The sequence below is a fragment of the Kitasatospora sp. NPDC056181 genome (assembly GCF_042266225.1).
Lineage (GTDB): Bacteria > Actinomycetota > Actinomycetes > Streptomycetales > Streptomycetaceae > Kitasatospora.
Genome location: NZ_JBHJUK010000005.1, coordinates 97306 through 154538, shown reverse-complemented (window position 1 = coordinate 154538; position 57233 = coordinate 97306). Strand labels below are relative to the sequence as shown.

Genomic DNA, 57233 nt, shown 5'->3' with positions numbered 1-57233 from the left:
CCCACAAGATCACCATGGTGGCCTTCGAGGCCGCCGGCGACCCGGACGCCTACCCGGACGCCGGCGAGCCCTGGCAGCCGCTGAAGGTCTACTACAACCACGGCTTCCCGATGGGCCGGATCCGCGCGCTGCACGCCTACCTCACCGAGCACGGCCACGAGTCGCCGTACGGCGAGTGGATCGCGGGGTGGGAGAAGAGCGGCCGCAAGGAGCGCGAGATCACCACCCGGGTCCGCTGCGACGACTGGTTCGAGACCAGGGACCGCGCGCTGATCGCGCACGCCACCCAGATCGACCCGGACGGCCCGTGGTTCCGCGTGCCGCTCGACGTCCAGCGCCAGGTCTGGCCGACCGAGGACTACGAGCTCGCCCGCACCCTGATCGACGCCGACCTGCCGGAGGGCGACCTGTTCGCCGGCCTGCGCACCCCCACCCTGGCGGCCGAGGCCGCCGACACGCGCGACTGACCCACCCCCGATGGCCCGGCTCCCCGTGAGCCGGGCCACCATAGAGATATGAGCGCCCCCGTGAACCTCACCCACCTCGCCGCCGAGCTCGCCCTCGACGAGACCAAGGTGACCCCCGGCCTGCTGGGCTTCGTGGTCTTCGCCGCCCTCGGCGTGGCCACCTGGTTCCTGGCCAAGTCGATGAACAAGCAGTTCAAGCGCGTCGACTTCGTGGAGGAGCCGGAGGCGCCGAAGGAGTGAGTCCGGGCCCCCGCCCGCGCGCCGATGCGCAAGGATGGGGGCATGCCGAACCGTCTCGCGGACGCGACCTCGCCGTACCTGCTGCAGCACGCGGACAACCCCGTGGACTGGTGGCCCTGGGGCCCCGAGGCGTTCGCGGAGGCGCGCCGGCGCGGGGTGCCGGTGCTGCTGTCCGTCGGCTACGCGGCGTGCCACTGGTGCCAGTGAACTCGTCAACCCGGTAGTCGGCGGTGCTCAAACCTCTCTGATGATGACGCGGTTCCCGCAGAGCTTCGACCAGTCGTCCCGGTCGGACGTCAGAACGATCACGGGGGCGGGGACACGGAGCGCGAGCGCGGCGACGAGGGCGTCGATCGCGTACTTGTGTCCGTGCAGCCCGCCTGCGTCCTGAAGCAGCGCCACCGCGGTCAGGGAGTCTTCCTGGCTGACCGGTTCCACCCGCAGCCGGGAGAGCACCCACTTCAAGCGCGCAAGATCGGTCTTCCCCTGTACGGCTTCAACGATGGTCAGCGCAGACACGATGACGGGAACCCCAGCCTGTCGGGATGCCTCGATGCGAGCGGCCATACCGCGGTCGTTGCGTAGGAGCAGCGACAGCGCCTCGGAGTCGAGCACAAGTGATCGGGCTGGCTGCTCCTTCACGCAGCGCCCCGCTCGACATCCTCGGCGTTCTCGTCTCCGAACAGCTCGCGACGAGCGGCTTCGATCTCCCGCTCCGTGAGCGCGCCGTGCTCCTCCTCGTGGGCCGCGACAATCTCGGCGAGTCCGTCCATGGCGAGCTGGTGCCTGACCGCTTCGGTGATGTAGCTGGACAAGCCGCGGCGGCCGGTTCGAGAGCGGAGCTCGCTGACCAGCTCGGTGGGCATGGATACGGAGATGTTCTCGGTGGTCCCGGCTCGGGTTGGCTGCATGTCGACAGTGTAAGACACTTTCTATTACACGTTGAAGTTTGTCTGTGCTACGTAACTGCCCGCGTCGTGGAGGTGCTTTCTGGCGCGGCTTGCGGCCGACGCGAGTGCCCTCGCGTTGCAGGGCGGCGTGGACGCGCGGGGAGCCGTAGGTTTCGCCGGAGCCGGCGTGGATGCGCTCGGTTAGCTCGGCGTCGTGGCGTCTGCGCTCGTAGGGCTCGTGGAGGTCGTGACGCACCAGCGGTAGTAGGTGGATGCGGGGGATGGGCAGTTCCCGGAGGACGAGCTCGGCCCCGAAGCGGTGCTGGTGCTCGTCGATGAGTCTCAGTACCGTCGCCGGGTCGGGTCGAGCTCCTGGGCGAAAAGCCGAAGCGGCCTTGAGGAGCTCGCACGAGCACCGCAGATCGGCTTCTCCTCGCGCAGAGCCGTGAGCTCGAGCTGCGTCCTTAGGCGCCGGATGGTACCGGGATCCATCGTCAGCTCCCGGCGCTATCGTTGAGGCACTCAGCTTGAGCATCACCAGTAGTGATGATGCGGTCGCGCATGGACACACGAAGGATGGGCGCCGAAGGATGGACAGGCCACACGTACACCCTGCCGTGGAATCGCGGTCCGGCTCTGGTCTCGACGCAGTCAATGGGGTGACGTGGTAGTGGCTCTCAAGAAGTCGGACCTATACAGCTCGCTCTGGCGGAGCTGTGACGAGCTGCGCGGCGGCATGGATGCTGGCCAGTATAAGGACTACATCCTGACATTGTTGTTCGTGAAGTATGTGACGGACAAGGCCAAGTCCGACCCGACCTCCTTGATCGATGTCCCCGTCGGCGGATCCTTCGATGACATGGTCGCCCTCAAGGGTGACAAGGAGATCGGCGACAAGATCAACAAGATCATCGGCAGGCTCGCCGAAGCCAACGGACTCGAGAAGGTCATCGACCTGGCCGACTTCAACGACGAGGAGAAGCTCGGCACGGGCAAGGAGATGCAGGATCGCCTCTCCAAACTGGTGGCGATCTTCGCGGTTCTCGACTTCAGAGGCAGCCGCGCCGAGGGCGACGACCTGCTTGGCGATGCTTACGAGTACCTGATGCGGCACTTCGCCACGGAGTCAGGCAAATCGAAGGGGCAGTTCTACACCCCGGCCGAGGTCTCGCGGGTGCTCGCCAAGGTCGTCGGTATCGGTGCGGCTACCCGGCAGGACCACACGGTCTACGACCCAACGTGCGGGTCCGGCTCGCTGCTCCTCAAGGTCGCTGACGAAGCCCCACGTGGCCTCACCATCTACGGTCAGGAGAAGGACAACGCCACCTGGGCACTTGCCCAGATGAACATGATCCTCCATGGCTACGAGGACCGTGACATCCGCAAGGGCGACACCATTACCAGCCCACAGTTCACCCAAGGCGCACGGTTGCAGACCTTCGACTTCGCCGTCGCCAATCCACCGTTCTCGATCAAGTCCTGGAGTAACGGCCTAGAGAACGACTACGGTCGCTTCGAGTTCGGCCGGCCGCCGGAGAAGAACGGCGACTACACCTTCCTCCTGCATATCCTTAAGTCCCTCAAGGGCAACGGCAAGGCCGCAGTCATCTTGCCGCACGGTGTGTTGTTCCGTGGTCACGCTGAGGCCAACATTCGTAAGGAACTGCTGCGCCGTGGCTACATCAAGGGCATCATTGGCCTGCCCGCGAACCTCTTCTACGGAACCGGAATTCCGGCCTGTATTATCGTTCTCGACAAGGAGAATGCCCACGCGCGAACTGGCGTCTTCATGGTAGACGCTTCCAGGGGCTTCATGAAGGATGGTAACAAGAACCGCCTTCGGAGTCAGGATATTCACAAGATCGTCGACGTGTTTAACAAGCAGACCGAGATCGAGCGCTATTCGCGTATGGTGTTGCTGCATGAGATCGCCGACCCGAAGAACGACTACAACCTCAACATCCCGCGGTACATCGATTCCTCCGAGCCGGAGGATATCCAGGACCTTCATGCCCATCTTCACGGCGGGATCCCAGACCACAATCTGGACTCACTCAACGGGTACTGGGAGGCTTTCTCGAGCCTTCGTGCCACGCTCTTCAAGCCGAACCGCCCTGGCTACAGCGACCTGGCCATCGGCGTGGCTGAGGTGCAACAGGCCATCTTGGACTCCGATGTGTTTCAAAAGTTTGTCATGGGCGTTCGCGGCCAGGTTGACGATTGGTTCGCCACGCACCGTTCGGTCCTGCAGGCGCTCAACCCGGACACTGTTCCCAAGGGCCTGATCGCTCTTATCAGTGACGATTTGCTGGCCCGGTTCAAGGGCACCCCTCTGCTCGACGAATACGACGTCTACGAGCAGCTCATGACTTATTGGCACGGCGTCATGCACGACGACGTCTTCCTCGTAATGAACGACGGGTGGTGTGAGGCGGCGAAGCCGCGCAAGAATATTGAGGATAAGGTGCGCAAGCTCTCCGAGACCCCGGACCTGGTCATTGGCTCGGGACGCAGTGCCACGAAGTACAAGATGGACCTCATCCCGCCGGCGCTTGTCGTAGCTCGTTACTTTGCGGACGAGCAGGCTGAGGCCGACTCGCTGCATGCGGCAGCCGAAGTGGCAAGCCGTGCTGTTGAGGAGTACATCGAAGAGCACGCCGTCGAGGAAGGCTTGCTTGCTGAGGCGATGGACGACGGCAAGATCTCAAAGGCTCTCGCTTCGACGCGACTCAAGGTGGCCCGGCATGAAGGAGCTGACCCCGAAGAGATCAAGGTGCTGCAGCATCTGATCAAGCTGTACAACCAAGAGTCTGTCTCCAAGAAGGACGCCAAGGAGGCGCAGGCCGCGCTCGATCTTGCAACCCTCAAGAAGTACGGCGATCTCACCGAACCTGAGATCAAGCAGCTGGTGCTCGACGATAAGTGGCATGCAGCGGTCGCCGACGGCGTGGAATCTGAGGCTGAGTCACTCACGCTTGCTCTGGTTGCGCGCCTCCAAGAACTCGGCCAGCGGTATGCACAGACACCCGGTGCGCTTGAGGCCCGGCTGGAGACGATCCATGCAAGGCTTGCAGAGCACCTTTCCGCTATGGGATTCAGCCGGTGAATCGCGCTATGCACGCAGAGTCCACAACACTGGGTGAAATTGTAATTCGCACGGGAGGCGTGATCCAGACGGGGCCATTTGGAAGCCAACTCCACGCGAGTGACTACAAATTGGTCGGAACTCCACTGGTAATGCCAATCAATCTGGGCGACAATGAGATCGTCGAGAAAGGCATTGCGAGAGTCGGTGACTGGGACGCCCGTCAGCTGCGACGGCATGCTCTACGCGAGGGCGACATCATCTTCAGTCGCCGGGGCGATGTTGGCCGCAGGTCCATCGTCCGTGCGGGGCAAGTGGGTTGGCTATGTGGCACTGGCTGCCTCGCCGCTCGTTTCGGGAGCAATCGGGCTACTGTTAATCCGGAGTATGTGGCGCACTATCTGGGGTCACGACCAGCGCAAGTATGGTTGCAGGATAACGCTGTTGGCGGCACGATGCCGAATTTGAACACCGCTATCCTTTCCGCGCTGCCCGTCAGACTTCCTTCACGGGCCGACCAAGACGCGGTCGTGGCTGCTCTCGAAGACGCACAAGCAGCCATCGAGCACATCAAGTATCTAATTGCCAAGAAGAAGGAAATCAAGCAAGCTGCGATGCAGCAGCTCTTGACCGGTCGGACGCGCCTGCAGGGGTTCGAGGGTACCTGGGAGTATCGTCGTGTGACTGAGATGGGGGATGTCCTTGCTGGCAAGGCGCTGAACGTCAGCGGCGCCGGAGCCTTGCGCCCCTACCTTCGGACAAAGAACGTGCTTGATGGGCGAATCGAGCTCGAGGACGTTCTTTGGATGCCTATGACAGATGTCGAGTTTGAGCGCTTTCGCATTGAGATTGGGGATGTTCTACTCAATGAAGGTCAGTCTCTAGAGCTCGTCGGTCGCTGTTCCATTTACAGTAGTGAGTTCGGAACTCCCTGCGCAATGCAGAATCAGCTGCTCCGATTTCGAGCCTACCCGGCGACGTCTCCCGAATTCGCTGCGCATCTCTTTCGATATTGCCAGCGGACGGGGGCGTTTGCGGCTATCGCTACGAAGACCACCTCGGTCGCGCATCTAGGCAGCTCGAGGCTTAGCAATCTTCTTCTTCGCTGGCCTGCTGATCGACGCGAACAGGCAGCGATTGCTGAGGTCTTGTCTGACATGGATACCGAAATTTCTGTCCATGAGATCCGCCTCGATAAGGCGCGCGCTCTCAAGCAAGGCATGATGCAGCAGCTCCTCACAGGCCGCACCCGCCTTCCCGTTAAGGAGAGCGCAGAATGAGTAACGTCGGCCAGCCGGAGCGCATGACTCAAGACCGAGTTGTCAAGTTGTTCCGAGACTCGTTGGGATACGAGTACCTCGGCAACTGGGAACACCGTGCGGCAAACTCCAACGTTGATATGGAGCTGCTCACTCAAAATCTTCGCGCCCGGGGCTACAGCGACAACCTCATCAACAGAGCGATCGACAAGCTGAGGAGTGACGCCTCGCTCGGTGGCGGCCGCGATCTGTACGAAGCGAACCGAGACGTCTACGGCCTGCTTCGGTACGGGGTGAAGCTTAAACCCGGTGTCGGCGCCCAGACGGAGACGGTCTGGCTCGTCGATTGGGCGCACCCCGAAGCAAATCACTTCGCCTTGGCCGAGGAAGTGACGGTTCCGGGGCAACGCATTAAGCGCCCTGACATCGTGTTGTATGTCAACGGAATCGCCTTCGGGACGATCGAACTCAAGCGTTCGAAGGTTGCCGTCTCTGACGGCATCCGGCAGAGCATCGGGAATCAGCGTCCTGAGTTCATTCGATCGTTCTTTACCACGGTGCAGCTCGTCATGGCCGGCAACGACGTAGAGGGGTTGCGTTACAGCGCCATCGACACGCCAGAGAAGCACTGGTTGGCGTGGCGTGAGCCGTCTGACATTGCCGATCCCCTCGACCGTTCCTTGGTGCAACTCTGTTCGAAGGAGCGCCTGCTCGAGCTGGTTCACGACTTCATGGTCTTCGACTCAGGACAGAAGAAAACGTGTCGGCACAATCAGTACTTCGGCGTCAAGGCGGCCCAGGAGCGGATCGCCAAGCGAGAGGGCGGCATCATTTGGCACACCCAGGGCTCCGGCAAGTCTCTGACGATGGTGTGGCTGGCCAATTGGATCCGGGAATCTCAGGTCGGGACGAACCCGCGGGTCTTGCTAATTACTGATCGGACCGAACTGGATGAGCAGATTGAAAAGATCTTCCAGGGGGTCGGGAAGGAAATCTACCGCACCAAGAGCGGCCCGGGCCTCCTTGCCGCGTTGAATGCGGACGAGAAGTGGCTGATCTGCTCGCTGGTTCACAAGTTCCGCGGCTCTGAAGACGAGAAGGCCCGCGATGAAGCTGAGAGCGAGTTCATTCGTGAACTCAAAGCGAACGTCCCCAAGGACTTCCAGGCCAAGGGCAATATCTTCGTTTTTGTCGACGAAGCCCACCGTACGCAGTCGGGCAAGATGCATGACGCGATGAAGGCTCTCATGCCTGGCGCCATGTTCATCGGATTCACAGGCACGCCCCTTCTCAAAGAGGACAAGGACACCACTGTCCAGCGGTTCGGCAGCTTCATCCACACCTACAAGTTCAACGAGGGCATTGCAGACGGCGTCGTGCTCGACTTGCGGTACGAGGCTCGCAACATCGACCAGGACCTGACCTCGCCGGCGAAGGTCGACCAGTGGTTTGAGGCCAAGACCCGCGGTATGACGGACCTGTCCCGCGCCGAGCTCAAGAAGCGCTGGGGCACCGTTCAGAAGGTCGCCAGCTCGGAGCCGCGGGCCCGGCAGATCGTCAACGACATTCTGTTTGACATGGAGGTCAAGCAGCGTCTGGCGGATGGCCGCGGCAACGCCATCCTCGTCAGTCAGAGCATCTACCAGGCGTGTAAGTTCTATGAGCTGTTCACGCAGGCCGGGTTCAAGGGCAAGTGCGCAATCATCACGTCGTACACGCCGCAGGCAAGTGACATCGCCAAGGAAGATTCAGGCCACGGCGCGACCGAGCGGCTGCGCCAGTACGAGATCTACCGGCAGATGCTCGCGGACCACTTCAACGAGCCTGCCGACAAGGCGATGGGCAAGGTCGAACAGTTCGAAAAGGACGTCAAGGAACGTTTCATCAACGACCCGGGCCAGATGCGGCTGCTCATCGTCGTTGACAAGCTTCTGACCGGCTTCGATGCCCCGAGTGCTACGTACCTGTACATCGATAAGAAGATGCAGGACCATGGTCTGTTCCAGGCGATCTGCCGGGTCAACCGCCTCGACGGCGAGGACAAGGACTACGGCTACATCGTCGATTACCGCGACCTGTTCAACTCCCTTGAGTCCGCGATCAAGAACTACACGAGCGGTGCTCTTGACGGTTACGAAGCGAAGGACGTTGAAGGGCTGCTGTCAGACCGGATCGATAAGGCCCGGGATGACCTCAATGAGGCCCTGGAGAAGATTCGGGCGCTCTGTGAGCCAGTCGAACCACCGAAGGACACCCTCCAGTACCAGCAGTACTTCTGTTCCCGGGAGCATGGCAACGCGGTCCAGCTGAAGGCTAACGAACCCAAGCGGGTCGAGCTCTACAAGTCCGTGGCAGCGGTGACCCGCGCATACGGCAACCTCGCCAACGAAATGCAGGCCGCCGGGTTCAGCGACGCCGAAGCCGCAGCGATCAAGGAAGAGATTGCTCACTACGCCGACGTGCGTGCAGAGGTGAAGCTCGGCGCTGGCGAGAACGTCGATTTCAAGCAGTACGAGGCCGGTATGCGGCATTTGTTGGACACGTACATCAGCGCTAGCCACTCCGAGGTCGTCTCCGATTTCGAGGAAGCCGGCCTGATGCACCTGATCGTCGAGATGGGGGCTGGCGCGCTAGAGAGGCTTCCCGCGGGTATCAGGAGGAACCCGGAAGCGGTTGCGGCAACGATCACCAACAACATGCGCATGGTGATCATCGATGAGCGCCCGATGAACCCGAAGTACTATGACAAGATGTCGGAGCTGCTCGACGCCATACTCGAAGAGCGGCGGCAGGGTGCCCTGGACTACAAGGATTACCTTGCGAAGCTCTTGGAGCACGCGTCCAAGATTGGCAAGGGCGAGTCAGGAACCAAGTATCCGGAGTGGGCTGATAATGGTGGCCGCCGAGCCCTGATTGATTTCTTCGGTCCGTCACCGGAGCTGGCCGTGGTTGTGGACACCACCATCCTTCACACCAAGCCCGACTCGTGGGTGGGCAACGCGATGAAGGAGAAAAGGGTCAGGCGCGCGCTTGCTCAAGCTCTGACCTCCGACTTCGACAAGTTTGATGAGCTCATGGACTTGCTAAAGGCACGCCATGAGTACCGCTAGTGCTTCTCTCACCATCCGCGGCATCGACATCGATGTCGTCTACAAGAACATTAAGAACCTGCACATCGGTGTCTATCCACCCTCGGGACGCGTCCGTGTGGCGGCGCCGCACCAGCTCGACGATGAGCAGGTGCGACTCGCTGTGATCCAACGCCTGCCATGGATCAGAGAGAAGCGCGAGCAGCTTCGGTCGGCTGCACGGCAGTCCGTGCGAGAGATGGTCACGGGCGAGTCGCACTACGTGTGGGGGGTCCGCCGCAGGATGAAGGTCGTGGAGCGTCCTGGGCGGGCTCATTTCGAGCTGGACGGTGAGCGGCTGCTCCTGTACGTCCAGGCCGGCACCACGGCTGAACAGCGGCGGGCGCTGCTCGACCGCTGGTGCCGGGAACAGCTTCGGCACGTGATCCCGGACTTGATTGCCAAGTGGGAACCCGTCCTTGAGGTGTCGGTGCCGCGGTGGAACATCAAGCGCATGAAAACCAAATGGGGATCGTGTAATCGCGAGACCGGACATATCTGGTTCAATGTGGAGCTTTCCAAAAAACATCCAAGTTGCCTCGAATACGTCGTTGTTCACGAGATGGTGCACTACCTCGAACGCAACCATGGCGAACGCTTCATCGAGCTCATGGAGAGATTCATGCCGAATTGGCGGATTCTTCGCGACCGGCTAGATGAATCGCCACTCGCAGAGGAAGAGTGGGCGTGAGCATGGCGTGATTCGTCAGTTTGGCGCGCGCCCTCGAACCGGCGGCATCGCGATCGTCCTGTCGGAGCGAGGCGATAGGGTTCGAACTCAGTTCGACCGAAGTGCGGGTGTCCGCCGCAGAATCGGAGGCTCGACCAGGTGAAGTTCATTGTCCTGCCCCAAGATGCACCGGTGCGCTCAGGCCCCGAGGCTGCGGTCCTAGTGGCCGATGACTGGGATGACTTCGGTTTTCGTACCAGCTATACGCTTTGGTACCGAGACTCGCAGACGCAGACGAACCTAGGGTTTGTCAAGGTCGCCGTCGCCGGGCAGGGAGACGGCCCCAGCCCCATCCGTGCGGGGGTTTACGATGGCTCGCCACCGGGTGAACTCTTCTCGCTCGGGCAGAGCGACCTCTACTACGACAACATCAAAAAGCTCGGGCATGACAGACGGGAAGAGATCCTTCGAGGGCTCTCTGACGTTGCCTACAACCCGGACCTTCTTGAGACTGCTATGCAGTATCCAGTGACACACTCATCACTGTTGCGGACGGTTGAGGAACAGACGGTCAGGGCGCAGTTCAACCGGATCGCCCGTGGCGGAGCCCGGCTGACCGAGTACCGGTTCCGCTACACCGCAGCGGGGCATGGCGCTGAGAGTGCTCTTGACTTCAAGGTTGATCCTGACTCCAGGCCGTCCAGCAATATCCACGCCCTCATCGGCCGCAACGGGGTTGGCAAGACGACCTTGCTGCGGAATCTGGCCGCTGCGGTTGTCTTGCCCGGGAGGCACGCGGAATTCGGGCGCATGGACGTGCTCCCGACGTCTACGTCCACAGACGGCGAGCGGTTTGTGAACGTGGTGTCAGTCACCTTCAGCGCGTTCGATCCCTTCGTCGAAGTGGTCGAGGAGAGTGATCCCCGAGCGGTGAAGTACACCTATGTCGGCCTGCAAAGCACTTCGCTCGATGAGCTGTCCACCGGCACCCAGCAGCAACGACTTCAAGCGGCCTTCAGTGCTGGAGTCCAGGCCGTCATCGACTCGCGGGACCTCATGCGCTGGCGCGACACAATGCTGCTGCTGAGCCGTGACCCGCAGTTCGCAGACTCCGCTGTCGCGGCCTACGCCCGTGACATACGGGCCGGCATGAAAGTCACGGACTCCGACGTGCGTGACCTGACCGCTGCCTTTGGGCGGATGAGCTCAGGCCACGCGATCGTAGTGCTGACCATGACACAACTCGTGCACCTCGTGGTGGAGCAGTCCCTAGTCCTGGTGGACGAGCCCGAGGCCCACTTGCATCCGCCACTGCTGGCTTCTTTCATGCAGGCGCTGTCTCACCTGTTGGCCGACCGCAACGGTGTCGCCGTAGTCGCTACACACTCGCCTGTCGTGCTTCAGGCGATGCCACAGTCCTGCGTCTACAAGCTCATACGCCAAGGCGAGATTAGCCGCGTCGAGCGCCCTCAGCTTGAGACGTACGGCGAGAACGTCGGCGTGCTGACCCACGAGGTGTTTGGGCTGGAGGTGATGGAGTCAGGCTTCTACGCGGAGGTCGGCAGAGCGGTGGCCGCACTGGATTCATACGAAGAAGTCCTTGCTTACTTTGGCGGCAAGCTCGGCGGAGAGGCAAAGGGGCTGGTCCGGATCCTCCTCGCAGAGAAGACGGATGGTCCCCTCTGATGTGGCCCCTGAAGGTCCCCATGCGGAAGGCAAGTGACAGCTACCAGGCATGCGTAGCCCGCAGCACCACGGCGGAAGGGCGGCGTGAGCGGCTGCTCAAGGCGGCCGACACCGTGCGGAAGGCTGGCCAGATGCTGCGCGAAGCCGCGGCTGCCAGGAACCTGCACGACCTTGATGCGAAGGGCTTTACGGTTCCTGAGATTGCTGGCAGCACCTTTGTGGATTGGGCGTACGAAAACGGCATGCAGACCGTCGGGGGGCGGGTAATACGCGACGAGCTGATGGCGGCTCCACCCAACGAACGCTGCCCGTTGTGCCGACAGGGTACCGTCCGTCAGCTCGACCACTACATGCCGAAGAGCCTCTTCCCTGCACTGTGCGTGGATCCGCTCAACCTCGTGCCCGTCTGCGAGCGGTGTAATTTAATCAAGGGTAATAAGCGTCCGGACAGCGCCGAGAACACGATCCTGCATCCGTACCTCGACCGGGTATCCCATGAGAGCTGGCTGGACGCACGAGCGATCCATGACTTCGGCACAGTGCGATTGCGTTTCTTCGTCAGCCCACCGGCATCCTGGGACGCCACGCTCACTACGCGGGTCAAGAACCACTTCACGCTCTTCGAGCTCGGGAAGCGCTACGCCATCGAAGCGAACCGTGCGATCTCCGATGTGACGTACGGTGTCGACAGGCAGCGCAAACGCGGTGGCGCACGCATGGTCCGGGACTACCTACAGGAGCAAGCAGAGACCCGACTCGCCGTCGACCTCAACAGCTGTGAAGGTGTCACCTACCGGACGCTCGCTGCCGACGACCTCTACTGCCATGGTCCCTCGACGCAAGACCCTTCCAACTGAGGCTCATGGCCTCGCAGCCGACAGCTGTGTCTTGCTATGTGGCGCGGGCTGACCTTGCAGCTGCCACTGGGTCTGTAAGGCTGGCACCTGTCTCGGAAACTGGGCTGGATAGTCTGGATCGTGCGACGATGCCGGTATGAATCGACTCGCGAACGCGACGTCGCCGTACCTGCTCCAGCATGCCTCCAATCCTGTGGACTGGTGGCCATGGGGAGAGGAGGCGATGCAAGAGGCCAAGCGGCGCGACGTACCCATCCTTCTCTCGGTGGGCTATTCGTCGTGCCACTTAGCCTGATGATCATTGGTGCCACGTGATGGCGCACGAGTCCTTCGAGGACGCCGGTGTCGCCGAGTACCTCAACGGCCGGTTCGTCGCGGTGAAGGTCGACCGCGAGGAGCGCCCGGACGTCGACGCCGTCTACATGGAGGCGGTGCAGGCGGCGACCGGGCAGGGCGGCTGGCCGATGACGGTCTTCCTCACGCCCGACAAGGACCCGTTCTACTTCGGGACGTACTTCCCGCCGGAGCCCCGGCACGGGATGCCGTCCTTCCGGCAGGTGCTCGAAGGCGTCGACGCCGCCTGGCGCGACCGCCGGGACGAGGTCGGCGAGGTCGCCACCCGGATCCGGGCCGACCTGGCCGAGCGGGCCTCGGTGTACTCGGCGGGCGCCCACCACCCGCCGGGCGAGGCGGACCTGCACCAGGCGCTGGTCGCGCTCAGCCGGGACTTCGACGCCCGGCGCGGCGGGTTCGGCGGCGCGCCCAAGTTCCCGCCGTCCATGGTGATCGAGTTCCTGCTCCGCCACCACGCCCGCACTGGCTCCGAGGCGGCCCTGGAGATGGCCGTCCGCACCGGCGAGGCGATGGCCCGCGGCGGCATCCACGACCAGCTCGGCGGCGGCTTCGCCCGGTACTCGGTGGACGCCGGGTGGGTGGTGCCGCACTTCGAGAAGATGCTCTACGACAACGCGCTGCTGCTCCGCGCCTACCTGCACCTGTGGCGGGCCACCGGCTCCCCGCTCGCCCGGCGGGTGGCGCTCTCCACCGCGGACTTCCTGCTGCGCGAACTGCGCACCCCGGAAGGCGCGTTCGCCTCGGCACTGGACGCGGACAGCCTGGACGCGGCGACCGGCGCGTCCGTCGAGGGGGCGTACTACGCCTGGACGCCCGGGCAGCTGGCCGAGGTGCTGGGCGAGGCCGACGGCGCGCTCGCGGCGGCGCTGTACGAGGTGACCGACGCGGGGACGTTCGAGCACGGCGCCTCGGTGCTGCAACTGCTCTCCGACCCGCAGGACGCCGAGGCCGCCGAACGCGTCCGGGCCGGGCTGTTCGAGGCGCGGTCGGGGCGGCCGGCGCCCGCCCGCGACGACAAGGTGGTCGCCGCCTGGAACGGCCTCGCCATCGCCGCGCTCGCCGAGACCGGCGCCCTGCTGGACCGCCCCGACCTGGTCGAGGCCGCCGAGAGCGCCGCGGACCTGCTGCTCGCCGTCCACCTGCTGCCCGACGGCCGGCTGCTGCGCACCTCCCGGGACGGCCGCGGCAACGACCGCAACGCGGGCGTGCTGGAGGACTACGCCGACACCGCCGAGGGCTTCCTCGCGCTGTACGCCGTCACCGGCGAGGCGGAGTGGCTGGAGCTGGCGGGCGGGCTGCTCGACACGGTGCTCAAGCACTTCGCCGACGAGGCCTCCGGCGCGCTGTACGACACCGCCGACGACGCCGAGGAACTGATCCGGCGGCCCCAGGACCCGACCGACAACGCCACCCCGTCCGGCTGGACGGCCGCCGCCGGAGCCCTGCTCACCTACGCCGCCTACACCGGGTCGGCGCGCCACCGCACCGCCGCCGAGCGGGCGCTGGGCATCGTCGGGGCGCTGGCCACCCGGGCACCGAGGTTCATCGGCTGGGGCCTGGCCGTCGCCGAGGCGTTGGCGGACGGTCCGCGCGAGGTCGCCGTGGTCGGCCCGGCCGGGGCGGCGGCGACGGCGGCGCTGCACCGGGCGGCACTGCTGGGGACGGCACCGGGCGCGGTGGTCGCCCTCGGTGAGCCCGGGCCCGCGGCGGAGGTGCCGTTGCTGGCCGACCGGCCGCTGGTGGCCGGTGCGCCGGCCGCGTACGTCTGCCGGCACTTCGCGTGCGACGCGCCGACCACCGATCCGGCGGTGCTCGCCGAGCGGCTCGGGGCCCGGTCGGAGGCGGTCGGCTCGGCCGGGTAATCCGGTTGTCCCCGGTGCAACGGCCGGGCGAGAATCGGCCATGACCTGGACGTTGACCACCTCCCTCGACGACTTTCGTACCCAGGCCGGAGACTTCCTCGGTGCGCGCCCGGCCGAGAACACCGTGCTCCTCACCGTGGTCGACCGGCTGGTCGGGCGCGGCCCGCACGCCTTCGGGGAGGGCACGCCGGTCTTCGGCTGGTGGAGCCGCGAGCCGGGCGGCCCGGTCGAGGGCGCCTTCCTGCGGACACCGCCGTTCGAGCTGCGTCTCGGTGTGATGCCGGACGGGGCCGCGGCCGTGCTCGCCGGCGAACTGGCCGCGGCCGGGCCGGAGTTCACCGAGGTCACCGGGGTGTCCGGCGGCGAGTCGGCGGTCCGGGCGTTCTCCGCCGCCTGGCAGGCCGGCACCGGCGCCACCGGGTCCCTCCGGTTCAGGCAACGGCTCTACCGGCTCGGCGAGCTGACCGGCCCGCCGCGCCCGCCCGCCGGCCGCCACCGGGTCGCGGTACCGGCCGACCGCGAGCTGCTGATCGAGTGGTACGAGGCGTTCGGGATCGAGTGCACCGTCGAACTCCCCAACATCGCGGGCACGGTGGACGACCGCATCGCCGACGGCCTGCTCCACGTCTGGGAGGACGACGGCCGGCCCGTCGCGATGGCCGGGAACAGTCCCGTGGTCGCCGGCATGTCCCGCATCGGCCCGGTCTACACGCCCGCCGGGGCACGAGGGCACGGCTACGCCAGCGGTGTCACGGCGGCCGCCTCCGCGGCCGCCCTCGCCCGCGGCGCGGCCGAGGTGCTGCTCTACACCGACCTCGCCAACCCGACCAGCAACTCGATCTACCAGCAGATCGGGTACCGGCCGGTGGAAGACTGTCTGACGCTGGACTTCGTGGACGTCGCGGACCTCGTGGGCCGAGGGCGTCTGCGGACGGGCCGGGCGGGGTAGGCGGGGTGCGGGGGTGGCGCGATGACGGACGGATTGCTGACGTGGGCCGCCCGGCTCGCTCCGGGTGAGGTGGTGGCCGGTGCGCTCGCCGTCAACCTGGGGCTGCTGGTGCTCGCACTGGCCGCGGGCGGGCTGCTGGTCCGGCGGTACGGCGAACGCCGGGTGACCCCGCCGCCCCCGCCGCCCGACCGGCGCGAGCTGCTGCTGTCGGCCACCGCCGTGCTGCTCAACTCCGCCGTGGGCGTGGCCGGCTGGGCGCTCTGGAAGGCCGGCTGGATCCGCCTCACGGCGGACACCGGGCTCCGTGCGGTCGCCGAACTCCTGGTGTTCACGCTGGTGATGGACGCGCTGATGTACGGCGGCCACTGGGCCGCCCACCGCCGCCGGCTCTACCGGCTGGCCCACGAGATGCACCACCGCTACCCCGACCCGCGGCCGGCCACCCTCTTCGTGCTCCACCCGCTGGAGGTGGCGGGCTTCGGCGGCGCCTGGCTCGCGGTGCTCGGCCTCCACGAGATCTCCGCCGCGGCCCTGGCCGGGTACGTCGGCGTCAATCTGGTCTTCGGCCTGCTCGGCCATCTGGGCGTCGAGCCGTTCCCCGCCCGCGTCCGGCGGTGGGTGGTGTTCCGGTGGGTCGCGCTGCCGATGTTCCACGCCGGCCACCACGCCGACCCGGCGGTCAACCTGGGCTTCTACACCACGGTCTGGGACCGGCTCTGCGGCACCGTCGACCCGGCGTACGACACCCTCCGCGCCGCCGAATGGCAGACGCCCGCCGCCCGTCAGTCGATCGCGTGGACCCCGGGCGAATGACGGACCTTCGTGTTGAACGGGTCGCTGCCGCCGCCCTCCGCCACCGGAGTGCCGCCCATCGACCGGTCGCTGTTGCGGTAGTTGTGGGCGGTGGCGAGCAGATTGCCGCCCGCCGTCCTCATGTCCTCGGCGAGTCCGTCGAGCAGCGCCTTCCAGGCGGCCGAGCACTCGTGCAGCGCGGCCCCGCTCTGCCACCCCGGCAGGGCAGCCGCCGCCCGGTCGCTCGGCGCGGCCAGCCTCGCCGTCTCCTCGGGGACCTTCCCGGCCACCGTCTGCGCGTTGGTGCCGGCGGCGGACAACTCGTTCGGCCGTACCGTGAATCCCGTTCCTCCGGCCACCGTCTCCCCCTCGACCGTGCTGTCGGCTGTGCGCGCTATGGTAACGGACAGTACAAGAGGGACCACTCGTGAGCGACAGCTGGGGGGCTGAACAGTGGACCTGGCGGGCCTGAAGAACGCCAAACCGGAGGAGCTGTACGCCGCGGCCGAGGCGTACGGGCAGCTGTACAAGGCGTACGTACAGCACACCGCGGACTGGAAGAGCGGCACGGCCGACCGCGTGCACGGCTCCGGCTGGACGGGGGGCGCCGCCGACGCGGCCACCAAGTCCCTGGACGCGACCACGGACAAGCTCCAGGCGGCGGACATCGAACTGTCCTGCATCGAGGGCACCCTGCGCGACCACGCCGACACGTTCAGCCTCGCGCAGTCCAAGCTGCGGCAGGCGCTCACCGACGCGGCCGCCAAGAACCTGAAGGTCGCCGACGACGGCACCGTCAGCTGGAGCGCCTCGGCCAACCCGTACCAGGCGACCGACTGGGCGGACAAGCAGAAGGCGGCCGCCGAGGACATCGCCAAGCGGATCGCCGGCGCACTCGGCGAGGCCACCCAGGCCGACCAGGGCCTCGCCGCCGACCTCAGGCGCTTCACCGGCCGCGCCACCGACAAGTCCGGCCTGGACCTGAAGACGGCCAGCGCGGACGGGTACCTCCAGCAGTTCGGCGACCTCAACAATGCGGGCTACAAGAAGGACATGCCGGGCAAGGACGCCAGCCCGACGGAGGTCAACTCCTGGTGGAGGGGCCTCGACCCGGCGGGACAGCAGTGGTTCATCGACCACCACCCGGAGGCGATCGGCAACCTCGACGGCATCCCGGCCCCGATACGGGACCAGGTGAACCGGGAGTACCTGAGGAAGACGCTCAGTGATCTGGTGGAGACCAGGCGGACGAGGCCGCTGACCACGGGCGAACAGCAGACCTACAACGAGCTGTTCCCGATCAGCGAGCGCCTGAGGGAGGACGACAGGCTCAGGGGTGACGGCCGTCCGCAGGACTTTCTCCTGGGCATCGGTAACGACGGGCACGGCCGGGCGATCATCTCCTTCGGCAACCCCGACACCGCGACAGACATCTCCTCGTACGTCCCGGGGATCACGACCTACCCCTCGTCCCTGGGGCCGAAGGGCGACTGGACCCCCGGAACCAACGAGGCCGAGAACACGCTCAACCTCTGGCGAGCGGCCAACGCCAAGTTGCCGCCGGGTGGATCGGTCGCGTCGATCGTGTGGCTGGGCTACGACCCTCCGGGGCAGGACATGAGTGCTGCGTCGAGTGGGGCCGGTGACAAAGCCGCCCCGGCCTACGCGAAGTTCCTCAGCGGCGTGCGGGCGAGCCATCAAGGCGGCGAGCCACCGCACATCACGTCGATCGGTCACAGCTACGGCTCGTACGTGGTCGGCCAGGCCACCAAGCTCTCCACCACACCGGGCGCGCCCTACACGCCGCCGGACGACGTGGTGTTCATCGGCAGTCCGGGCGTCGGTGTGGACAAGGCCTCCGACCTGCGGATGCCGGGTCACGTCTGGGCGGGTGCGGCGTCGAACGACGCGGTCACCCATACCCCGACGAAGAGCGATGCCTTGATCACCGTCACCAGCGGCCCGATCATCGGCTGGGGCAAGCACGAACTCCTCAACCCGGACGACGGCTGGTACGGGACGGACCCGGCGAGCTCCGCTTTCGGGGGAAAGCGCTTCTCCGTCAGCGACGGGGGGAATGCGACGGACGTCATCGGGATGCACACGAAGTACCTGACCCCGGAGAACGGCGGCCCCTCGCTGGGGAACATCGCCTCCATCGTGACCCGAGGCTGCGACGTCGTGCAGGTGGAGGGCCGATGAGGATCCGCTGGAAGGTGGTTGTCCCACTCGCGGTCGTGGTCGCAGTACTGACAGCCGGAGTGGGTTTGTTCTACAACGGATACGGGCCCATGGCGTTGCGGGACAAGCGTGTCCTCAAGCTGAAGAGCCCGGCGGCGGCGAAGGACCGGATCGACGAGTTCCTGCGTGCCACCATGGCCGGGATCTCGCCGCAGGTGGAGTACCTCGGCGGCGACTACCAGGTGACGCGCGAGGAGGACCACTGGGACGGCGAGCCGAACTTGAAGTCGCGGCTCTTCGGAGCAGTCACCATCCGTACCCGGATTGCTCAGGTGAAGCTTCCGCGCTTGCTCGACCAGATCAGCTGGAGCTGGGAGGGCATGGGGTGCGGCCGCGTGGAGCGCTCCGGACCCGACAAATACAACCCCAAACTGACCTCTCTCAGTTGCACGACAGACGATGGGCTGTCCGTCTCCCTCGGCGCGTCCTCTGACGGGTCGTACAACTCGGTCGCCTTCAGCGGCGAGCTCGACTTCGTGCGGTACCAGCCTGCCCACGAGTACGGGCCGGTCTCGCCACTCCCGACGAGGCCCCGCACCTCCGGCGGCGTGGTCGCCGATGACGCCGTCGACGACCCCTACTGGTCGCACTGACCCCCGCTACTCCCAGTCCCACCGGATGCCCAGCAGGCACGGCTGGAGCGCCGAGCCCACGAGGTGGACGCAGTGGTGGCCGTCCAGCGTCAGCTCCTCCGTCCCGTACGGCTTCCCGCCTGGGGCGTGGAGGGCGAAGCGGTGACAGCGGACGGGGAGGGCCGCGGGGTGGAAGGTGACCTGGAGGACGTACTGGCCGGCGCCGGAGTTGAAGCCGCGGACGTACTCGCTGCTGGGCGTGGGTGACGGGGCGTCGTCGAAGCCGTAGCCGAGCAGGTGGGTGTCGCCGGCCCGGAGGCGGCGGTCGAGGAGGAGCTCGGCGACGAGCAGGTCGTGGGCGGGGTCGCGGCGGATGCGGCCGGGGCGGCAGTTCTCCTCGGCACGGACGCCGACGCGGGTGATGTCGCAGCCGGGATCGCCCTGGTAGATGGCCAGGTAGCGGTCGATGCCGTCGCGGTGGGCGCGCAGGGCGTGCTGGGAGTCGCGGCGGACGAGGTGGCGGTCGGGGCCGACGCGGATCCGTTCGATGTGGGTGATGGTGTGCAGGCCGGTGTCGCGCGGGCTCGCGATGGTGGCGAGGAGGTCGTCGACGGCGGTGGCCGGGGTGATGAGGTCGCGGTAGGGGAGGACCGGCGGGCCGGCCGGGTCGGCGGGGGTGGCGCGGCGGGGACCGAGGAGTCGGGTGAGGGAGTGCGCGGGGAGGTCCAGGACGTCCTCCAGCACCCGGACCGCGCGCAGGGATTCGGCCCGTTCGGGCCGGCGGCGGCCCTGTTGCCAGTAGCTGAGGCTGGTGATGCCGACCTGGACGCCGCGTTGGGCGAGGTGCTCGCGGACGCGGTGCAGGGCGAGACCGCGGGCGGCGATGGCGGTGCGCAGGGCGAGGTGGAACGGGCCGGTGCGCAGGGCGGTGGCGAGGTCGGCCTGTTCGCCGCGGTGCATGGCGGCCTCTTCGGGGGTCGGGCCGGCGGGTTCCGGTTGGTCGTGAATATTCACATGCGGAAGGCGGTTTGTCACCGGTGGAGGCGCTGCCGCGCGGCGGTTCCGGGGGCGGCGTTCACACCTGGGCGGGGTCGTTCACACCTGCGGGCGGGGGTCGGGAGGGCCGTTGACCAGGCTCTGACAACGGCGGATGCTCGGTGACGCGATCCGGACCGCACCCCCACACCTCTCCACTCCTGTGCCTGTGCAAGGAGGAACGCCCCCATGTCAGTTCCACGGATACGCCTGCGCCGTGCGGTCTCGGTGCTCGCGCTCGGCGTGCTTGGCCCGGTGTTCACCGTCGCCGCGACCGCCCCGGCCTCCGCCGCCCCCAACGGCGCGCCGGCCCCCACCGCACACGTCCGCCCGGCGGGAGCCGCGGGCAGTACGGCCGACCTGGCCGGCACGTACAAGAAGCTCAACATCACCATGCAGCAGCAACAGCAGACCAACTGGTGCTGGGCGGCGAGCGGCAACACCATCGCCACCTGGTTCGGCTACGACTACAGCCAGAACCAGTTCTGCAACGCCGCGTTCGGCCGATCGGTCAACTCCACCTGCCCCAACAGCCAGGCCACGCTGGGCGATGTGCAGAACGGCCTGAGCCGGGTCGGCATCAACCCGGGCTCGTACGTCACCGGGTACCTGCGCTACAGCACCGTGCAGACCGAGGTGAACGCCGACCGCCCGATCGAGACCCGGATCCAGTGGAGCTCCGGCGGCGGCCACATGCACGTCGTGTACGGGTACGACACCGCCGGCAACCAGGTCTACTGGGGCGACCCGTGGCCGTCCAACTACCGCTACAACTGGGCGGACTACAACTACTACGTGTCCAACGGCACGTTCTCCTGGACCCACTCCCTGTACCGGATCGGCGCGTGAGGGGCGACCATGACCAGCATCCGTAACGCGGCCGCGGCCGTCCTGATCGCCGCCGGCCTCGGTCTGGCCGTCACCCCGGCGGCCCACGCCGAGAGCGGGTCCGGCGCCCCCGTGCCGGTCACCGCCGAGGAGCTGGCGCAGGCCCGGGGCGCCGCCCAGAGCCCCGCCGTCCTGGAGCAGTTGGGCCGCTTCTTCGCCCGCAGGGGCGTGCCGCCGACCAAACAGTCGACCATCGGCGCGGCCGAGGAGGCGCGGGCGGCGGGCGCGGCCGCGCCGAGGCTGTCCGGCGACACCGTGCCGGTCTACACCCTGGACGCGGCCTTCGTGGCCGGGACCCCGGGGGCGGCGGTGGCGAAGGCCGAGTTCACCGCCAGCAGGGCCGTCTCGGCGGACGGCCAGGTGGCCTCGGTCTGGACCGTGAAGCAGGGAGGCTCCTGGCGGGTCGTCAACATCGCCTCCGGCGGTGACGAGAACGACTACGCGGCGCGGGCGGCCGGCAGCGGCGGCGGGACGGCGTTCCGCGAGCCGCAGCTCAACGCCTGGTACGTACTGCGGGACGGCCGGGTGCTGCCGCTGGACGACGAGGCGAGGCGATCGGTCGGCGCGGCCGGGGTGAGCCTGGCGGCGTACCAGAATCTGGTCCGCCAGCGGTACGGGGACAAGCTGCCCGGCTCGGCGTACGACCGGGCCGGGAAGGGCGGCGGCTACCAGCCGGACGCCACCGTGCAGGAGGCGGCGCAGGGCGGCGGTACCGCACTGCCCGCCGTCACGGCGGCCGCGGCCCTGGGCGTCACCGCGCTCGCGGGCGGGGGCGTCGCGCTGCGGCGGCGGGCGGGTGCCCGGCGCGGGTAGCGCCACCGGGTGAGGGGCGGCGGGGTCCGGCACGGCGGCCGGGCCCCGCCGCCGCGTGCACGCCCGCGGGGTCGGCTACAGCCCGGTGAACCCGCGTTCCAGGACGGCGAAGGCCTGGTCGACCAGGTCGGCGATGTCCTGGGTGCCGCCGCCCTGGGCCCACTGGAGCGCGGTCTCGGTGGTGGCCGCGCCGATGGCGGCCGCGGTGATCCGCATCTCGAAGGTCGGCTCGGGGATTCCCGCACGCTGGGCCAGCACGGTGAGGTAGAGCCGCTGCGGGTCGTTGGCGGTCTCGTGCATCCGGGCCCGCAGCGCGGGGACTTCGTCGACCAGCCGCATCCGGGTGATCAGCTCGTCGCGCTCGTGCTGGAGCAGCTCGCGGAGCAGTCCGACCATGACCTCGCGGCAGGACTGCAGAAACGGTTCGTCAGAGGGGCGGGCGAGCAGCGCGGTGACCATCGCGGGGTCGTACTCGTCGGTGAGGACGAGGTCCTCCTTGGTGGCGAAGTACCGGAAGAACGTGGACTGCGAGACCTCGGCCGCCGCGGCGATCTGCTCCACGGTGGTGCCCTCGTAGCCCTGTTCGGCGATCAGCCGGTACGCCTCGCGGCGGATCGCCTGACGGGTCTTCAGCTTCTTCCGTTCGCGCAGCGACAGCGGCGCCTCCAGCATGGCCTGGACCGGGTTGGCCGGGGCTGCTGCCGGGGGTGCCGCTGTCGGCCGCGTTGCGCTCATACCTTCGATTATCCGCGATCGGCGGCCGGCACGGTGGCCGTCCCCGACGACGCCCCCGGCGGGGGTCCGGGCCGCGGCCCCGTCCCGGCGGCTGCCGCCTCCGTCGCCTCCTCCGCCCCGGCCCGCTCCTCGGCGGGGCGCGGCTCGACGGCGGGCATCCGCAGCGCGACCAGGACCGCCGACAGCACCGCGATCCCCCCGGCGACCAGCAGCACGACCGTCATGCCGTGGACGTACGCGGCGTGCGCGGACGCGGCCAGCGCCCCGTCCCCGGTGGCGGCGGCCACGGCGTCGGCGGCGACCACCGACTGCCCGGCCTTGTGCGCGGCGTCGGCGGAGAGTGCGGTGGTGTCCAGCGCCCCCCGGTACGAGCCGGCCAGCAGGCTGCCGAAGACGGCCACCCCGATCGCCCCGCCGACCTGGCGCAGCGTCTGGATCAGCCCGGCGCCGACCCCGGCCCGGGCGGGCGGCAGGGTGAGCAGGGCGGAGGCCTGGGCGGTGATCAGCGACAGGCCCATGCCCAGGCCGAGCAGGGTGAGCCAGACCGCGGCCAGGCCGTAGCCGTCGGAGGTCTCGGTGCGGCTGCCGAGCAGCAGGGCGGCGGCCAGCACGGCCAGTCCGACGGTGATCACCGCGCGGGCGCCGATCCGGGTGACCAGCCGGTCGCTGAGCTTGGCGGCCACCATCAGCCCGAGCATCATCGGCATCAGCCGCAGGCCGGTGCCGAAGGCGTCGGCGCCGAGCACGCTCTGGAAGTAGAGCGGCAGGACGAAGAAGGCGCCGAACAGGACCAGCGAGACCAGCGTCGCGGCCACCGAGGACCAGCCGAAGGTCGGGTCGGCGAGCAGGGCGAGGTCGAGCATCGGGTCGCGTTGGCGGCGGCTGCGCAGCACCAGGGCGGTGAGGGCGACCAGCGAGCCGACGATCATGCCGAGCACCAGCGGGTCGGCCCAGCCGCGGTCGGGGCCCTCGATGATGCCGAAGGTGAGGGCGGCCAGGCCGCCGGCGCCGAGCACGGTGGCCGGCAGGTCGATCGCGGGAGCGGCGGGGTTGCGGGTCTCCGGGAGCAGCAGCACGCAGGCGACGATGCCGATGGCGGTCAGCGGGATGTTGATCACGAAGACCGCGCCCCACCAGAAGTGCTGGAGCAGGAAGCCGCCGATCAGCGGGCCGAGCGGGGCCCCGGCCGCCAGTGCGGCGGCCAGCAGGGCGGTGGCACGGCGCTGCTCCCCGGAGGGGAAGAGCCCGGGGATGACCGCCATGGACATCGGCATGACCAGCGCGCCGGCCAGGCCCATCGCGGCGCGGGCGGCGATCAGGGTGCCGGGGCTGTCGGCGAGCATGCCGACCGCGGAGGCGAGGCCGAACAGGGCGAGGCCCACGGTGAGGGTGCGGCGGCGGCCGAAGCGGTCTCCGATCAGCCCGGCCGGGAGCATCGCGGCGGCGAAGACCACGGTGTACGAGTCGACGATCCACTGCTGCTGCCCGGTGGTGGCCTGGAGCTGGGAGGCCAGGGTGGGCAGGGCCACGTTGAGGATCGTCATGTCGAAACTGATCACCAGGACGCTCAGCGCGACGGCGACCAGCGCCAGCCAGCGTCGTGGGTGCGGCCCGGGCGGGGCCGGGGCGGGAGCGGTGGACACGGGCAACCTCCGGAAGCCGGTCGGAAGGACGGGGAAGTTCCTGTCAAATGACAGTAACTCTCAAAAGATGGAGACCGTCAATACGCCGAGTGGTACCGGTGCCGTCACGCTCGGTGATGTGTCCTGGAAGTGCGCGTTCCGCACATGGAATTGACGCAACGTTGATCTGTCGTTCGCCGCTTCGGGGCGGCTGCGGGTGACTGTCGGTAGATACGATGTGGCAATCGGTCAGTGCTGGCCGACGCGTGCCGAGAGCGGAGAAGGGGTGGGGCGGCAGGAGCCGACCACTGGCCCGGCGCAGGAAGGGGAGACCGAATGGCCGACAGGGAGTCGAGCGCCCAGATCTGGGGTGCGGCCGTGGTGGTGGGATCGGCGCTGGCCGTGGTCGCCGCTTATCTCATCAACGGCGCCGCACTGGTGCTGGCGGTCGCCGGGGTCGAGGTGCTGCTGCTGATGGTGTACGTCGGCCGCCGCTGGCGCCTGCTGCACCAGCCGGTCGCCCCGCGCGGCCACCAGGCGGCCGGCGTCACCCCCGACGCGGCGCACTGTGAGCGCTGCCGCCGGGCCCGCGAGGCGCTGGACGCCCGCCGGGCCCGCTCCCGCCCGCGCCGGGCCCGCCCGGCGGTGTCGCAGGAGCGCGCGCCGTACGAGCGCGCGCCGCGCGAGCGCCAGGTCCGCGACCGTTCGGCGGGCGCCCGGCCCGCGCACCGCGACCCCGACCGTCCCGACCCCGACCGCGGCCACCCCGATCACGGTCGCCCCGATCACGGCCGCCTCGACCGCGACCGCCCGCCGCGTCCCGCCCCGGAGTGGACAGCGGAACGGGCGGCCACCCGGTCACCGGACCGGTCGGCCGCCCGTCATGGCGTGCCCGGCTCAGCCGACCGGGCTGTACGCCACCAGTGAGACCCCGACGTACTGGGTGATGAAGGCCCCGAGGGTGAAGGCGTGGAACACCTCGTGGAAGCCGAACCACTGCGGTGACGGATCGGGCCGCTTGAGTGCGTACACCACCCCGCCGATGCTGTAGAGCACTCCGCCGACGACCATCAGCACCACCACCGTGACGCCGCCGGTGTGCAGGAAGTCCGGCAGGAAGAACACGGCGGCCCAGCCCAGGGCGATGTACACCGGCGTGTACAGCCAGCGCGGCGCGCCGACCCAGAAGACCCGGAACGCGATCCCGGCCAGCGCCCCGCCCCAGGCCACCCAGAGCAGCGCCTGCCGCGCGCCGCCGTCCAGCAGCAGGATGGTGAACGGGGTGTAGGTGCCCGCGATGATCAGGAAGATATTCGCGTGGTCGAGCCGGCGCAGCACGGCGTCGCCGCGCGGACCCCAGGTGAAGCGGTGGTAGACCGCGCTGACGCCGAACAGCAGCCAGGCGCTGGCCGAGTAGATCGCGCAGGCGACCCTGGCGGATGTGGAGCCGGCCTGGCAGATCAGCACGATCCCGGCGGCCACCGTGGCGGGGAACATCGCGGCGTGCAGCCAGCCGCGCCACTTCGGCTTGCTCTCCGTACGCTCCGTGCTCTCCACGAGCTCAGCAGTCATGGGCTGCATGCTACCTGTTACCTACGGGTCCGTAGGTTACTGCCGCGTAGGAAGTGGTGCTCATCACTACTTGGACGTTTTGGAGTGTTCGGGGGTGGGGTTGAGGTGCCCTCGCTCGGCCGGAAGCGATGCATTACCAACCAGTAACCGGACTGAATGTAGTAAAAGATGCGTCAATTTCACCGCTGCGCCGTATTCGGGGCTGGAGAGCGGAGCTACGCTGCAAGCACCCTCAAACCCCCGCTACGCCGCCTCCCTGCCGAGATGGCGTGAAACGGAGCGATCGTGTCGAACGAGAACCTCGCTCTCAGCGCATCCGCGCCCACCCGCCACGAGCGTCTGCTGGCCTGGGTGAGCGAGATCGCGGAGCTCACCCAGCCGGAGCGCATCGAGTGGTGCGACGGTTCGGACGAGGAGTACCAGCGCCTCGCGGACCTGCTGGTGGCTCAGGGCACCTTCAAGAAGCTCAACGAGGACAAGCGCCCCAACTCCTACTACGCCGCCTCGGACCCCACGGACGTGGCGCGCGTCGAGGACCGCACCTACATCTGCTCCGAGCAGGAGAAGGACGCCGGCCCGACCAACAACTGGAAGGCCCCCGCCGAGATGCGGGCCCTCTTCCAGGGGGAGAACGGTCTGTTCCGCGGCGCGATGAAGGGCCGCACCATGTACGTGGTGCCCTTCTCGATGGGCCCGGTGGGCTCCCCGCTGGCCGCGTACGGCGTCGAGATCACCGACTCCGCCTACGTCGCCGTGTCGATGCGCGTGATGACCCGCATGGGCCAGGCCGTGCTGGACCAGCTCGGTGAGGACGGCGACTTCGTCAAGGCCGTGCACACCGTCGGTGCCCCGCTCGCCGAGGGTCAGGCGGACGTGCCGTGGCCGTGCAACACCACCAAGTACATCTCGCACTTCCCGGAGACCCGGGAGATCTGGTCCTTCGGCTCCGGCTACGGCGGCAACGCCCTGCTCGGCAAGAAGTGCTACGCGCTGCGCATCGCCTCGACCATGGCCCGCGACGAGGGCTGGCTGGCCGAGCACATGCTCATCCTCAAGCTCACCCCGCCGGCCGACGCCACGGGCCAGGCAGAGCCCAAGTACGTCGCGGCCGCCTTCCCGTCCGCGTGCGGCAAGACCAACCTGGCCATGCTCCAGCCGACCATCCCGGGCTGGAAGGTCGAGACGATCGGCGACGACATCGCCTGGATGCGCTTCGGCGCCGACGGCCGCCTGTACGCCATCAACCCCGAGGCCGGCTTCTTCGGCGTCGCCCCCGGCACCGGCGTGGACACCAACGCCAACGCCATCGAGACGCTCTGGGGCAACACCGTCTTCACCAACGTCGCGCTGACCGACGACGGCGACGTGTGGTGGGAGGGCCTGACGGACGAGCCGCCGGCACACCTGACCGACTGGCGCGGCAACAGCTGGACGCCGGAGTCCGGCACCCCGGCCGCCCACCCGAACGCCCGCTTCGCCGTGCCGGCCGCGCAGTGCCCGACCATCGCCCCCGAGTGGGAGGACCAGGCGGGTGTGCCGATCTCGGCCATCCTCTTCGGCGGCCGCCGGGCCACCGCCGTCCCGCTGGTGACCGAGTCCTTCGACTGGAAGCACGGCGTCTTCCTGGGCGCCAACATCGCCTCCGAGAAGACCGCCGCCGCCGAGGGCACCGTCGGCGAGCTGCGCCGCGACCCGTTCGCGATGCTGCCGTTCTGCGGCTACAACATGGGTGACTACTTCGCCCACTGGCTGAAGGTCGGCGCCCAGGCGGACGCGGCCAAGCTGCCGAAGATCTACTACGTGAACTGGTTCCGCAAGAACGGCGAGGGCAACTTCGTCTGGCCCGGCTACGGCGAGAACAGCCGCGTGCTGAAGTGGATCGTCGAGCGCCTGCAGGGCACCGGCGAGGGCGTCGAGACCCCGATCGGCGTGCTGCCGACCGTCGAGGGCTTCGACCTGGAGGGCCTGGAGCTGTCGAAGGAGGACCTCGACCTGCTCTTCACCGTCGACGCCGACATCTGGCGCCAGGAGGCCGCGCTCGTCCCGGCCCACCTGGAGCTGTTCGGCGACCACACGCCCACCGAGCTGTGGGACGAGTACCGAGACCTGGTCGCGCGCCTCGGCTGAGCCTGAGCCTCAGCGGAGTGCATCGGAGGTGCGTGGCACGAATCGCGCACCGACCGAGCGACAGGACGGCCGGAGCCCCGCCGGACGATCTTTCCCCGACCAAGGAGATCGTCCGGACCGGGACTCCGGCCGTAGCTTTTCCGGGAGCGGCCGCCCAGGCGCCGCGCTCGCGGAGGAACGCCGTCAGGGCTGGGTGTATCCGCCGAGGAAGTCGCCGATGCGGGTGACGGCGTCCGCGATCTCCTCCGCGCGGGGGAGGGTGACCACGCGGAAGTGGTCCGGTTCGGGCCAGTTGAAGCCCGTCCCCTGGACCAGCAGGATCCGCTCGGCGCGCAGCAGGTCCAGCACCATCTGGGCGTCGTCCTTGATCTTGTAGACCTTCGGGTCGAGCCGGGGGAAGGCGTAGAGCGCGCCCTTCGGCTTGACGCAGCTGACCCCGGGGATGTCGTTGAGCAGCCGCCACGCGGTGTCCCGGGACTCCAGCAGTCGGCCACCCGGGAGGACGAGGTCCTTGATCGACTGCCGCCCGCCGAGCGCCGCGGCGACGGCGTGCTGGGCCGGCATGTTGGCGCAGAGCCGCATCGAGGCGAGCACGGTCAGGCCCTCGATGTAGCTGCGGGCGCGCTGCCGGTCGCCGGAGAGCACCATCCAGCCGGAGCGGAAGCCCGCGACCCGGTAGGCCTTGGAGAGGCCGTTGAACGTGACGCAGAAGAGGTCCGGGGCCAGGGTGGCCAGCGGGACGTGCTCGGCGTCGTCGTAGAGGATCTTGTCGTAGATCTCGTCGGCGTAGACCACGAGCTTGTGCCGGCGGGCGATGTCGACCAGGCCCTCCAGGACCTCGCGCGGGTAGACCGCGCCGGTCGGGTTGTTCGGGTTGATCACCACGATCGCCGTGGTCCGGTCGGTGACCTTGGACTCGATGTCGGCGAGGTCCGGGTACCACTCGGACTGCTCGTCGCAGCGGTAGTGCACGGCGGTGCCGCCGGCCAGCGAGACCGAGGCCGTCCAGAGCGGGTAGTCCGGCGCGGGGACGAGCACCTCGTCGCCGTCGTCCAGCAGGGCCGTCATGGCCAGCTGGATCAGCTCGGAGACGCCGTTGCCGAGGAAGACGTCCTCGACGGTGAGGCCGTGCAGGCCGCGGTCCTCGTAGTGCATCACCACGGCGCGGCGGGCCGAGAGCAGGCCCTTGGAGTCCCCGTACCCGTGCGCGGAGGAGAGGTTGCGCAGGATGTCCTGGAGGATCTCGGGGGGCGCGTCGAAGCCGAACACGGCGGGATTGCCGGTGTTGAGCTTCAGGATGCGGTGGCCCTGCTCCTCCAGCCGCATCGCCTCGTCGAGCACCGGGCCGCGGATGTCGTAGCAGACGTTGGCGAGCTTGCTGGACTGGATGACCTGCATGCCTGCCTACTTTAGGGGTACGGCGGGGCGGTCCGGCACGCGTGCGGGGACGCGCGCCGGACCGCCCTCAGTGCCTGCCTTCGATCGGCAGGCGGGTGGCTTAGCCGACCTTCCAGACCAGCGGCTCGGTGTCCAGAACGCTGCCGAAGGAGAGGAACTGCGGCGGAGTGCCGTTCGGAACGAGATAGACCGCACACTGCTGCTGGGCCTGGCCGTCCGGCAGGGTGCCGGGCTTCTTGCCGGCGTCGCACTGCGGGATCGACTTCATGACGACCGGGGCCGGCAGGATGCCGGACGCCTTGGCGTCCGTGTTCACCTTGAACCGCATCATGAAGTACTCGTCGGTCAGCGGGGCGCCGGTGCGGTTGGTGAACGAGACGGTGACGTAGTAGGGGGTCTTGCCCTCCACGTCGGCCGGCTTGAAGTTGAACGGCGCGATCTCGGCCGCGGTGCCCTTGACCACCGAGACCGGGGTCACGTCGGCCTTGGTCTTGCCCTGGTAGCTGCCGGTCGCGGTGAGCGCCAGCGGGTTGCCGAAGCCGACCTTGCCGCTGCCGCCGCTCGCGCCGCCGATCGGGTTGCCGCTGGTGGTGGCCGTGGGGGCCGGGTTGGCGCCGCCCGTGCCGCCGGTGGCCGTCCCGCCGGTGGCCGCGCCGCCGGTGCCGGCCGTGCCGCCGGTCGCCGCCGCCGCGGAGCTGGCCGCCGCCGAGGCGGTGGTGCCCGCGCCGCCGGCGCCCGCCGCGGCCGGGTCGGCCGGATCGGCGTTGTCCGGCCCACAGGCCGTCAGCAGCATCGCGAGCGCCGCGACCGGGAGACCGGCGCGCAGAACCTTCTGGGTGTTCGTCAAGATGTGTTCCCCGTTGGATGATGTCGTCGATGCGGCGCTCCGGATCAGGTCCGGGCGCCGCCTCTGGCTCGGACGAGGACAATAGCGGGTCGGTTCCCGGGGCGGGGAAAGCCGGGTGGGGCGGGAGGGGTTGCCGTGGTCGTCGCCGTACTCGGAGCGGTGCTGGCGGGCCTGCTGGTGGCGCCGGCACTGCGTGGGCTGGTGCTGCGGTACGCGGTGCCCGAGGGAGAGCCGTGGTGCACCGCATGTCCGTCCTGCGCACGGGAGTTGCGCGGACTGCCGCCGACCGGACGCTGCCCGGGCTGCCGGGAGCGGCTGGGCGGCCCGCGGGCCTGGCTGGTGGAGGCGGTCACCGCCGCCGCGGCCGCGGCCGCACTGAGTGCGGCCCACCCGGGTGACGCCCTGCTGCTGCTCTGGGCGGCCGGGCCCGGCGTGGTGCTCGGCTTCACCGACGCCCGGGTGCACCGGCTGCCGTACCCGCTGAGCTGGACGCTGACGGCCGGTCTGGCGCTGCTGCTGGTGGTGCTGGAGCTGGCGGACGGCCGCCCGGGCGCGCTGCTGCGCTGCCTGCTGGTGGCGCTGGCCGCCGCCGTGCTCTTCGAACTGCCCTCCTGGTTCGGCCTGATGGGCGAGGGGGACACCGTACTGGCGCTCGGCCTCGGCGCGTTGCTCGGCCGGTACGGCTGGGCCGCCGCCTTCACCGGGCTGTTCGTGGCCATGGCGCTCGCCGGGCTCTGGGGGGTGGTCAGGGCCGTCGCGGCCCTGGTCCGGCGGCGCCCGGTGCGCGGGCTGGAGCTGCCGATGGGCCCGTTCCTGCTGCTCGGCACGCTGGCCACGGTGCTGTTGCAGTAGGCCGGGTGCGGGTGCGGGCAACGGTGCGGGCGCGGGTGCGGAGAACGCGAACGGGCCCGTCGTACCGGTCGGGTACGACGGGCCCGCCCACGGCGCGCAGGCCCCACCCTCAAGGGGCGCCGCGCCGTGGCCCGTCACGGGACTCCGGCCCGCCCGCGGGGCGGACGGCGGGAGTCCGGCGACGGGCCGGGGGAGTTACGGCATCTGGTGGACGAACGGGCCGACCGCGTTGGAGAACGCGTTCCCGTTGTTGGCGTCCCAGTTGGTGGACCAGGTCATCGCGCCGCGGATGGTGGGCCACTTGGCCGGCGGGACGAAGCTGCCGCAGTTCTTGCCGGTGGCCAGGCAGTCGAGCGCGTTGTTCACCACGGTCGGCGAGACGTAGCCGCCGCCGGCCGCCTTGCTGGACGCCGGGACGCCGATGCCGACCTGGTCGGGCCGCAGGCCGCCCTGGATGTGGGTGCAGACCTGCGAGGTGATGAAGTCGATGGTGCCCTGGTTGTAGACCTTGCCGTCGCAGCCGTTCATGCCGCCCGAGTTGTAGAACTGGGTGTTGACGACGGTCAGGATGTCCTTGGTGTTCAGCGCCAGCTGGAAGTAGGCACCGGCGGTGCTGTACATCCCGATGGTCTCCGGGGCCATCGTCAGGATGAAGTTCGGGCCGACCTTGGCCTGGAGGCCGTGCAGCGCGTTGCCGAGGTACGTCGCGTTGACGCCGTTCTCCAGGTCGACGTCGATGCCGTCGAAGCCGTAGTCCTTGATGATCGCGTAGGCCGTGTCGACGAAGGCCTGCGCGGCGGCGGCGTCGTTGACGCTGATCGCGCCGTTCTGGCCGCCGATGGAGAGGATGACCTTCTTGCCGGCCGCGCGCTTGGCGTTCACGTCGGTGCGGAACTGCGCGTCGGTGTAGCCGCCGAGGGCCTTGGAGAGCGCCGGGTCGAGCGTGAAGCTGATCGCGCCGGTCCTGGTCGGCACGGCGTCGGCGAAGGAGACCGCGATGATGTCGTACGCGCTCTGGACGTCGCCGAGCTTCTGGACGGTCGCGCCGTTGTCGAAGTTGTGCCAGTAGCCGGTGACCACGTGCTTGGGCAGGCCGGTGACGGGCGGCTGGGTGGTGGTCGCGGTGGCCGTGGGGGTCGGCGTCGCGGTCTGGGTCGGGGTGGCGGTCGCCGTAGGGGTCGCGGTGGCCGTGGGGGAGGCGGTCGCGGTCGGCGAGGCGGTGGCCGTGGCGGTCGCGGTGGGGGTGGGCGTCGCGGTCGGGCTCGGGGTGGAGGTGCCGCCCGGGCCGCTCAGCACGACGTCGTCCGCGAGGTAGGCGCTCTGGCCGTACCAGCCGTGCAGGTACAGCGTGATGCTGGTGACGTTGGCGCCGGTGGTGAAGGTGGAGGAGAGCTGGTTCCAACTGCTCTGGTTGGACCACGAGCTCGGGTCGGTGCCGCCGGTGCCGCGCGCGCCGAGGTAGACGTACGGGCCCTGGACCCAGGCGCTCAGGCTGTAGCTGGTGTTGGGCAGCACGCTGACGGTCTGGGTGCACTCGGCGGTGTCCCCGGCGCCCGGGGTGGCCTGGAGCGCGCCGCTGCCGGAGTGGACCGGGGTGGAGACGGTGGTGGCGGCTCCGGTGCACGACCAGCCGGCGAGTGAGCCGGAGTCGAAGCCGCCGTTGGCGACCAGGTTCCCGGCGGCCGCGTTGGCGCCGCCGGCGAAGAGGGCCAGACCGCTGCCGGCGAGGGCGAGGGCGGTGGCGCCGGCGGCGAGGGCCGGAAGGGTGCTGCGCCGGCGCTTGTGCGCGGGCTGGTTCAGCGTACGGGCCATGGAGGTGCGCTCCTGGGGGGAGGAGCGGCCGCCGCGGTGGGGGGCGCGGCGGCCGCGTGTGGGGGAGGGGAGGTCCGCAGTACTGCCTCGGGTGGGGCGGCGGTTCGGTGCTTGTTCCGCCCTGGGTCAAAAGCTGGACTAGACCATTGGCGGTCGTCAAGCATCGATCGTCGGCTTACGGATTCCTTAAGGAATCGGATACCGTTCCGTAGCCGTCGACCCGGCGGTCGCCCGGCGTTCCGGCGGGCGCCTTCCGGCCACCCTCGCCGCGCCGGTCGCAACAGACTCAGCACAGGACCGTGACCGGACCGCTACCTGCGGCTTTACCCAGCGCGTCCGCGCGGGAGTAGGCTGCGCCGGGGGTTGTGACGCACCCCGGTGAAGAGTTACGGAGGGGCCGAAAACCATGGGTCTGCGCGATGTCGTCGAACGCACGCCGGGTCTGCGCACCCTGCTGGACGGTATGTACGGCCTCTACGGGCGCCGGGTCGAGGTCCACCTCGCCCGCACCCCGCACCACATCGGCGTGATCCTCGACGGCAACCGCCGTTGGGCCAAGGCGACCGGCGGTTCCACCGCCTACGGCCACCAGCGCGGCGCCGACAAGATCAGCGAGTTCCTGGGCTGGTGCGACGAGACGCACGTCAAGGTCGTCACGCTCTGGATGCTCTCCACCGACAACCTCTCCCGGCCGGCGGACGAGCTGGTCCCGCTGCTCGGCATCATCGAGGACGCCGTCACCGGCTTGGCCGCCGCCCGCCGCTGGAAGGTCAACCCGGTCGGCGCGCTCGACCTCCTGCCGCAGCACACCGCGGACGTGCTCAAGCGGGCCGCCGAGGAGACCGCCGGGATCGAGGGCATCACCGTCAACGTGGCGGTCGGCTACGGCGGCCGGCACGAGATCGCCGACGCCGTCCGCTCGCTGCTCCAGGAGCACGCCGGGCGCGGCACCTCGATCGAGGAGCTGGCCGAGATCCTCGACGTCGAGCACATCGCCGAGCACCTCTACACCAAGGGCCAGCCCGACCCGGACCTGGTCATCCGCACCTCGGGCGAGCAGCGGCTCTCCGGCTTCCTGCTCTGGCAGAGCGCGCACAGCGAGTTCTACTTCTGCGAGGCGTACTGGCCGGCCTTCCGCAAGGTCGACTTCCTGCGGGCGCTGCGCGCGTACGAGGAGCGGCACCGGCGGATGGGGCTCTGACCCTGCCGCGGCTCCGGCGTGAGCCCGGTCCGGCTCCGGGCCGGCCCTGTCCTGGCTCCGCGCCGGCCCTGGCGTGAGCCCGGTCCGACTCCGGTGTGACCCTGGCCCGGCCCTGGCGTGACCCCGGCTCGGCTCCGGTGTGACCCTGGCCCGACCGCGCTCTGGACGTGCCCCGTCCTCCGGGTCTTCGCGGGAGCCGCCGGCCGGTCGCCGTGCCGTCGGCCCGGGGCACCGCGCCGTCGGGCCGGGCGCCGATTCGCCGGGCCGCCGCGCGACTGCCCCGTAGGAGCTGGCCTACCCGGGCCCGGGGCGAGGCCAAACGTTCACCGGCAATGATCCGTCAGTTCGCCGAGGACGCGAATGCACCGCCCCTCGCCTGGGAATACTCCGGTCAGACCGGCCCCGAGGCCACCGGGGCAGCGGGGGCCGGCTTGCCGCGGATGACGCAGGGTCATCCGCCCTGGAGGCCTAGTGGTCAGTTCCAAGAGCCGCCGGACACCAGACCGGCGCACGTACGTTCTCGACACCAGCGTGCTCCTGGCGGACCCGCTCGCCATGACCCGCTTCGAGGAGCACGAGGTCGTCCTGCCGGTGGTCGTGGTCACCGAGCTGGAGGCCAAGCGGCACCATCCGGAGCTGGGCTACTTCGCCCGGCAGGCGCTGCGACTGCTCGACGACTACCGCATCCGGTTCGGCCGGCTCGACGAGCCGATCCCGGTCGGCGAACTCGGCGGCACCATCCGGGTCGAGCTCAACCACTCCGACCTGTCGATACTGCCGGTCGGCTACCGGGCCGGCGGCGGCGAGGCGGACACCCGGATCCTGGCGGTCGCCCGCAACCTTCAGGCCGAGGGGTACGACGTCACCGTCGTCTCCAAGGACCTCCCGCTGCGGATCAAGGCCAGCTCGGTCGGCCTGCTCGCCGAGGAGTACCGGGCCGAGCTGGCGGTCACCTCGGGCTGGACGGGCATGTCCGAACTGCACGTCCCGGCCGACGACGTGGACGCGTTGTTCGCGGCCGGCCACGACGCAGCGGTGGACATCGAGGGGGCCGCCGAGCTGCCCGTCCACACCGGACTGGTGCTCAGCTCCGAGCGGGGCCGTGCGCTCGGCCGCGTCACCGGCGACGGCAGGGTCCGGCTGGTGCGCGGTGAGCGCGAGGCGTTCGGCCTGCGCGGGCGCAGCGCCGAGCAGCGGGTCGCGCTGGACCTGCTGCTCGACCCGGAGGTGGGCATCGTCTCGATGGGCGGGCGGGCCGGTACCGGGAAGTCCGCGCTGGCCCTCTGTGCCGGGCTGGAGGCGGTGCTGGAGCGGGGGCAGCACCGCAAGGTGATGGTCTTCCGGCCGCTGTACGCGGTCGGCGGCCAGGAGCTCGGCTACCTGCCGGGCTCCGAGACGGAGAAGATGAGCCCCTGGGCGCAGGCGGTCTTCGACACCCTCTCCGCCGTCACCACGCCGGACGTGATCGAGGAGGTCATCTCGCGGGGGATGCTGGAGGTCCTGCCGCTGACCCACATCCGCGGGCGCTCGCTGCACGACGCCTTCGTGATCGTGGACGAGGCGCAGTCGCTGGAGCGCAACGTCCTGCTGACGGTGCTGTCCCGGATCGGCCAGGGCTCGCGGGTGGTGCTCACCCACGACGTGGCACAGCGGGACAACCTCCGGGTCGGCCGGTACGACGGCGTGGTGGCGGTGGTGGAGAAGCTGAAGGGGCATCCGCTGTTCGCGCACATCACGCTCACCCGGTCCGAGCGTTCGCCGATCGCGGCGCTGGTCACGGAGATGCTGGAGGACATCCAGCCGTGATCCGTCCGACCGGGACATAGTCGGACAATACGGTCAATTCCGGGCGTGGGGCCCGCTCCTGACGGGGCGGGCCCCCGTCCCTTTCATCACATCGAGTGCTTTCTGTCCGGAGAACTCCGGTGCGGTGAATGTGAGATGCGCCACGCAACTGGGAATTGCGTCGACAGTGCCCGGTGCGGCATGGTGAGGGTTCTGTCAGGCCCCGCGTACGGCGCGACAGGGCTTCCGGGCAACCGGTGGTCAGGTCCGGATGGTCCGCCAACTCCGGTAGGTGGACGCACAATTGAACACCGATGAGCCGTACGCCGCCCGATTTATACGCCTGGTCGCCTCACCTCGGCCGGCGCCGGGTCAGTACCTCCCGTGACCAGCACCGTACGGAGGGCAGCGCCAAGGGGCATGTTGCGTCCGCACGGTCACGCGTGGGCGATGCTGGAAGGAATCCATGTGACTCGGATCTCGGTCCGGGGAGTTGCTGTGGCCTCCGCCACCGCCGTCACCGCTGTCGGTGCCGTCGTTGGTATGGCCTCGGGCAGCGAGGGCAAGACGACGCAGACGGTCGATGTCGCCGGCGCGACCCTGCTTGCCGAAGTCCCCTCTGGCGCCCAGGCGCAGACCATCAGCGACAACATCGGCACCCAGGCCTCCGCCCAGCAGGCCGCCGCCGACGCCGCCGCCAAGGCCGCGGCAGAGCAGAAGGCTGCCGAGGAGGCCGCGCGCCAGAAGGCCGCCGCCGACGCACAGGCCAAGGCCGACGCGCAGGCGAAGGCCGACGCGGAGAAGGCCGCCAAGGCCGCCGAGGAGAAGCGCAAGGCCGACGAGGCCGCTGCCAACCGCTCCAAGGCCCGCTCGGCGATGGCCGCCACCGACACGTCGGCCCCGCCGGTCTCGGTCAGCCCGGGCTCGGTCCAGGCGCTCGCCCAGCAGATCGTCGGCAACGACGCCCAGTTCCAGTGCTTCAGTCAGATCGTGAAGCGCGAGAGCGGTTGGGACTACACCGCCACCAACAAGAGCTCCGGCGCCTACGGCCTGGTCCAGGCGCTGCCCGGCTCCAAGATGTCCTCGGTGGGCGCCGACTGGCGCACCAACCCGGCGACGCAGATCCAGTGGGGCCTGAACTACATGAACAGCCGCTACGGCAGCCCCTGTGGCGCCTGGTCGTTCTGGCAGTCGCACCAGTGGTACTAGAACGCCGGTAGCCGGTAGCGGAGATCCGCTACCGCGACCGCTGTCCGACGCAGCCCCCGACCGCTCGATCCGCGGCCGGGGGCTGCATCGCGTTCCCGTGCTCCGGCGCGGGCGGGCCGCGCCGCCCGGGCTGCGCTGACCAGTGCGCTCGCGGGCGGTGCGGTCCTGGGTGCGGACGCGGGGCGCGGGAAGGGGTCCTGGTTGCTCCCTGCACCGGCCGGTCCGCCGACAGATGGCTCCGGTTCTCGTCCGGACTCCTCCCCGCTGTCCGACGCCTGAAACCCACCGGATCAGGCCGCTTTGTCCCAGTACGGGGCCGCACTGCGGGGCCGCTTCGGTCGTTCGCACCGGTACCGGCCGCGGCCAACCGGGCCGCCCGCCGGACTCGCCGCGCACCGGGCGGGTAGTTTCATTCCTGACGGCCGTGGCGGGACACGGCGTACCGCCGGGCACGGCGGCCCAGCGGTGAGCGGTGGTAGTGACGATGGCACGGGGCGGGAAGGCCTTCAAGGCCATGGCCAAGGGGGCGGCCGTGGTGGCAAGTGCGGTCGCCGTGATCGAACGGCGCCGGCGCGCCGCGATCGCGGCCGACTTCCACGAGCCGCCGATCGAGGTGCCGCCGCTGCCCGCGCCGGCGGCCGTACCGGCCGCACTGCCGTCGCCCCGCGAGGAGGCCGCCACTCCGGCACGGGCCGCCTCCGCGGCGCACGCGGCGCCGGTTCCGGCGGCGCTGCCCACCCACGGGGCGTTCGGCCGCGAACTCCACCCCGGACGGCCCGCCACCCCGGCCGAGGCCGTGCCGTGGGGCCTGCGGGTGGCCGCCGAGTCGACCTGGCGGCTGCTGCTGCTCGGCGCCGCGCTCTACGTCGTCTTCACGGTCGTCGACATGCTGCGGCTGGTGGCGTTCGCCGTCCTGGCCTCGCTCCTGATCTCCGCGCTGCTGGAGCCCAGCGTCTCCTGGCTGCGCCGGCACGGCGTACCGCGCTCGCTGGCCGCCGGCGGGGTGTTCATGAGCGGCCTGGCCGGGATCGGCCTGGTCGGCTGGTTCGTCGTCTGGCAGGTGACCACCAACCTGTCCACCGTCACCACCAAGGTCCAGGCGGGTGTCGACCAGCTCCGGGACTGGCTGATCACCGGCCCGCTGCACCTGACCCAGCAGCAGATCACCGACTTCGCCAACCAGATCACCAAGGCGATCAGCACCAACACCGAGCAGATCACCTCGGCCAGCCTCACCGGCGCGCAGATCGCCGTCGAGGTGCTCACCGCCGTGCTGCTCGCCTTCTTCACCACCTTCTTCTTCCTCTACGACGGCGAGCGGATCTGGAACTGGGCGCTGCGCGGCCTGCCCCGGCACTCCCGCTACGCGATGGCCGGGGCCGGACCCAAGGCCTGGGCGACCCTCACCGCGTACGTCCGCGGCACCGTCTGCGTGGCCTTCATCGACGCGGTCTGCATCGGCATAGGCATCCAGCTGCTCGGCGTGCCGATGGCGCTGCCGCTCGCGGTGATCATCTTCCTGGGCGCCTTCGTCCCGCTGGTCGGCGCGCTGGTCACCGGGACGGTCGCGGTGCTGATCGCGCTGGTCACCACGACCCCGTGGACCGCGCTGATGGTGCTGGTGGTGCTGGTCGCCGTCCAGCAGCTGGAGGGTCACATCCTCCAGCCGCTGATCCTCGGTCGGGCCGTCCGCGTCCACCCGCTGGGCGTGGTCCTCGGTGTGGCCGCCGGCTCCATCATCGGCGGCATCGGCGGTGCCATCGTCGCCGTCCCGCTGATCGCGGTCACCAACACCGTGGTCACCCACCTGCGCCGCCGCAACGAGGCCGGCCAGGCCGTCTTCACCGCCCTCGAAGCGGCCCGCGAGGCCGCCGTGGCGCGGGCGGGCCACGCCGAGGCCCCGGCCCCGGCGCCGGCCGTCGACTAGCTAGGCGAGAGCGGCGATGCCGAGGTAGGGGAGCACCGGCGCGGCCACGGCGCCCAACAGGGCCGCCTGACCGGTCAGGGCGATCCGCACCACCCGGGCCCAGTCGCGGGCGGGGGTGAGGGCCATCACCGCCCATGCGCAGAGCCCGGCGAGCAGCGGGCCGGCCAGCGGGGACAGCGCCAACGCGACGGAGTATCCGCCGTCGCCGAAGCCGGCCACCGCGATGGTGATCGCCAGCCACCCGGCGACCGTGATCGCGACCAGGCCCCAGGTGATCAGCGCAACGGTCGGCCAGACCGAGTGCGGTGGCGGTTTCCTGAGATCGGCCATGCGTCGTCCCCCCAGAGTTGATCTTCCTCCCCCAGGACGCCGCACCGGGCCGGCACGGTTGCGGCGCAAAACGCCGACGGGCCCCGGCCCGGACCGTTGGGTCCGGGCCGGGGCCCGCTGGGTGTGGTCCGGGCCGTCAGACGGTGACGGTGGCCAGGGCGGCCTCGGAGTCGAGGACGCCGGCGACGGCCTGGAGCACGGCGGCGATCTTGATCGAGGTCTGGATGACCTCGCGCTCGACGCCGGCCTTGCGGAGCACGGCCTCGTGCGAGTCGAGGCACTGGCCGCAGCCGTTGATGGCGGAGACCGCGAAGCACCAGAGCTCGAAGTCGATCTTCTCGACGCCCGGAGTGCCGATGATGTTCATCCGCAGGCCGGCCCGCATGCTGCTGTACTCCTTGTCGGAGAGCAGGTGCGTGGTCCGGTAGTAGACGTTGTTCATCCCCATGATCGCGGCCGCGCCCTTGGCGGCGTTGTACGCCTCCGGAGAGAGGTTGGCCTTGGCCTCGGGCTCCAGCTCACGCAGCACCGCGGCGCTGCGGGTGGCCATCGCGCAGGAGAGCACGGTGCCCCAGAGCTGCTGGGCGGGGAGGTCGGAGTTGCCGATGACCGCGCTCAGGTTGAGCTTGAGGTCCTTGGCGTAGTCCGGGAGGGCGGACTTCAGGTCGTCGAGGGCCATGGTGGTCAGCCCGCCAGCAGGGCCTGGGCGTCGAGGGTGTCCTCGCCCTTGGTCCAGTTGCACGGGCACAGCTCGTCGGTCTGCAGGGCGTCGAGCACCCGCAGGACCTCCTTGGGGTTACGGCCGACGGAGCCGGCAGTCACCATGACGAACTGGATCTCGTTGTTCGGGTCGACGATGAACACCGCGCGCTGGGCGGTGCCGTCGGCGGCCTCGACGCCGCAGGCGCGCATCAGGTCGTGCTTGACGTCGGCCAGCATCGGGAAGGGCAGGTCGCGCAGGTCCTTGTGGTCCTTGCGCCAGGCGTGGTGCACGAACTCGGAGTCGCCGGAGACGCCGAGGATCTGGGCGTCACGGTCGGCGAACTCCTCGTTCAGCTTGCCGAACGCGGCGATCTCGGTCGGGCAGACGAAGGTGAAGTCCATCGGCCAGAAGAAGACGATCTTCCACTTGCCCTCGTAGGACTTGTGGTTGATCTCGGCGAAGGCGTTCGCGGCGTCCAGGTCGACGCAGGCGTTGAGTTCGAACTCGGGGAACTTGTCACCGATCGTGAGCACGTTCGCTTCTCCTGAAGTGAGACTGAGGGGAGTTTGTCCGGATTGCGGACACGTCCTACGATTCCACATCGTGGACTGATCAGGGAAATAGCTAGACTCGATGTGTCTGATCGGAGAGAGCTATCAATACCCCCACACCCCCCTCCCGCCCCAGGCCCCGCAGGGCTGTCACGCCCAAACCCGAGACCCCTGTGGCAAGCGCCACAGTCCGCGGGCCGCGCACGCCGACGGTCGCGCAGCTCAGGGCCTTCGTCGCGGTGGCCGAGCATCGGCACTTCCGGGAGGCGGCGGCGGCCACCGGGACCAGTCAGCCGGCGCTGTCGGGGGCGGTCGCGGCGCTGGAGGAGTCGCTCGGCGCGCAGTTGGTCGAGCGTACGACGCGCAAGGTGATCGTCACTCCATTGGGGGAGCGCGTGCTCGACCACGCGCGCCGGGTACTGGCTTCCCTGCAGTCGCTCACCGAGGAGGTCGAGGCCGCCCGCCGGCCGTTCACCGGCCCGCTGCACCTCGGCGTCATCCCCACCGTCGCCCCGTACCTGCTGCCGGACGTGCTGCGCCTGGTCCGCGACCGCTACCCCGAGCTGGAGCTGCACGTCCACGAGGAGCGCACGCCCTCGCTGTTGGAGGGGCTGGCCGGCGGACGGCTCGACGTCCTGCTGCTCGCGCTGCCGGCCGGCGGCGGCTCGCCGACCCGGGACATCCCGCTGTTCGACGAGGACTTCGTCCTGGTCACCCCGCCCGACCACCCGCTCGCCGGGCGGGTCGACGTCCCCCGGGACGTGCTGCTCGACCTGGACGTGCTGCTGCTGGAGGAGGGGCACTGCCTGCGCGACCAGGCCCTCGACATCTGCCGCGAGGTCGGCGCCGATCAGGCCGGCGGCTCCACCACCCGGGCGGCCGGCCTCTCCACCCTGGTCCAGCTGGTCGCCGGGGGCCTCGGCGTCACCCTGCTGCCCGCCACCGCGCTGGACGTCGAGGCGGGCCGCACCGACCGGCTGGCCGCCGTCCGCTTCGCCGCCCCCGCGCCGGGCCGCCGGATCGGGCTCGCCACCCGGCCGGGTTCGGCCCGCAGTGCCGAGTACGACCGCTTCGCCGCGTCGCTGCGCGAGGTGCTGGCGGAGCTGCCGGTCCGGATCGTCGGGTCGTAGCGGCGCCTGCCCCCCGCGTGGCCGCCCCGGTTCGGGGCGCGGGCGGCCGTCCGGAGGTGGGCGCGTGCCGCCCGCCCGGGCTCAGGCCGCCCGGGCCGGCGTGCCCAGGCAGAGTCCGACGGTGGTGGCGACCAGCAGGTCCAGGGCCCGCAGTGCCTCCTCGTCGGGCTCCGCGTGGTCGGCACGGAGCACCAGATGACGGCCGCACAGGCCGTCGAAGCCCGCCAGGAACTGGATGGCGACCTCGCGCGCGGGCTGGGCCAGCGTCAGGCCGTGCGCGTCGGCGAGCGCGGTGAGCATGGCTGCCGCGATCCGCTCGGTCTCGCCCTGGAGTTCGCGGATGATCTCCTGCAGCTCGGGGTCGCGCATCGCCAGCGTCTCGACCTCGGCCAGCAGGATGCACCGGCCCGGTTCGGCGACGGTGCTGGTCCAGAGCGCGTGCACCAGCGTCCGAACCTGCTCCCCGAACGGCCCGTCGCCGGGGGAGGCGGCGTGCACCTGCTCGATGAAGTCGGCCATCAACTGCTCGGTCACGGCCCGGTAGAGGTCCTTCTTGGTGCCGAAGGTGTAGTGCACCGTCGCCTGTGCCACGCCCAGCTCGGCCGCGATCGCACGGGTGCTGCCGGCGGCGACGCCCTCGCGGCTCATGAGGTCGATCGCGGCCCGGATCAGCTGCGGGCGTCGTTCGGAGGCGGGGACGTGGGCCATTGACTCAGGGTATCGCCATGGTCAAGCAACGTGGTCGAGTGAATTGGTCACCCACCCCTGTCGCTCGACTTTGTCACTTGAACAACTTGCGCGTACCGTGGTCCGGGACCTGTTCAGGCACCTGCCTGCCCGACCGATCAGACCGAGGGGTCACCCATGGCCACGTACCTCTACCGACTGGGCCGCTACTGCTTCCGGCGAAGGCTGGCCGTGCTGGCCGTCTGGATCGCGGTGCTGATCGCGGTCGGCGGCGCCGCCGGGGCCTTCGCCGGCAAGACCAGCGAGGAGTTCAAGGTCCCCGGTACCGAGGCGCAGAGCACCCTGGACCGGATCAAGGGCACCTTCCCCGAGCAGGGCCACGGCTCGGCGCAGGTGGTCTTCGCCGCCGGCGGCCCCGGCGGGATCACCGCACCGGAGGCCGCCAAGGCCGTCACCGAGGCGGTCGGCCGGATCGCCACCGCCCCCGGTGTCTCCGCCGCGCCCGACCCGTACGCCGCCGGCGCGGTCTCGCCGGACGGCCGGGTCGCGATCGCCCTGGTCTCCTTCGACCACAAGCTCGGCGACATCACCGAGCAGCAGCGCGACGCGGTGAAGGCGGCCGCCGAGCCGGCCCGCGCGGCCGGGTTGACCGTGGCCTACGGCGGCGACGCGTACAACAAGATGGCGCAGGTCGACGGGGGCGAGGCGGTCGGGCTCGCGGTGGCCGGGGTGGTGCTGGTGATCACCCTCGGGTCACTGGTCGCCGCCGGGCTGCCGCTGCTGACCGCCCTGGTCGGCATCGGCGTGGCGATGGCCGGGCTGCTCGCGCTCTCCGGCTCGTTCGAGATCATCAGCACCGCTCCGGTGCTCGCGCTGATGGTCGGCCTGGCCGTCGGCATCGACTACGCGCTGTTCATCCTGTCCCGGCACCGCCGCCACCTCGCCGAGGGGCTGGAGCCGGACGAGGCCGCCGCCCGCGCCAACGCGACGGCCGGCAGCGCGGTGGTCTTCGCCGGCCTGACCGTGGTCGTCGCCCTCGCCGGGCTGGCCGTCGCGGGCGTGCCGTTCCTGACCGTCATGGGCCTGGCCGCCTCCGGAGCCGTGGTGGTGGCGGTACTCGTCGCGATCACCCTGCTGCCCGCGCTGCTCGGCTTCGCCGGCCGCGGCATCGACCGGCTGCCGGTCTGGCGGCACGCGGTGAGGCCGTCGGGGAAGACGACCCTCGGCGAGCGCTGGGCGACGTTCGTGGTGCGCCGGCCGCTGGCCGTCCTGCTCGCCGGGCTGACCGCACTGACCGCCCTCGCGGTGCCCGCGGCCGGCCTCAGCCTGGGCCTGCCCGGCGGTGGCTCGCAGGCCGCCGGCACCGATGCCCGCAAGGCGTACGACCTGATCAGTGACGGCTTCGGCCCCGGCTTCAACGCGCCGCTGGTGGTGGTCGTCGACGCCAAGGGCGCGGCGCAGCCGGAGCAGGCGGTGCAGGGCGTGGCGGCGAAGCTGGGCTCGCTGAAGGGCGTGCAGACGCTGCTGCCGCCTGCCGTCGACGGACCCAGCCGGACGACGCTGCTGACCGTCATCCCGCGCACCGGTCCGGACCACGCCGACACCAGGCAGCTGGTCAACGAGATCAGGGACCAGCGCGACGGGCTCCGGGCCGCGACGGGCGCGCGGATCGACGTCACCGGCACCACCGCCGCCAACATCGACGTCTCCGCCAAGCTCGGCGACGCGCTGCCGCCGTTCGTCGCGGTGATCGTCGGCATCGCGGTGGTGCTGCTGGCCCTGGCCTTCCGCTCGATCCTGGTGCCGCTGAAGGCGGTGGCCGGCTTCTTGCTCAGCATCACCGCCTCGCTCGGCGCCGTCGTCGCCGTCTACCAGTGGGGCTGGCTGGACGGGGTGATCGACGTGCCCAAGGTCGGCCCGGTGGTGAGCTTCGTGCCGATCCTGCTGATCGGGGTGCTCTTCGGGCTGGCGATGGACTACGAGCTGTTCCTGGTCTCCGGGATGAAGGAGCACCACGTGCACGGCATGGCGCCGCGGGACGCGGTGGTCGCGGGGGTGAAGAACGGCGCGCGGGTGGTCACGGCGGCGGCGCTGATCATGGTGTCGGTGTTCGGCAGCTTCGTCTTCGGCCACGACCCGATCGTCCAGCCGATCGGCTTCGCGCTGGCGGTGGGCGTGCTGGTGGACGCCTTCGTGGTGCGGATGGCGCTGGTGCCGGCCGCGATGGCGCTGTTCGGCCGGGCGGCCTGGTGGTTCCCGAAGAGCCTGGAGAAGGTGGTGCCGCGGGTGGACATGGAGGGCGAGCAGCTGATGGCCAGGCTGGAGCGGCCCTCCGGCGAGCCCGTGAAGACCCCCGAGCGGGTCTGAGCCCACCGCCCCACCGCCCGCCGCACCTTCACCGCATCACCGCACCACGGCACCATCACCGCATCACCGCGGAACTCGCGGAACTCGCGGCACTCGCGGTACTCGCGCGGCTCCCGGCGGTCTCGCCGGGGGCCGCGTCCCGTCACGGCAGCCGTTGCTCGAACCAGACCACCTTGCCGGTGCCCAGCCGGGTGGCGCCCCAGCGCTCGGCGCAGCGGGCCACTATCTGCAGCCCGCGCCCGCGTTCGTCCTCCGGCCCGGTGCGGCGCGGACGCGGCAGCAGCGGGCTGTCGTCCCCGACCTCGCACCGCAGCCGGGTGGTGCGGACCAGGCTCAGGGTGACCGGCCGGGTGGCGTGCTGGACGGCGTTGGTGACCAGCTCGCTGACCATCAACTCGGTCGCCTCGCTGAGCCCTTCGAGCCCCCAGCGGCGCAGCGTGTGGGCGGCCAGCCGGCGTGCCCGCCCCGGGGTCTCGTTGCGCGGCTGGAGGTACCAGTGCGCGACGTCGCCGGCCGGGATGCCGTCGAAGCAGGCGGCGAGCAGCGCGATGTCGTCGCCGCGGTCGCCCGGTGGCAGGATCCGCAGGGCCTCCTGGCAGAGCTGCTCGGGGGCCTGCGGCTGCACGGTGGCGAGCCGGGCCCGGAGCAGCTCCAGCCCGTCGCTGATCGGGCGGTTGCGGGTCTCCACCAGGCCGTCGGTGAAGAGCAGCAGCGCGGAGCCGGGCGGGGCGGGCAGCTCAACGGAGGAGAAGTCGACGCCGCCGACGCCGATCGGCGCGCCCGAGTCCAGCTCCAGCAACTCGGCCGTGCCGTCCGGCCGGACCAGCACCGGCGGCACGTGTCCGGCGTTGGCGAGCACCACCCGGTTGGCGATCGGGTCGTAGACCGCGTACACGCAGGTGGCCAGGTGCTGTTCGCGGCCGAGCCGTTGGGCCTGCTCGTCGAGGTGGTACAGCACCTCGTGCGGCGGCAGGTCGAGCGCGGCCAGGGTCTGTGCGCTGGTGCGGAGTTGGCCCATGATGGCGGCAGAGGTGAGCGAGTGGCCCATCACGTCGCCGACGATCAGCGCCACCCGGTTCCCGGGCAGCGGAACGGCGTCGTACCAGTCGCCGCCGACCTGGGCGCCGCGCTCGCCGGGCAGGTAGCGCTGGGAGAGCCGGACGCCGTGCGGCTGGGGGAGGCGCAACGGCAGCATGCTGCGCTGGAGTTCGTTGGCTATCTCCCACTCGCGGGCGTACCGCAGCGCGGTGTCGACGGCCAGGCCGGCCTGGGTGGTGAGGTGGGTGGCGGTCGCGGTGTCGGCGGCGTCGAAGCCGGGGCGGCCGGTCTTCTCGGGCGGTCGGCGGATCAGCACCAGCAGGCCCAGGACGGCCTTGCGCCCGCGCAGCGGCAGGGCGAGCACGGAGCTGCCGGCACCGAGCCGGGCCAGCCCGCGGGCGCCGTACAGCTCGCGCAGCAGCTCGGTGGTCCGCTCGGTGGCGCGGTCGGTCGTCCCGTCGGCCCGGCCCGCCGTGCCGAGGACGGCGGCCTCGGCGGGGCGGCGGCTGAGCAGGGTGTGGGCGAGCGCACCGCCCCGGGTGACCGGCGTGGCGGGTCCGGTGTCGGCGGTCGAGCGCGAGCCGTACCGGCTGCCGTGCCGGGACCCCCGGTGGTCGCCCCCGGCGGTGGGCCGGCCGCGGCGGCCCAGCCGGGTGCCCAGGCTGTGGTGGATCCGCAGCTCGTCGGGGAACCCGGGCTCGCGCTCGACGTTGGGCAGCGGGTCGCGCAGGTGGACGATGGCGGCGTCGGCGAGGGTCGGCACCAGCACCCGGCAGATGTTGCGCAGCGTCGCCGCCAGGTCGAGGGCGCTGTTGACCCGCCGGGTGGCGTGGTCGAGGAGGGCGAGGCGCTCGGCGACCTCACCGGAACCGGTTTCGCGAGGCGGCGGGCGGCGTTGGCCCGGAAGGGCAGGCGGCTGTCCGGCCTCGGGTTTGAGCTGGTCGCGCACGGCTGCCTGTCCTGGGAGTGGTGTCGGGTGCTGGTGTTACCGGGGTGCGCTGGTCTCAGCCGACGCGTCGACAGCGCAGGAACAGTTGCTCCTCCGGCGGCAGCGAGGTGCTGGCCGGCGCGTACGAATACCCCGACCGATCCTCGACGGCGAACCCGGCCTCCACCAGAACCCGTTCCAGATCCTCGCGCAGATACCCGCTGATCCGCAGCTCCCGTCCGAGGAACGGGAGTGGAACGTGATCCAGGTCCGCCTCGACCATACCGAGCGCCAGCAGCCCGCCGGGCCGCAGGAGCTCGCGCAGCCGGGCGAGCACGACGGGGATCTCGTCCTGGGGGAGCAGGATGAGGGAGAAGAACGCGGTGACGGCGGCGAACCCGCCGTGCCCGGCCGGGCCGAGCGCCGGGACGTTCCAGGCGTGGCCGGCCCGGTCGGTGGCCAGGTCGTACATGTCGATGCGGTGGAACTCGGGCGGGTACGGGTACGGGCCGTGCTGCCCGGTGCCGCGTGCCAGCGTGAGCATCACGTCCGAGAGGTCCACGCCGGTGACGCGCATTCCGGCGGCGGCCAGCTGTCGGACGGTCGGGTCGCCGGTGCCGCAGCCGACGTCCAGCACGGCGGCGCCCGGTTCGAGCTGCGCCAGCAGCCGGCGCCCGCAGGCGAGCTGGCCGTCCTTGGCGGGGAAGGCCTCGGCGTAGCCCGCGCCGATGGTGTCGAAGGCGACCGCCTGCAGGGCGCGCTCGGCACGCCGGTGCAGTACGTCGGGCTCGTCACCACCGTCCGCGTCCTCATCGAGGGGGAACGGGTCGGATATCTGTCCGGTCGTCACGATTGAGAGGCACCTTTCCACCCGGGCCTCCGGTCGGCTGTACTCGGCGTACGAGGCCGGGCCGCGTTCGTCCCGGCGCCCGTGCTGCCTCGCCGGCCCGCTGCCGGTGGCGGTACGTCACGCTCCCCGCGTCACACTGACTGCACTCTGACACCCGACTGCACTCAGACACTCTGCGCAGAGACGTTCCGTGCGCGGATACGGCTCCGTGCACAGGGACACTCTGCACCGTGGGGACGCCGCCGCGCCGCCGTTTCCGGATGCTCTGCCGGATAAGTGCACTCATGTGTGTACTGGCATCTGAGAATATGCGTGATCACTCCGCCATGGGGTCCGTTTCCGGCCAACTCGTGACAGTTGGGCGCTGTGACCCGGGTTGCGGAAGCACGGGGTTGTGGGTCGGGGTGGTGCGTCCGGGCGCCGCGCGCCGCACGGCGCGCTGGCACTGCGGGCCTGACCTGGGACTTTCCGCTGGGCCAGGCCGACAACCCGACGTTTATTGAACGTCAATCGGTCCGGTGCACAGTGGAGTCCAGCGCCGGGGAAGCGTTGAGGGTGCTCCCGCAGCCGGGGGGCTGCGGGAGCATCCAACGCTCAATGGGGGGAGCCTCCAGTCGGGGGACGGAGGCTCAAGGCGCGGGGGGAGAGAGGGGCTCGGTGTGCTGTTGGGAGATGAGGTCCGCCACGGGGGAGGCCTCCGGCACACCGAGCCGCGTGAAGACGACGTGCGCCTCCTGGAGACACGCCAGCCCGCGCGCCGGCTGCGCGAGCCCGAGCAGCGCCTCGCCGAGCGCGGCATTGGCCAGGCCCTGGCAGTAGGCGGAGTCCATCTCCAGCCCGATGGCGAGGGACTCCTCGGCCGCCTCGGCCGCCTCGGCGTGCTGGCCGGCGGCGAGGAGACTCACGGCGAGCCGGGCCAAGGTGTAGCCCTCACGGAGGCGGTTCTGCTGGGACCGGTAGAGCCGGTGCGCCTCCTGGAGGTGCGCGACGGCGGTACCGGGTGAGCCGCCGGAGGAGAGGACGACGCCCAGCTGGTACAGGGTGTCGGCCAGGCAGGGACCGTTCTTCGAGGCTCGTGCGCTGGTGACCGCGCCGGTCGCGGAGCGCACGGCGGACTGCGCGTCCCCGATGTCGAGCTGGGCCCGGGCGATGTTGCCCAGCAACCGCGCCTCGCCGATGGGTGCGCCGACCACCCGGCTGATGGCGAGGGCCTGTTCGAAGAAGGGGAGCGCCTCGGCGGAGCGGTTGGCGACGCTGAGGATGATGCCCAGGGTGTTGGTGGTGGCCGAACGCAGGATGGTCACATCGTCCGCGTCCTGCAGGCGCAGGCTCTTCAGCAGCGAACGCTCGGCACTCTGGAAGTCGTTGGTGATCGACTGCAGGGTGCCGAGGGCGAAGTGCACCCGGGCGAGCGCGGCGGAGTCCCCGTACGCCTCGGCGTTCCGGTCGGCGATCTCCAGCATGTACCGCACCCGCGGGCCGTGGGTCGGGTCCTCGACCAGGCTGTCCAGGATGATCAGCAGGTCGACCGCGGGCCGCAGCAGCGTGCTCGGTCCGTGGACGGCGGCCTCGACCGAGCTGAGCAGGAGCGCGATCTCGCTGCGGAGCCACTCCCGCGCCGATTCGCTCGCCGACAGGTCCAGGCCGCGGGAGCTCAGGCCGTTGAGGGGCTCGGGCAGCTGGTCGTCCGGCTCGATGGCCCGGGCCGCGTTGCGCACGGTGGGCAGCAGCAGGTCGAGCAGCCGCCGCACGGCTGCGTGCTGTTCCTCGACGTCGCCGATCCGCTCGTTCTGGCGCTGTGCGTAGAGCCGGAGCAGGTCGTGGTAGCGGTAGCGGCCCGGGGCGAAGCACTCCAGCATGTTCGCCTCGACGAGCGCCTCGGCCAGCTGCTCGGCGGAGTCCTCGTCGACGCCCAGCAGGGCCGTCACGGCTGCGAGCGGGAGGTCGGGGGAGTCGATCAGGGAGAGCAGTCGAAAGGCCCGGGCCTCGGCGGGGGAGAGCTGCCCGTAGCCGAGTCCGATGGTGGTCTCCACCGCCAGGTTGCCGAGCTGGAGCTCGTCCAGACGGCGCCGCTGATCGGCTAACCGCCGGGCGAGGTCGGACACGCTCCAGCGCGGTCGGCTCGCCAGCCGTGCGGCGGCGATCCGGACCGCGAGCGGCAGGAAACCGCAGGCCGTGACCACGGCCATGGCCGCTTCGGGCTCGGCCGCCACGCGCTGCTCGCCGACGATGGCCGAGAAGAGCGCCAGCGCCTCCGCCGGGGTCAGCTCCTCGACGTCCACCAGGTGGGCCCCGGGAATCCCGGCGAGCCGGGACCGGCTGGTCGCGAGCACCGCGCAGCCGGACACCCCGGGGATGAGCGGCTGGATCTGCCGTGCGTCCTGGGCGTTGTCCAGGAGGATCAGCATCCGCCGGCTGGCGAGCAGCGAACGGTAGAGAGCCGCACGCTGTTCGAGCGAGTCGGGGGTCTCGGTGACGCCGAGCGCGTGCAGGAAGTCGCCGAGCACCACGGCGGGGTCGGCGGGCGAGGCGCCGGCACCGCGGAGGTCGACGTACAGCTGCCCGTCCGGGAACTCGGCGCGGACCCGGTGCGCGACGTGGACGGCGAGGGTGGTCTTGCCCACGCCGCCGATCCCCGCCAGCGAGGTGACGACCACGGCCTGGCCGGTGGCGTTCATCAGGACGGAGGAGAGGTCGGCCACCAGATCGGTGCGCCCGCTGAAGTCCGAGACGTCGGCGGGCAGCTGGGCCGGCGGGGTCACCGTGGCCGGGAGGTCTTCCCGGGCCGGACCGCTGACCGCCGCGACGGCGGGGAGCGTCAGGGCCGGGTCGGCGGCCAGGATGCGCGAGTGCATGGTGGAGAGGCCGGCGCCGGGCTCGACACCGAGCTCGTCGATCAGGAGCTTCCGGGTGTCGGTGTAGACGCCCAGTGCCTCCGCCTGGCGGCCGCAGCGGTAGAGCGCGAGCATCAGCAACTCGCGCAGCCGCTCCCGGAGCGGGTGTTCGGCGGTGAGCGAGCTGAGTTCGCCGACCATTTCGGCGTGCAGGCCGATGTCGAGGGCGGCCGCGCACCGCTCCTCGGAGACGGTGACGTGGCGCTCGGCCAGGCGCAGCCGCTGTGACTCCGCGTACGGACCCGGGACACCTGTCAGAGCCCGGCCGCTCCACAGGCCGAGCGCGCTCGCCAGAAGCCGGTGCGTCTCGTGCAGGTCCCCGGCCGTGCGGGCCGCGCTGGCCTCCGACGTCCGGTTCTCGAAGACGGCCACATCGAGGGCGTCCGACGGAATGCGAAGTGCATAGCCGTCACTGACCGATATGAGCAGTTCCGCCGGTCGGCGAATTTCGCGCCGCGGCTCGATGACTGCACGCAGACGGGAGATATATGTCCGCAATGCGGCAATGGCCTGAGCCGGGGGGCGATCGCCCCACAGTCCATCGACAAGATCCTGGGTGGTGACGGGCCGGCCGGAGTGCAGGAGCAGCGCGGTCAGGACCGCCTGTTGCTGTGGTGAGCCGAGCGCGAGCGACTTGCCGTCGAGCCATGCCTGGACCGGACCGAGTACCTGGAAGCGCAGCGCTGGTGCGGGCGGCGTCTCCCGAAACTCCATGAAGTCCCCCGATGGCCTGTGGTGTCGATTTCGCGAAGGACGCTCGGCGGTCCGCCGTGTGGTGGCCTCAGCTTAGGCGGAGGGTCGACTCTGCCGGACGGCACAGCAAGCCGCACGATGTTTATCGGACATTTAATCAACCCTACGATACTGGCGACGCGCCCGCGCCAAGCCGGTGGGGCTGAAGACATTTGATGACCGAAAGGCGGCCGTCCATGGCCAACAACCAGAGCGAGACCCCCGCGCCGACCACGCCGGCCACGGAGGCCGCTGTGGAGGCGGGCAAGGCTGTCGAGGGTGCGGTGGCCGCCTCCTCGAACCCGGCCGAGTACACCGAGCCGACCGCCGGCCAGAAGGCGGACCTCGAGGACGACCTCTTCGGTGGCGAGGCCGACCGGATCGTCGAGCCGGCCACCCCGGCCACCACGCAGGAGGGGCCGTACGAGCCCCAGGGCATCATCGCCAGCCGCCCGTAGTCGCACGCCGGCCCAGTGCCCTGCGCCCCACGAGTCGTGGGGCGCAGGGCATTCGTCGTCATTGATGTGAAACGGCGCTGATCGGCCGAATCACCTGAGAAGTCACTGCATATGGCGAACTGTCCGGCGATTCGCAGTGGTTCACCGCGCGTCGGGATTTGTCCGCGCTCAGTCGCGATAGACGGTCGAGCGGTGTCCGACCCGGATCACGAGGATCAGCAGCACCCCGTTGTCGACCGTGTAGACGACCCGGTGGTCGCCGACCCGGAGTCGACGGTACTCGGGGCTGCCCACCAGGGCGGTCGTGTTGAAGCCGAACGGGTCCGACTCCAGCTCGGCAAGCTTGCGCAGGACGGTGATCGCCGTGGCGCGCGGGAGCTTGCGGAGCTCCGCGCGGGCCGACTCGTTGAACCTGGTGCTGTACTTCACTCCGGCCTGGCCAGCGTCTCGGCCATGACCTCTTCGAGCGCGTACGTCGGCTCGCTCCTGCGTTCCTCGATCAGGCGGAGGATCTCGCGTTCCTCCCACCGCTGGTACTCGCGCAACAGGCTTATCGGCACCACGGCCGCCACCTCGTGGCCCCGGCGGGTGATGACGGTCGGCTCGTCGCGTTCGGCGCGATCGATCACGTCGGCCAGGTGCTCGCGGGCCTGTCGTACGGAGACGGTCTCGATGGGCTGTTCGCTCATGGGGCAAGCGTACCGGGTGTCCAATGTGTACACATGCCCCACTCGTTCGCCCGCTCCTCACGCCACCTGGCTCTCGTTGAGGCGGGAGTTCCTGTTGCGGGCGGCGAGCCGGGCGTGCAGGCGGGCGTGGGGGTCGTCGGCCGGGTCGGGGTCGGGGTCGTCCGGGGCCGGGCCGACCTGGTCGGGCCGGGCCGTCCACTCGCGGCCGCCGGTGGTCGGGCGCAGGTAGTGCTCGCCGCCGAGGGTGTCCATGTAGACGCCGGTGCGGCCGGTCCTGGTGTCGAGGACGAGTTCGCCCACGCGCGGCCGGTAGGCCGGGGCGGAGTCGCGCTTACGGGTGCTCACCGCAGTGCTCCCTTGCTCTGGTACGGGCGTGGCGGTGGCTGCGCCGGCCCTGGTCGCTGTCGTGGCTCGGTTTCTGCTCGGCGACTACCCAGCATCTCTAGAGAAGCTAATATCTCTAGAGATGTCAACGGTCGTACCAGTCCTATCGGCTTACCGGTGGGCGTGGTCGCGCCTACGATTTCCAGCGAGGAAGAGGGAGAGCGCGATGGCCGGCAGCAGTGGCGAGAAACAGCCCAAGTACCAGCGGATCGCCGACACGCTCAAGGCGGCCATCGACGCCGGCGAGTACCGCGCCGGCGACCGCCTCCCCGGCGAGAACGACCTCATGGACGAGTACGGCGTCGCCCGGATGACCGCGCGTCAGGCGCTCGGGGTGCTGCAGAGCGAGGGCATCGCCGAGGCGCGCAGGGGCGCGGGGGTCTTCGTGCGCGACTTCCGGCCGCTGCGCCGGCGCGGGATCCAGCGGCTCGCCCAGGGGCAGTGGGGGTCGGGCCGGTCGATATGGTCGGCGGACATCGACGGGCGGACGCTGGTCGTGGACCAGGTCTCGGTCACCGAGCAGGGGGCGCCGGACCACGTGGCGCGGGTGCTCGGGGCCGACCCGGGCGCGCCGATGTGCGTGCGCCACAGACGCTTCGTGCTGGACGGCAAGCCGGTGCTGCTGTCGACGTCCTACCTGCCGGCCGGCCTGGTCGCGGGGACGGCGATCACCCGCGAGGACACCGGCCCGGGCGGGACGTACGCGCGCCTGGCGGAGATCGGCGCGAAGCCGGTGCACTTCCGCGAGGAGGTCCGCTCCCGCATGCCCAGCGCCGAGGAGAGCACCCGGCTGGAGCTCTCGGCGGGCACGCCGGTGATCCTGATCTGCCGTACGGCCTTCGCCGACGAGGGCCAGGTCGTCGAGCTGAACGAGATGACGCTCGACGCGGCCTCCTACGTCCTGGAGTACGACTTCGACGCGTGAACGGGCCTCCCGGCGCCGTCGGACGGGCCGCCGGTCGGCCGGACCCGGACCGCCCCGGTCGCAGGGGTGCGGCCGGGGCGGTTCGACGGGGCGGGGGTGACTACTCCTTCGAGCGCACCCGCAGGCTGGTGATCAGCGGGCCCTCGGTGGTCTCGCGGAAGAAGTCGTTGCCCTTGTCGTCCACCACGATGAACGCGGGGAAGTCCTCGACCTCGATGCGCCAGACGGCCTCCATGCCCAGCTCGGCGTACTCCAGGACCTCGACCTTCTTGATGCAGTCCTGGGCGAGCCGGGCCGCCGGGCCGCCGATGGAGCCGAGGTAGAAGCCGCCGTGCGCGGCGCAGGCGTCGGTCACCTGCTTGGAGCGGTTGCCCTTGGCCAGCATGACCATCGAGCCCCCGGCCGCCTGGAACTGGTCGACGTAGGAGTCCATCCGGCCGGCCGTGGTGGGGCCGAAGGAGCCGGAGGCGTAGCCCTCGGGGGTCTTGGCCGGGCCGGCGTAGTAGACCGGGTGGTCCTGGAGGTACTTGGGCATGCCCTCGCCGGCGTCCAGGCGCTCCTTGATCTTGGCGTGCGCGATGTCGCGGGCGACGACCAGGGTGCCGGTGAGCGAAAGCCGGGTCTTGACCGGGTACTTGGACAGCTCGGCGCGGATCGAGGACATCGGCTGGTTGAGGTCGACGCGCACCACGTCGTCGTCGAGGTGCTCGTCGGTGGTCTCCGGCAGGTACTTCGCCGGGTCGGTCTCCAACTGCTCCAGGAAGACGCCCTCGGCAGTGATCTTGCCCAGTGCCTGGCGGTCGGCGGAGCAGGAGACGGCCATCGCGACCGGCAGCGAGGCGCCGTGGCGCGGCAGGCGGACGACGCGCACGTCGTGGCAGAAGTACTTGCCGCCGAACTGTGCGCCGATGCCGATCTTCTGGGTGAGCTCGGTGACCTTGGCCTCCAGCTCCAGGTCGCGGAACCCGTGCCCGGTCTTGGCGTTGCCCTCGGTCGGCAGGTGGTCCAGGTAGTGCGCGGAGGCGTACTTGGCGGTCTTCAGCGCGAACTCGGCGCTGGTGCCGCCGATCACGATCGCCAGGTGGTACGGCGGGCAGGCGGCGGTGCCGAGCGAGCGGATCTTCTGCTCCAGGAACGAGAGCATGCTCGCCTCGTTCAGGATGGCCTTGGTCTCCTGGTACAGGTACGACTTGTTGGCGGAGCCGCCGCCCTTGGCCATGAAGAGGAACTTGTAGGCGTCGCCGTCGGTCGCGTACAGCTCGATCTGGGCCGGCAGGTTGTTGCCGGTGTTCTTCTCGTCCCACATGGTGACCGGGGCCATCTGCGAGTAGCGCAGGTTCAGCTTGGTGTACGCGTCGTACACGCCGCGCGCGATGGAGGTCTCGTCGCCGCCCTGCGTCAGCACGTTCTGGCCGCGCTTGCCCATGACGATCGCGGTGCCGGTGTCCTGGCACATCGGCAGGATGCCGCCGGCCGAGATGTTGACGTTCTTCAGCAGGTCCAGCGCGACGAAGCGGTCGTTGGGGCTGGCCTCCGGGTCGTCCAGGATGCGGCGCAGCTGGGCGAGGTGGGCGGGCCGGAGGTAGTGCGAGATGTCGTGCATCGCCTCGGCGGTGAGCAGCCGCAGGGCCTCGGGCTCGACCTGGAGGAAGGTGCGACCGCCGGCCTCGAAGGTGGAGACACCCTCGGAGGTCAGCTTGCGGTACGGGGTCGGGTCAGCGCCCAGGGGGAGGAGGTCGCTGTACTCGAAGTCTGGCGTGGGAGCCATGGGGGCGGTCCTTAGGTTTCCAGTGTGTCCGGCTGCGTCGGCGAAGCACCCTCAAGGGTAGGACCCGGCGAAACGTCGCACGCGGACAGGTCGACCTGCGTGACCGGCGTCACTCGGACACGTGTGCGGGGACCGCCCCGGTGGCTAGGCTTGGCCCCGTGGACAACACGCCGTCGAGGGACGACCAGGGCCAGCCGCCCGTACCGATGACCAAGCCGGAGGCGAAGCGGCCCGCCCGTGCCGACCACGCCCCGGTGCCGGAGGCCGAGATGAGGGCCTCGGACGCCGACCGCGAGCGGGTGGCGGAGCTGCTGCGCGACGCCTACGCCGAGGGCCGGCTGGACGCGGAGGAGCACTCCGAGCGGATCGGGGCCGCGTACGGGGCCAAGACGCTGGGCGACCTCGCGCCGCTGACCAGGGACCTGCCGGCGCACCGGTCGATCTCCTTCGAGAAGCCCCCGCTGGGTGAGCCGGGCGGGCGCCCGGACGGTCCGGTGCGGCTGCCGGCGCGGCACGAGGCGCCGACCATGGTCGCGATCTTCGGGGCCGCCGCCCGCAAGGGCCGCTGGCGGGTCGGCTCGCAGCTGCGGGCGGTTGCGGCGTTCGGCGGGATCGAGATCGACCTGACCGATGCCGTCTTCGAGTCGCCGGAGGTGGTCATCGACGTGGTGTCGATCTTCGGCGGGGTCGAGATCAGGGTGCCGGAGAACGTCAGCCTGATCGGCGGCGGTGTCGGCATCTTCGGCGGTTTCGACGTCAAGGAGCGGATCGCCGCCGACCCGTACGCGCCGGTCGTCCGGGTCAAGGGCATGGCGGTGTTCGGTGGTTGCGAGGCGCGGCCGCGCAAGGGCAAGAAGCTCAAGGAATGGGTGCGCAAGCAGCTCGGCACCGAGTAGGCCGGGCCGGCTCCGGAGGCCGGAAGTGTGCCCGGGTGGGAGCAACTCCCGCCCGGGCACTCGCCGTTGCGCCGGGTGCACTCTGTAGTCGATTGCGTGCAGTGTGCATGAATCGCGGTCCGGCGGGGTAGTTCCTCTCGCACATCGCTTCTTGTTACGGCTGTGCACCGGAGGCGGCCTGAGGCCGGCTCGGGGGGTGAAGAGCGGGGGCTCGCAGCCGGGCAGGGGTGCGAAATTCCCCGTGTCCGAGAGCCTCGTCAGGAGTACGGCCGTGCTGCATCCGATCGAGTCCCGCCCCACATCGCCCCTTGCCGCCGCGCAGGTGCTGGAGCGCCGGCCCGGCGCCCAGCCGCAGGGCGACGACGATCCCTGGCACACCGGCGCGGCCTGCCGGAGGGACGAGGTGGGGCTGTTCTTCGCGCCCTCCAAGGAGCCCACGGCGGCCCGGCTTTCGCGCGAGGAACAGGCGAAGCAGGTCTGTGCGCGCTGCCCGGTGCTGCTGGAGTGCCGGGAGCACGCGCTCGCGCAGCCGGAGCCGTACGGCGTGTGGGGCGGACTGACGGCGGCCGAGCGCCGGGTGGTGCTGGCCCGCAGGCGGCGCCGGGAGACGGAGCTGCGGGAGGCGGCCCGCCCGCGCCGGATAGCGGGCTGAACGGGCCGGGAAGGCTGAGCGGGCTGAGCGGGCCGAGCGGGCTGAACGGGCTGAACGGGCCGGGCAGGTCGGGCAGGTCCGGGCGGGCCGGGCGCGGGGCGCTGGGCACCGGCCGCTGAGCGAGTGTCCGCAATCACCTCGGCGCCCGCAGCCACTGGCCCGCGCGCGCCGCTGCCCCCGCATGCCGGCGCCCGCGCAGCTCTGCCCCGGTACGGGTCGGCCCCCGCCGCACCTCAACGTCCGTACCGGTACCCGCCCGCAGCAGCACCCGCCACTGCCTGCACCCACCCGCACCAGCACCTGCGTGCACCAACGCCGGCGTGCACCAACGCCCGCGTGCACGAACGCCCGCGGCCTCGGCGAAGGGGGATTTCGC

At 70.1% G+C, this 57233-nt stretch carries 48 protein-coding genes and 3 pseudogenes (1 of these 51 running past the window's edge); 29 read left to right on the top strand and 22 right to left on the bottom strand.

Features of this window, described 5'->3' with window-relative positions; translation table 11 throughout:
* The 3 genes and pseudogenes from mca to ACFC1F_RS04365 all read left to right on the top strand — a co-directional run.
* Positions 1-467, top strand: the 3' portion of a protein-coding gene (gene mca / locus ACFC1F_RS04375; protein WP_376155560.1) for a mycothiol conjugate amidase Mca. The gene continues 439 nt to the left of window position 1, outside the view; 467 of the gene's 906 nt are visible here — the last part of the coding sequence; its start codon lies beyond the left edge, outside the window; it ends in the stop codon at positions 465-467.
* A gap of 48 nt (positions 468-515) precedes the next feature.
* On the top strand, positions 516-707 hold the full coding sequence (locus tag ACFC1F_RS04370; RefSeq protein WP_148643133.1) for a hypothetical protein: 192 nt from the start codon (positions 516-518) through the stop codon (positions 705-707).
* 42 nt (positions 708-749) lie between these two features.
* Positions 750-908: pseudogene (locus ACFC1F_RS04365) on the top strand (DUF255 domain-containing protein); the annotation flags it as partial.
* Between the two features lie 33 nt (positions 909-941).
* Here the strand turns inward: ACFC1F_RS04365 and ACFC1F_RS04360 are convergent.
* From ACFC1F_RS04360 to ACFC1F_RS04350, 3 genes and pseudogenes are all read right to left on the bottom strand, one after another.
* Positions 942-1349 carry a type II toxin-antitoxin system VapC family toxin gene (locus ACFC1F_RS04360; protein ID WP_376155579.1) on the bottom strand — a complete coding sequence of 136 codons (408 nt, stop codon included), beginning with the start codon at positions 1347-1349 and terminating at the stop codon, positions 942-944.
* On the bottom strand, positions 1346-1618 hold the full coding sequence (locus ACFC1F_RS04355) for a hypothetical protein (protein WP_376155558.1): 273 nt from the start codon (positions 1616-1618) through the stop codon (positions 1346-1348). Before ACFC1F_RS04355 ends, ACFC1F_RS04360 begins: the two co-directional genes overlap by 4 nt.
* A gap of 100 nt (positions 1619-1718) precedes the next feature.
* Positions 1719-2132 (bottom strand): annotated as a pseudogene (locus tag ACFC1F_RS04350) (transposase); the annotation flags it as partial.
* Between the two features lie 135 nt (positions 2133-2267).
* Here ACFC1F_RS04350 and ACFC1F_RS04345 point away from each other — a divergent pair.
* The 9 genes and pseudogenes from ACFC1F_RS04345 to ACFC1F_RS04305 all read left to right on the top strand — a co-directional run bounded on the left by ACFC1F_RS04345 (position 2268) and on the right by ACFC1F_RS04305 (position 16260).
* A complete protein-coding gene (locus ACFC1F_RS04345) occupies positions 2268-4703 on the top strand; it encodes an N-6 DNA methylase (RefSeq protein ID WP_376155557.1) in 2436 nt (811 codons plus the stop codon).
* Between the two features lie 8 nt (positions 4704-4711).
* The gene (locus ACFC1F_RS04340; RefSeq protein ID WP_376155555.1) at positions 4712-5962 is read left to right on the top strand and encodes a restriction endonuclease subunit S; all 1251 of its coding nucleotides are present in this window, start codon (positions 4712-4714) and stop codon (positions 5960-5962) included.
* Positions 5959-9051, top strand: coding sequence for a type I restriction endonuclease subunit R (locus tag ACFC1F_RS04335; protein WP_376155554.1), 3093 nt, complete (start codon positions 5959-5961; stop codon positions 9049-9051). Before ACFC1F_RS04340 ends, ACFC1F_RS04335 begins: the two co-directional genes overlap by 4 nt.
* Entirely contained in the window at positions 9038-9760 is a 723-nt protein-coding gene (locus ACFC1F_RS04330) for a M48 family metallopeptidase (protein ID WP_376155553.1), read from the top strand. The genes ACFC1F_RS04335 and ACFC1F_RS04330 overlap by 14 nt, the downstream gene beginning before the upstream one ends.
* A 138-nt stretch (positions 9761-9898) precedes the next feature.
* Positions 9899-11425, top strand: a complete 1527-nt coding sequence (locus ACFC1F_RS04325) for an AAA family ATPase (protein WP_376155551.1) — start codon at positions 9899-9901, stop codon at positions 11423-11425.
* Positions 11426-11445: 20 nt separating this feature from the next.
* Complete coding sequence (locus tag ACFC1F_RS04320; RefSeq protein ID WP_376155549.1) at positions 11446-12282, top strand: HNH endonuclease; 837 nt, start codon at positions 11446-11448, stop codon at positions 12280-12282.
* A gap of 136 nt (positions 12283-12418) precedes the next feature.
* A pseudogene (locus ACFC1F_RS04315) lies at positions 12419-14498 on the top strand (thioredoxin domain-containing protein).
* 40 nt (positions 14499-14538) lie between these two features.
* Complete coding sequence (locus tag ACFC1F_RS04310; protein WP_376155547.1) at positions 14539-15447, top strand: GNAT family N-acetyltransferase; 909 nt, start codon at positions 14539-14541, stop codon at positions 15445-15447.
* Positions 15448-15468: 21 nt separating this feature from the next.
* The gene (locus tag ACFC1F_RS04305) at positions 15469-16260 is read left to right on the top strand and encodes a sterol desaturase family protein (RefSeq protein WP_376155545.1); all 792 of its coding nucleotides are present in this window, start codon (positions 15469-15471) and stop codon (positions 16258-16260) included.
* Here ACFC1F_RS04305 and ACFC1F_RS04300 read toward each other — a convergent pair.
* Complete coding sequence (locus ACFC1F_RS04300; protein ID WP_376155544.1) at positions 16230-16598, bottom strand: hypothetical protein; 369 nt, start codon at positions 16596-16598, stop codon at positions 16230-16232. The two genes, ACFC1F_RS04305 and ACFC1F_RS04300, sit on opposite strands and share 31 nt — an antisense overlap.
* 94 nt (positions 16599-16692) lie before the next feature.
* On the opposite strand from ACFC1F_RS04300, the gene ACFC1F_RS04295 reads away from it, so the two are divergent.
* Together ACFC1F_RS04295 and ACFC1F_RS04290 are read left to right on the top strand one after the other, a co-directional pair.
* Positions 16693-18441 (top strand): alpha/beta hydrolase, encoded by a 1749-nt coding sequence (locus ACFC1F_RS04295; protein ID WP_376155542.1) that lies wholly within the window; start codon positions 16693-16695, stop codon positions 18439-18441.
* On the top strand, positions 18438-19073 hold the full coding sequence (locus ACFC1F_RS04290; protein WP_376155541.1) for a hypothetical protein: 636 nt from the start codon (positions 18438-18440) through the stop codon (positions 19071-19073). The genes ACFC1F_RS04295 and ACFC1F_RS04290 overlap by 4 nt, the downstream gene beginning before the upstream one ends.
* A 6-nt stretch (positions 19074-19079) precedes the next feature.
* Here ACFC1F_RS04290 and ACFC1F_RS04285 read toward each other — a convergent pair whose 3' ends face one another.
* Entirely contained in the window at positions 19080-20012 is a 933-nt protein-coding gene (locus ACFC1F_RS04285) for a hypothetical protein (RefSeq protein WP_209416860.1), read from the bottom strand.
* Positions 20013-20276: 264 nt separating this feature from the next.
* Between ACFC1F_RS04285 and ACFC1F_RS04280 the strand changes: the two genes are divergently transcribed.
* The gene (locus ACFC1F_RS04280) at positions 20277-20936 is read left to right on the top strand and encodes a papain-like cysteine protease family protein (RefSeq protein ID WP_376155539.1); all 660 of its coding nucleotides are present in this window, start codon (positions 20277-20279) and stop codon (positions 20934-20936) included.
* Positions 20937-20945: 9 nt separating this feature from the next.
* Positions 20946-21788, top strand: coding sequence for a hypothetical protein (locus tag ACFC1F_RS04275; RefSeq protein WP_376155537.1), 843 nt, complete (start codon positions 20946-20948; stop codon positions 21786-21788).
* Positions 21789-21863: 75 nt separating this feature from the next.
* Here the strand turns inward: ACFC1F_RS04275 and ACFC1F_RS04270 are convergent, their stop codons facing one another.
* On the bottom strand, positions 21864-22523 hold the full coding sequence (locus ACFC1F_RS04270; protein ID WP_376155535.1) for a TetR family transcriptional regulator: 660 nt from the start codon (positions 22521-22523) through the stop codon (positions 21864-21866).
* Between the two features lie 8 nt (positions 22524-22531).
* On the bottom strand, positions 22532-24166 hold the full coding sequence (locus ACFC1F_RS04265; RefSeq protein WP_376155534.1) for an MFS transporter: 1635 nt from the start codon (positions 24164-24166) through the stop codon (positions 22532-22534).
* A 315-nt stretch (positions 24167-24481) separates the two neighbouring features.
* Between ACFC1F_RS04265 and ACFC1F_RS04260 the strand changes: the two genes are divergently transcribed.
* Positions 24482-25072: a hypothetical protein gene (locus ACFC1F_RS04260; protein WP_376155532.1), complete on the top strand. Its 591-nt coding sequence runs from the start codon at positions 24482-24484 to the stop codon at positions 25070-25072.
* Here the strand turns inward: ACFC1F_RS04260 and ACFC1F_RS04255 are convergent.
* Entirely contained in the window at positions 25043-25726 is a 684-nt protein-coding gene (locus tag ACFC1F_RS04255) for a hemolysin III family protein (RefSeq protein ID WP_376155531.1), read from the bottom strand. The two genes, ACFC1F_RS04260 and ACFC1F_RS04255, sit on opposite strands and share 30 nt — an antisense overlap.
* Before the next feature lie 276 nt (positions 25727-26002).
* Between ACFC1F_RS04255 and ACFC1F_RS04250 the strand changes: the two genes are divergently transcribed.
* Positions 26003-27844, top strand: a complete 1842-nt coding sequence (locus ACFC1F_RS04250; protein ID WP_376155529.1) for a phosphoenolpyruvate carboxykinase (GTP) — start codon at positions 26003-26005, stop codon at positions 27842-27844.
* 183 nt (positions 27845-28027) lie between these two features.
* Here ACFC1F_RS04250 and ACFC1F_RS04245 read toward each other — a convergent pair whose 3' ends face one another.
* Positions 28028-29242 (bottom strand): pyridoxal phosphate-dependent aminotransferase, encoded by a 1215-nt coding sequence (locus tag ACFC1F_RS04245; protein WP_376155528.1) that lies wholly within the window; start codon positions 29240-29242, stop codon positions 28028-28030.
* Positions 29243-29342: 100 nt separating this feature from the next.
* Positions 29343-30089 carry a hypothetical protein gene (locus ACFC1F_RS04240; RefSeq protein ID WP_376155526.1) on the bottom strand — a complete coding sequence of 249 codons (747 nt, stop codon included), beginning with the start codon at positions 30087-30089 and terminating at the stop codon, positions 29343-29345.
* A gap of 135 nt (positions 30090-30224) precedes the next feature.
* On the opposite strand from ACFC1F_RS04240, the gene ACFC1F_RS04235 reads away from it, so the two are divergent.
* Positions 30225-30941 (top strand): prepilin peptidase, encoded by a 717-nt coding sequence (locus tag ACFC1F_RS04235; RefSeq protein ID WP_376155524.1) that lies wholly within the window; start codon positions 30225-30227, stop codon positions 30939-30941.
* Between the two features lie 195 nt (positions 30942-31136).
* On the opposite strand, the gene ACFC1F_RS04230 is transcribed toward ACFC1F_RS04235, so the two are convergent.
* A complete protein-coding gene (locus ACFC1F_RS04230; protein WP_376155523.1) occupies positions 31137-32753 on the bottom strand; it encodes a chitinase in 1617 nt (538 codons plus the stop codon).
* 406 nt (positions 32754-33159) lie between these two features.
* Between ACFC1F_RS04230 and ACFC1F_RS04225 the strand changes: the two genes are divergently transcribed.
* From ACFC1F_RS04225 to ACFC1F_RS04210, 4 genes are all read left to right on the top strand, one after another.
* On the top strand, positions 33160-33954 hold the full coding sequence (locus tag ACFC1F_RS04225; protein ID WP_209417189.1) for an isoprenyl transferase: 795 nt from the start codon (positions 33160-33162) through the stop codon (positions 33952-33954).
* 471 nt (positions 33955-34425) lie between these two features.
* Entirely contained in the window at positions 34426-35760 is a 1335-nt protein-coding gene (locus tag ACFC1F_RS04220) for a PhoH family protein (RefSeq protein WP_209417188.1), read from the top strand.
* A gap of 447 nt (positions 35761-36207) precedes the next feature.
* Positions 36208-36948 (top strand): transglycosylase SLT domain-containing protein, encoded by a 741-nt coding sequence (locus ACFC1F_RS04215; RefSeq protein ID WP_307853525.1) that lies wholly within the window; start codon positions 36208-36210, stop codon positions 36946-36948.
* 484 nt (positions 36949-37432) lie between these two features.
* Positions 37433-38875 carry an AI-2E family transporter gene (locus ACFC1F_RS04210; protein ID WP_376155522.1) on the top strand — a complete coding sequence of 481 codons (1443 nt, stop codon included), beginning with the start codon at positions 37433-37435 and terminating at the stop codon, positions 38873-38875.
* Here the strand turns inward: ACFC1F_RS04210 and ACFC1F_RS04205 are convergent, their stop codons facing one another.
* The 3 genes from ACFC1F_RS04205 to ACFC1F_RS04195 all read right to left on the bottom strand — a co-directional run bounded on the left by ACFC1F_RS04205 (position 38876) and on the right by ACFC1F_RS04195 (position 40441).
* On the bottom strand, positions 38876-39205 hold the full coding sequence (locus ACFC1F_RS04205; RefSeq protein ID WP_376155520.1) for a hypothetical protein: 330 nt from the start codon (positions 39203-39205) through the stop codon (positions 38876-38878). It abuts the gene before it with no gap.
* A gap of 136 nt (positions 39206-39341) precedes the next feature.
* On the bottom strand, positions 39342-39884 hold the full coding sequence (locus ACFC1F_RS04200; protein ID WP_148643115.1) for an alkyl hydroperoxide reductase: 543 nt from the start codon (positions 39882-39884) through the stop codon (positions 39342-39344).
* Positions 39885-39889: 5 nt separating this feature from the next.
* On the bottom strand, positions 39890-40441 hold the full coding sequence (locus ACFC1F_RS04195; protein WP_148643114.1) for a peroxiredoxin: 552 nt from the start codon (positions 40439-40441) through the stop codon (positions 39890-39892).
* Between the two features lie 191 nt (positions 40442-40632).
* Between ACFC1F_RS04195 and ACFC1F_RS04190 the strand changes: the two genes are divergently transcribed.
* Positions 40633-41589, top strand: a complete 957-nt coding sequence (locus ACFC1F_RS04190; RefSeq protein WP_307853524.1) for a LysR substrate-binding domain-containing protein — start codon at positions 40633-40635, stop codon at positions 41587-41589.
* 81 nt (positions 41590-41670) lie between these two features.
* Here ACFC1F_RS04190 and ACFC1F_RS04185 read toward each other — a convergent pair whose 3' ends face one another.
* Complete coding sequence (locus ACFC1F_RS04185; RefSeq protein WP_376155519.1) at positions 41671-42297, bottom strand: TetR/AcrR family transcriptional regulator; 627 nt, start codon at positions 42295-42297, stop codon at positions 41671-41673.
* A 156-nt stretch (positions 42298-42453) separates the two neighbouring features.
* Between ACFC1F_RS04185 and ACFC1F_RS04180 the strand changes: the two genes are divergently transcribed.
* Positions 42454-44643, top strand: coding sequence for an MMPL family transporter (locus ACFC1F_RS04180; RefSeq protein ID WP_376155517.1), 2190 nt, complete (start codon positions 42454-42456; stop codon positions 44641-44643).
* 142 nt (positions 44644-44785) lie between these two features.
* Here ACFC1F_RS04180 and ACFC1F_RS04175 read toward each other — a convergent pair whose 3' ends face one another.
* The 3 genes from ACFC1F_RS04175 to ACFC1F_RS04165 form a co-directional block, all read right to left on the bottom strand.
* Positions 44786-46630, bottom strand: coding sequence for a SpoIIE family protein phosphatase (locus tag ACFC1F_RS04175; protein ID WP_209417182.1), 1845 nt, complete (start codon positions 46628-46630; stop codon positions 44786-44788).
* Between the two features lie 55 nt (positions 46631-46685).
* Positions 46686-47387 carry a class I SAM-dependent methyltransferase gene (locus tag ACFC1F_RS04170; RefSeq protein ID WP_209417199.1) on the bottom strand — a complete coding sequence of 234 codons (702 nt, stop codon included), beginning with the start codon at positions 47385-47387 and terminating at the stop codon, positions 46686-46688.
* Between the two features lie 701 nt (positions 47388-48088).
* Entirely contained in the window at positions 48089-51067 is a 2979-nt protein-coding gene (locus ACFC1F_RS04165) for a BTAD domain-containing putative transcriptional regulator (protein ID WP_376155516.1), read from the bottom strand.
* 215 nt (positions 51068-51282) lie between these two features.
* On the opposite strand from ACFC1F_RS04165, the gene ACFC1F_RS04160 reads away from it, so the two are divergent.
* Positions 51283-51543: a hypothetical protein gene (locus tag ACFC1F_RS04160; RefSeq protein ID WP_209417180.1), complete on the top strand. Its 261-nt coding sequence runs from the start codon at positions 51283-51285 to the stop codon at positions 51541-51543.
* 168 nt (positions 51544-51711) lie between these two features.
* Here ACFC1F_RS04160 and ACFC1F_RS04155 read toward each other — a convergent pair whose 3' ends face one another.
* From ACFC1F_RS04155 to ACFC1F_RS04145, 3 genes are read right to left on the bottom strand one after another with little or no spacing between them, the layout of a single operon-like run.
* A complete protein-coding gene (locus ACFC1F_RS04155; RefSeq protein ID WP_376155514.1) occupies positions 51712-51972 on the bottom strand; it encodes a type II toxin-antitoxin system RelE/ParE family toxin in 261 nt (86 codons plus the stop codon).
* Positions 51969-52232 (bottom strand): type II toxin-antitoxin system Phd/YefM family antitoxin, encoded by a 264-nt coding sequence (locus ACFC1F_RS04150; RefSeq protein WP_376155513.1) that lies wholly within the window; start codon positions 52230-52232, stop codon positions 51969-51971. The genes ACFC1F_RS04155 and ACFC1F_RS04150 overlap by 4 nt, the downstream gene beginning before the upstream one ends.
* Before the next feature lie 57 nt (positions 52233-52289).
* Positions 52290-52577, bottom strand: a complete 288-nt coding sequence (locus ACFC1F_RS04145) for a hypothetical protein (protein WP_376155511.1) — start codon at positions 52575-52577, stop codon at positions 52290-52292.
* A 205-nt stretch (positions 52578-52782) separates the two neighbouring features.
* Between ACFC1F_RS04145 and ACFC1F_RS04140 the strand changes: the two genes are divergently transcribed.
* Positions 52783-53541, top strand: coding sequence for a GntR family transcriptional regulator (locus tag ACFC1F_RS04140; protein WP_376155510.1), 759 nt, complete (start codon positions 52783-52785; stop codon positions 53539-53541).
* A gap of 100 nt (positions 53542-53641) precedes the next feature.
* On the opposite strand, the gene ACFC1F_RS04135 is transcribed toward ACFC1F_RS04140, so the two are convergent.
* Entirely contained in the window at positions 53642-55309 is a 1668-nt protein-coding gene (locus tag ACFC1F_RS04135; protein WP_376155509.1) for a fumarate hydratase, read from the bottom strand.
* A 158-nt stretch (positions 55310-55467) separates the two neighbouring features.
* On the opposite strand from ACFC1F_RS04135, the gene ACFC1F_RS04130 reads away from it, so the two are divergent.
* Both ACFC1F_RS04130 and ACFC1F_RS04125 read left to right on the top strand, forming a co-directional pair.
* On the top strand, positions 55468-56205 hold the full coding sequence (locus ACFC1F_RS04130; RefSeq protein WP_376155508.1) for a DUF1707 domain-containing protein: 738 nt from the start codon (positions 55468-55470) through the stop codon (positions 56203-56205).
* A 271-nt stretch (positions 56206-56476) separates the two neighbouring features.
* On the top strand, positions 56477-56857 hold the full coding sequence (locus ACFC1F_RS04125) for a WhiB family transcriptional regulator (RefSeq protein ID WP_374106209.1): 381 nt from the start codon (positions 56477-56479) through the stop codon (positions 56855-56857).
* Positions 56858-57233: the final 376 nt, after the last annotated feature.

Bases quoted from the DNA above. Each gene is read 5' to 3' on its own strand.
- ACFC1F_RS04225 (WP_209417189.1), top strand. From the start codon at position 33,160: ATGGGTCTGCGCGATGTCGTCGAACGCACGCCGGGTCTGCGCACCCTG.
- ACFC1F_RS04310 (WP_376155547.1), top strand. From the start codon at position 14,539: ATGACCTGGACGTTGACCACCTCCCTCGACGACTTTCGTACCCAGGCC.
- ACFC1F_RS04260 (WP_376155532.1), top strand. From the start codon at position 24,482: ATGGCCGACAGGGAGTCGAGCGCCCAGATCTGGGGTGCGGCCGTGGTG.
- ACFC1F_RS04305 (WP_376155545.1), top strand. From the start codon at position 15,469: ATGACGGACGGATTGCTGACGTGGGCCGCCCGGCTCGCTCCGGGTGAG.
- ACFC1F_RS04230 (WP_376155523.1), bottom strand. From the start codon at position 32,753: ATGGCCCGTACGCTGAACCAGCCCGCGCACAAGCGCCGGCGCAGCACC.
- ACFC1F_RS04140 (WP_376155510.1), top strand. From the start codon at position 52,783: ATGGCCGGCAGCAGTGGCGAGAAACAGCCCAAGTACCAGCGGATCGCC.
- ACFC1F_RS04280 (WP_376155539.1), top strand. From the start codon at position 20,277: ATGTCAGTTCCACGGATACGCCTGCGCCGTGCGGTCTCGGTGCTCGCG.
- ACFC1F_RS04330 (WP_376155553.1), top strand. From the start codon at position 9,038: ATGAGTACCGCTAGTGCTTCTCTCACCATCCGCGGCATCGACATCGAT.
- ACFC1F_RS04320 (WP_376155549.1), top strand. From the start codon at position 11,446: ATGCGGAAGGCAAGTGACAGCTACCAGGCATGCGTAGCCCGCAGCACC.
- ACFC1F_RS04210 (WP_376155522.1), top strand. From the start codon at position 37,433: ATGGCACGGGGCGGGAAGGCCTTCAAGGCCATGGCCAAGGGGGCGGCC.
- ACFC1F_RS04160 (WP_209417180.1), top strand. From the start codon at position 51,283: ATGGCCAACAACCAGAGCGAGACCCCCGCGCCGACCACGCCGGCCACG.
- ACFC1F_RS04290 (WP_376155541.1), top strand. From the start codon at position 18,438: ATGAGGATCCGCTGGAAGGTGGTTGTCCCACTCGCGGTCGTGGTCGCA.
- ACFC1F_RS04340 (WP_376155555.1), top strand. From the start codon at position 4,712: ATGCACGCAGAGTCCACAACACTGGGTGAAATTGTAATTCGCACGGGA.
- ACFC1F_RS04255 (WP_376155531.1), bottom strand. From the start codon at position 25,726: ATGCAGCCCATGACTGCTGAGCTCGTGGAGAGCACGGAGCGTACGGAG.
- ACFC1F_RS04285 (WP_209416860.1), bottom strand. From the start codon at position 20,012: ATGCACCGCGGCGAACAGGCCGACCTCGCCACCGCCCTGCGCACCGGC.
- ACFC1F_RS04165 (WP_376155516.1), bottom strand. From the start codon at position 51,067: ATGGAGTTTCGGGAGACGCCGCCCGCACCAGCGCTGCGCTTCCAGGTA.
- ACFC1F_RS04180 (WP_376155517.1), top strand. From the start codon at position 42,454: ATGGCCACGTACCTCTACCGACTGGGCCGCTACTGCTTCCGGCGAAGG.
- ACFC1F_RS04275 (WP_376155537.1), top strand. From the start codon at position 20,946: ATGACCAGCATCCGTAACGCGGCCGCGGCCGTCCTGATCGCCGCCGGC.
- ACFC1F_RS04150 (WP_376155513.1), bottom strand. From the start codon at position 52,232: ATGAGCGAACAGCCCATCGAGACCGTCTCCGTACGACAGGCCCGCGAG.
- ACFC1F_RS04205 (WP_376155520.1), bottom strand. From the start codon at position 39,205: ATGGCCGATCTCAGGAAACCGCCACCGCACTCGGTCTGGCCGACCGTT.
- ACFC1F_RS04370 (WP_148643133.1), top strand. From the start codon at position 516: ATGAGCGCCCCCGTGAACCTCACCCACCTCGCCGCCGAGCTCGCCCTC.
- ACFC1F_RS04135 (WP_376155509.1), bottom strand. From the start codon at position 55,309: ATGGCTCCCACGCCAGACTTCGAGTACAGCGACCTCCTCCCCCTGGGC.
- ACFC1F_RS04355 (WP_376155558.1), bottom strand. From the start codon at position 1,618: ATGCAGCCAACCCGAGCCGGGACCACCGAGAACATCTCCGTATCCATG.
- ACFC1F_RS04335 (WP_376155554.1), top strand. From the start codon at position 5,959: ATGAGTAACGTCGGCCAGCCGGAGCGCATGACTCAAGACCGAGTTGTC.
- ACFC1F_RS04245 (WP_376155528.1), bottom strand. From the start codon at position 29,242: ATGCAGGTCATCCAGTCCAGCAAGCTCGCCAACGTCTGCTACGACATC.
- ACFC1F_RS04200 (WP_148643115.1), bottom strand. From the start codon at position 39,884: ATGGCCCTCGACGACCTGAAGTCCGCCCTCCCGGACTACGCCAAGGAC.
- ACFC1F_RS04270 (WP_376155535.1), bottom strand. From the start codon at position 22,523: ATGAGCGCAACGCGGCCGACAGCGGCACCCCCGGCAGCAGCCCCGGCC.
- ACFC1F_RS04185 (WP_376155519.1), bottom strand. From the start codon at position 42,297: ATGGCCCACGTCCCCGCCTCCGAACGACGCCCGCAGCTGATCCGGGCC.